This is a genomic window from Geomonas paludis (genome assembly GCF_014193585.1).
In the GTDB taxonomy this organism is placed as follows: Bacteria; Desulfobacterota; Desulfuromonadia; order Geobacterales; family Geobacteraceae; genus Geomonas; species Geomonas paludis.
The window spans coordinates 1-53,016 of sequence record NZ_BLXY01000017.1 but is presented as its reverse complement, the minus strand read 5'-3'; the positions used below and the strand labels follow the sequence as shown (position 1 = coordinate 53,016).

Annotated in this window: 44 protein-coding genes, 4 tRNA genes and 2 pseudogenes; 16 read left to right on the top strand and 34 right to left on the bottom strand. The window is 61.4% G+C overall.

Annotated elements, in window-relative coordinates:
- Positions 1 to 104: pseudogene (locus tag H7687_RS20365) on the top strand (IS110 family transposase); the annotation flags it as partial.
- Positions 105 to 144: 40 nt separating this feature from the next.
- On the opposite strand, the gene H7687_RS20360 reads toward H7687_RS20365, so the two are convergent.
- Positions 145 to 1,008, bottom strand: coding sequence for a Clp1/GlmU family protein (locus H7687_RS20360; RefSeq protein WP_183350855.1), 864 nt, complete (start codon positions 1,006 to 1,008; stop codon positions 145 to 147).
- Positions 1,009 to 1,171: 163 nt separating this feature from the next.
- Between H7687_RS20360 and H7687_RS20355 the strand changes: the two genes are divergently transcribed.
- From H7687_RS20355 to H7687_RS20345, 3 genes are all read left to right on the top strand, one after another.
- A complete protein-coding gene (locus H7687_RS20355; RefSeq protein ID WP_183350853.1) occupies positions 1,172 to 2,380 on the top strand; it encodes a hypothetical protein in 1,209 nt (402 codons plus the stop codon).
- Positions 2,381 to 2,759: 379 nt separating this feature from the next.
- Complete coding sequence (locus tag H7687_RS20350) at positions 2,760 to 3,197, top strand: MarR family winged helix-turn-helix transcriptional regulator (protein ID WP_183350851.1); 438 nt, start codon at positions 2,760 to 2,762, stop codon at positions 3,195 to 3,197.
- Positions 3,198 to 3,313: 116 nt separating this feature from the next.
- Complete coding sequence (locus H7687_RS20345; protein ID WP_183350849.1) at positions 3,314 to 3,907, top strand: YceI family protein; 594 nt, start codon at positions 3,314 to 3,316, stop codon at positions 3,905 to 3,907.
- 337 nt (positions 3,908 to 4,244) lie between these two features.
- On the opposite strand, the gene H7687_RS20340 is transcribed toward H7687_RS20345, so the two are convergent.
- The 16 genes from H7687_RS20340 to H7687_RS20265 all read right to left on the bottom strand — a co-directional run bounded on the left by H7687_RS20340 (position 4,245) and on the right by H7687_RS20265 (position 19,479).
- Entirely contained in the window at positions 4,245 to 6,884 is a 2,640-nt protein-coding gene (locus H7687_RS20340) for a PAS domain-containing hybrid sensor histidine kinase/response regulator (protein ID WP_183350847.1), read from the bottom strand.
- A gap of 132 nt (positions 6,885 to 7,016) precedes the next feature.
- Positions 7,017 to 8,648: a methyl-accepting chemotaxis protein gene (locus H7687_RS20335; RefSeq protein ID WP_183350844.1), complete on the bottom strand. Its 1,632-nt coding sequence runs from the start codon at positions 8,646 to 8,648 to the stop codon at positions 7,017 to 7,019.
- Between the two features lie 427 nt (positions 8,649 to 9,075).
- Positions 9,076 to 10,461 (bottom strand): sigma-54-dependent transcriptional regulator, encoded by a 1,386-nt coding sequence (locus H7687_RS20330; RefSeq protein ID WP_183350842.1) that lies wholly within the window; start codon positions 10,459 to 10,461, stop codon positions 9,076 to 9,078.
- 237 nt (positions 10,462 to 10,698) lie between these two features.
- A complete protein-coding gene (locus H7687_RS20325; protein WP_183350840.1) occupies positions 10,699 to 11,316 on the bottom strand; it encodes a FlgO family outer membrane protein in 618 nt (205 codons plus the stop codon).
- Positions 11,313 to 12,044 carry a FlgO family outer membrane protein gene (locus H7687_RS20320; protein WP_183350838.1) on the bottom strand — a complete coding sequence of 244 codons (732 nt, stop codon included), beginning with the start codon at positions 12,042 to 12,044 and terminating at the stop codon, positions 11,313 to 11,315. Before H7687_RS20320 ends, H7687_RS20325 begins: the two co-directional genes overlap by 4 nt.
- Positions 12,041 to 12,331 (bottom strand): hypothetical protein, encoded by a 291-nt coding sequence (locus tag H7687_RS20315; protein WP_183350836.1) that lies wholly within the window; start codon positions 12,329 to 12,331, stop codon positions 12,041 to 12,043. The genes H7687_RS20320 and H7687_RS20315 overlap by 4 nt, the downstream gene beginning before the upstream one ends.
- 185 nt (positions 12,332 to 12,516) lie before the next feature.
- Positions 12,517 to 13,056, bottom strand: a complete 540-nt coding sequence (locus H7687_RS20310; protein WP_183350834.1) for a methylated-DNA--[protein]-cysteine S-methyltransferase — start codon at positions 13,054 to 13,056, stop codon at positions 12,517 to 12,519.
- Positions 13,057 to 13,082: 26 nt separating this feature from the next.
- Positions 13,083 to 14,546: an AlkA N-terminal domain-containing protein gene (locus H7687_RS20305; protein WP_183350832.1), complete on the bottom strand. Its 1,464-nt coding sequence runs from the start codon at positions 14,544 to 14,546 to the stop codon at positions 13,083 to 13,085.
- A 410-nt stretch (positions 14,547 to 14,956) separates the two neighbouring features.
- A tRNA-Leu gene (locus H7687_RS20300) sits at positions 14,957 to 15,041 on the bottom strand.
- Positions 15,042 to 15,098: 57 nt separating this feature from the next.
- Positions 15,099 to 15,174 (bottom strand) — tRNA-His (locus tag H7687_RS20295).
- A gap of 12 nt (positions 15,175 to 15,186) precedes the next feature.
- Positions 15,187 to 15,263, bottom strand: a tRNA-Arg gene (locus H7687_RS20290).
- Positions 15,264 to 15,285: 22 nt separating this feature from the next.
- Positions 15,286 to 15,363 (bottom strand) — tRNA-Pro (locus H7687_RS20285).
- Between the two features lie 191 nt (positions 15,364 to 15,554).
- Positions 15,555 to 16,145 (bottom strand): XTP/dITP diphosphatase, encoded by a 591-nt coding sequence (locus tag H7687_RS20280; RefSeq protein ID WP_183350830.1) that lies wholly within the window; start codon positions 16,143 to 16,145, stop codon positions 15,555 to 15,557.
- Complete coding sequence (gene rph, locus H7687_RS20275; RefSeq protein WP_183350828.1) at positions 16,142 to 16,861, bottom strand: ribonuclease PH; 720 nt, start codon at positions 16,859 to 16,861, stop codon at positions 16,142 to 16,144. Before rph ends, H7687_RS20280 begins: the two co-directional genes overlap by 4 nt.
- 255 nt (positions 16,862 to 17,116) lie before the next feature.
- A complete protein-coding gene (locus H7687_RS20270; RefSeq protein WP_183350826.1) occupies positions 17,117 to 18,412 on the bottom strand; it encodes a right-handed parallel beta-helix repeat-containing protein in 1,296 nt (431 codons plus the stop codon).
- A complete protein-coding gene (locus H7687_RS20265; RefSeq protein WP_183350825.1) occupies positions 18,409 to 19,479 on the bottom strand; it encodes a sensor domain-containing diguanylate cyclase in 1,071 nt (356 codons plus the stop codon). The genes H7687_RS20270 and H7687_RS20265 overlap by 4 nt, the downstream gene beginning before the upstream one ends.
- Before the next feature lie 237 nt (positions 19,480 to 19,716).
- On the opposite strand from H7687_RS20265, the gene H7687_RS20260 reads away from it, so the two are divergent.
- The 3 genes from H7687_RS20260 (at position 19,717) to H7687_RS20250 (ending at position 22,968) form a co-directional block, all read left to right on the top strand.
- Positions 19,717 to 21,951: a vitamin B12-dependent ribonucleotide reductase gene (locus H7687_RS20260; protein WP_183350823.1), complete on the top strand. Its 2,235-nt coding sequence runs from the start codon at positions 19,717 to 19,719 to the stop codon at positions 21,949 to 21,951.
- 280 nt (positions 21,952 to 22,231) lie between these two features.
- Entirely contained in the window at positions 22,232 to 22,648 is a 417-nt protein-coding gene (locus H7687_RS20255; RefSeq protein WP_183350821.1) for a nucleotidyltransferase substrate binding protein, read from the top strand.
- A complete protein-coding gene (locus H7687_RS20250) occupies positions 22,648 to 22,968 on the top strand; it encodes a nucleotidyltransferase family protein (protein WP_183350819.1) in 321 nt (106 codons plus the stop codon). The genes H7687_RS20255 and H7687_RS20250 overlap by 1 nt, the downstream gene beginning before the upstream one ends.
- 14 nt (positions 22,969 to 22,982) lie before the next feature.
- Here the strand turns inward: H7687_RS20250 and H7687_RS20245 are convergent, their stop codons facing one another.
- Together H7687_RS20245 and H7687_RS20240 are read right to left on the bottom strand one after the other, a co-directional pair.
- Positions 22,983 to 23,756, bottom strand: a complete 774-nt coding sequence (locus H7687_RS20245) for a class I SAM-dependent methyltransferase (RefSeq protein WP_183350817.1) — start codon at positions 23,754 to 23,756, stop codon at positions 22,983 to 22,985.
- Between the two features lie 52 nt (positions 23,757 to 23,808).
- Positions 23,809 to 24,591, bottom strand: coding sequence for an enoyl-CoA hydratase-related protein (locus H7687_RS20240; RefSeq protein ID WP_183350815.1), 783 nt, complete (start codon positions 24,589 to 24,591; stop codon positions 23,809 to 23,811).
- 257 nt (positions 24,592 to 24,848) lie between these two features.
- On the opposite strand from H7687_RS20240, the gene H7687_RS20235 reads away from it, so the two are divergent.
- Positions 24,849 to 25,808, top strand: coding sequence for an SGNH/GDSL hydrolase family protein (locus H7687_RS20235; protein WP_183350813.1), 960 nt, complete (start codon positions 24,849 to 24,851; stop codon positions 25,806 to 25,808).
- A gap of 116 nt (positions 25,809 to 25,924) precedes the next feature.
- Here H7687_RS20235 and H7687_RS20230 read toward each other — a convergent pair whose 3' ends face one another.
- From H7687_RS20230 to H7687_RS20195, 8 genes are all read right to left on the bottom strand, one after another.
- Positions 25,925 to 26,815 (bottom strand): M23 family metallopeptidase, encoded by an 891-nt coding sequence (locus H7687_RS20230; protein ID WP_183350811.1) that lies wholly within the window; start codon positions 26,813 to 26,815, stop codon positions 25,925 to 25,927.
- Positions 26,816 to 27,424: 609 nt separating this feature from the next.
- Positions 27,425 to 28,222 carry a caspase family protein gene (locus H7687_RS20225; protein WP_183350809.1) on the bottom strand — a complete coding sequence of 266 codons (798 nt, stop codon included), beginning with the start codon at positions 28,220 to 28,222 and terminating at the stop codon, positions 27,425 to 27,427.
- Positions 28,223 to 28,302: 80 nt separating this feature from the next.
- A complete protein-coding gene (locus tag H7687_RS20220) occupies positions 28,303 to 29,178 on the bottom strand; it encodes a M48 family metallopeptidase (RefSeq protein WP_183350807.1) in 876 nt (291 codons plus the stop codon).
- A complete protein-coding gene (locus H7687_RS20215) occupies positions 29,148 to 29,603 on the bottom strand; it encodes a YbjQ family protein (protein WP_183350805.1) in 456 nt (151 codons plus the stop codon). Before H7687_RS20215 ends, H7687_RS20220 begins: the two co-directional genes overlap by 31 nt.
- Positions 29,604 to 29,613: 10 nt before the next feature.
- The gene (locus H7687_RS20210) at positions 29,614 to 29,928 is read right to left on the bottom strand and encodes a YbjQ family protein (protein ID WP_183350803.1); all 315 of its coding nucleotides are present in this window, start codon (positions 29,926 to 29,928) and stop codon (positions 29,614 to 29,616) included.
- 121 nt (positions 29,929 to 30,049) lie between these two features.
- The gene (locus H7687_RS20205) at positions 30,050 to 30,541 is read right to left on the bottom strand and encodes a hypothetical protein (protein ID WP_183350801.1); all 492 of its coding nucleotides are present in this window, start codon (positions 30,539 to 30,541) and stop codon (positions 30,050 to 30,052) included.
- Between the two features lie 794 nt (positions 30,542 to 31,335).
- The gene (locus H7687_RS20200) at positions 31,336 to 31,989 is read right to left on the bottom strand and encodes a fibronectin type III domain-containing protein (protein ID WP_183350799.1); all 654 of its coding nucleotides are present in this window, start codon (positions 31,987 to 31,989) and stop codon (positions 31,336 to 31,338) included.
- A gap of 161 nt (positions 31,990 to 32,150) precedes the next feature.
- On the bottom strand, positions 32,151 to 32,789 hold the full coding sequence (locus H7687_RS20195) for an NADPH-dependent F420 reductase (protein ID WP_183350797.1): 639 nt from the start codon (positions 32,787 to 32,789) through the stop codon (positions 32,151 to 32,153).
- A 182-nt stretch (positions 32,790 to 32,971) separates the two neighbouring features.
- On the opposite strand from H7687_RS20195, the gene H7687_RS20190 reads away from it, so the two are divergent.
- On the top strand, positions 32,972 to 33,229 hold the full coding sequence (locus H7687_RS20190) for a hypothetical protein (RefSeq protein ID WP_183350795.1): 258 nt from the start codon (positions 32,972 to 32,974) through the stop codon (positions 33,227 to 33,229).
- Positions 33,230 to 33,278: 49 nt separating this feature from the next.
- Positions 33,279 to 34,187 carry an AEC family transporter gene (locus tag H7687_RS20185; RefSeq protein WP_183350793.1) on the top strand — a complete coding sequence of 303 codons (909 nt, stop codon included), beginning with the start codon at positions 33,279 to 33,281 and terminating at the stop codon, positions 34,185 to 34,187.
- Between the two features lie 256 nt (positions 34,188 to 34,443).
- Here H7687_RS20185 and H7687_RS20180 read toward each other — a convergent pair whose 3' ends face one another.
- Positions 34,444 to 35,277, bottom strand: a complete 834-nt coding sequence (locus tag H7687_RS20180) for a hypothetical protein (RefSeq protein ID WP_183350791.1) — start codon at positions 35,275 to 35,277, stop codon at positions 34,444 to 34,446.
- A gap of 420 nt (positions 35,278 to 35,697) precedes the next feature.
- On the opposite strand from H7687_RS20180, the gene H7687_RS20175 reads away from it, so the two are divergent.
- The 3 genes from H7687_RS20175 (at position 35,698) to H7687_RS20165 (ending at position 39,819) form a co-directional block, all read left to right on the top strand.
- Positions 35,698 to 35,928, top strand: a complete 231-nt coding sequence (locus H7687_RS20175) for a hypothetical protein (RefSeq protein WP_183350789.1) — start codon at positions 35,698 to 35,700, stop codon at positions 35,926 to 35,928.
- 99 nt (positions 35,929 to 36,027) lie between these two features.
- Entirely contained in the window at positions 36,028 to 37,149 is a 1,122-nt protein-coding gene (locus H7687_RS20170) for a glycosyltransferase family 61 protein (RefSeq protein ID WP_183350787.1), read from the top strand.
- Positions 37,150 to 37,680: 531 nt separating this feature from the next.
- Positions 37,681 to 39,819, top strand: a complete 2,139-nt coding sequence (locus H7687_RS20165; protein ID WP_183350785.1) for a methyl-accepting chemotaxis protein — start codon at positions 37,681 to 37,683, stop codon at positions 39,817 to 39,819.
- A gap of 305 nt (positions 39,820 to 40,124) precedes the next feature.
- On the opposite strand, the gene H7687_RS20160 is transcribed toward H7687_RS20165, so the two are convergent.
- Positions 40,125 to 42,188, bottom strand: coding sequence for a methyl-accepting chemotaxis protein (locus tag H7687_RS20160; RefSeq protein ID WP_183350783.1), 2,064 nt, complete (start codon positions 42,186 to 42,188; stop codon positions 40,125 to 40,127).
- Between the two features lie 372 nt (positions 42,189 to 42,560).
- Here H7687_RS20160 and H7687_RS20155 point away from each other — a divergent pair, with 372 nt between their 5' ends.
- Positions 42,561 to 44,561, top strand: a complete 2,001-nt coding sequence (locus H7687_RS20155) for a methyl-accepting chemotaxis protein (protein ID WP_183350781.1) — start codon at positions 42,561 to 42,563, stop codon at positions 44,559 to 44,561.
- Between the two features lie 129 nt (positions 44,562 to 44,690).
- Here the strand turns inward: H7687_RS20155 and H7687_RS20150 are convergent, their stop codons facing one another.
- The gene (locus tag H7687_RS20150) at positions 44,691 to 45,626 is read right to left on the bottom strand and encodes an aldo/keto reductase (protein ID WP_183350779.1); all 936 of its coding nucleotides are present in this window, start codon (positions 45,624 to 45,626) and stop codon (positions 44,691 to 44,693) included.
- Positions 45,627 to 45,893: 267 nt separating this feature from the next.
- Entirely contained in the window at positions 45,894 to 48,566 is a 2,673-nt protein-coding gene (locus H7687_RS20145; RefSeq protein ID WP_183350777.1) for an SdrD B-like domain-containing protein, read from the bottom strand.
- Positions 48,567 to 48,944: 378 nt separating this feature from the next.
- On the opposite strand from H7687_RS20145, the gene H7687_RS20140 reads away from it, so the two are divergent.
- On the top strand, positions 48,945 to 49,151 hold the full coding sequence (locus tag H7687_RS20140) for a hypothetical protein (RefSeq protein WP_183350775.1): 207 nt from the start codon (positions 48,945 to 48,947) through the stop codon (positions 49,149 to 49,151).
- 84 nt (positions 49,152 to 49,235) lie between these two features.
- The gene (locus tag H7687_RS20135; RefSeq protein ID WP_183350772.1) at positions 49,236 to 50,924 is read left to right on the top strand and encodes an amidohydrolase family protein; all 1,689 of its coding nucleotides are present in this window, start codon (positions 49,236 to 49,238) and stop codon (positions 50,922 to 50,924) included.
- A 245-nt stretch (positions 50,925 to 51,169) separates the two neighbouring features.
- On the opposite strand, the gene H7687_RS20130 is transcribed toward H7687_RS20135, so the two are convergent.
- The 3 genes and pseudogenes from H7687_RS20130 to H7687_RS20120 form a co-directional block, all read right to left on the bottom strand.
- On the bottom strand, positions 51,170 to 51,697 hold the full coding sequence (locus H7687_RS20130; protein ID WP_183350770.1) for a DUF4337 domain-containing protein: 528 nt from the start codon (positions 51,695 to 51,697) through the stop codon (positions 51,170 to 51,172).
- Between the two features lie 46 nt (positions 51,698 to 51,743).
- Positions 51,744 to 52,790, bottom strand: a complete 1,047-nt coding sequence (locus tag H7687_RS20125) for a DMT family transporter (RefSeq protein ID WP_281376740.1) — start codon at positions 52,788 to 52,790, stop codon at positions 51,744 to 51,746.
- A 121-nt stretch (positions 52,791 to 52,911) separates the two neighbouring features.
- Positions 52,912 to 53,016: pseudogene (locus H7687_RS20120) on the bottom strand (IS110 family transposase); the annotation flags it as partial.

The window sequence follows — 53,016 nt, the reverse complement described above, 5'->3', positions numbered from 1 at the left end:
TGCACAAGGTGGCTATAACCGCTACGATGCGAAAGCTCCTGGTCATACTGAATGCAATGCTCAGAGATAACCAGCCTTGGAGCGATAGCCACGCTTTTGCTTGACAGAGAACACGGTTGCTTTGCGTTAATACAGGTTTTGGTTTTAAAGCAACGGCTTGTAGCTTATGTCCCCCACGATGACCCTGTCGATCCCCCTTAGCGAGCGAAGCGGCGTCGAGACCGTCAGCGCATCGGCGTGCGCCTCGGTGACCACGCCCAAGCCGCGCGTCTCGCCCTGGTGATTCAGCCCGACCACCGTCCCCGCCTCGGGCATGTCGAAAAGCGGATGCACCGGCGCGCCGCGATGCAAAAAGACCAGGCGGCGCGTGGCGAGCAGCGTTTCCCGCGCCCCGCGCAGGTAGGCCTCCAGCTTGTTGTAGCGGTGCCGGGTGCGGACCGTCGTCGCGCGGCGCCACACATTCGGCGAGGGGCTCAGCCGCAACAGTTCCGTCTCGGGCATGGCGGTGATGATAGGATCGAGCTCGGAGCCGGCACTGATGGCGACCACCAGTTCCGGCCGGCAGGCCCGGATCTTGGCCAGTTTCAAGGCGACCCCCAAGGGGCCGCAGACGAGCCCGGTGGTATCGATGAGGGTGACCGGCGCCTCCTGCCGGCTGGCGAGCACCATCTTCCCGGTCTCCCCCGCCAGGAGCATGAGGACCGGGGCCGGTGACACCGAACCGAGGAAAGAGAGGTGCTGCCAGGGAAGCCTCACTTCCTCGGGGACCGGGGCGGCAAAGGTGCTGCGGCTCACGCAACCGGGGAGCCCCAGGAAGGCCTGCCCCACGTCGGCATCCACCAAGGCCACCGTCCGCCTCTCCGCCGCCAGCCCCCTGGTCAGGTAACGCACCAGCGTGCTTTTCCCGGAGTCGCTGCGCCCGAGGAAGAGGGCGGCCCCCTTGAGGGCGCGCAACCGATCCAGAAGTTCATTCCAGGAAGGATCCGGGATCACCATGACCTGCTCCATGACTGCTCTTTTCGTTAGAACACCACCGGGTATTCTTCCATTAAAAAAGGAAGATGGCAAGCAGCGCCTGTCCCCGTGCCTCCGCCTCCTGCCCCGGCAGGCGGGGTTGACGTCCGAGACCCCCTCTGTACAATTGGTGGACTCTAACCAAAGGAGGTACAACGTGAGCGTCAACCCCTTCAAGGAACGCGGCATCCCCGTGGAGAAACAGTTGCGCAACTGGCAGGAATTGAACGTGAAACCGTACGACAAGAACGAGGTGCATCCCTACACCAAGGCCCGCATCATCCTCATGAACGGCGTTGAGGTGGAGGGGGCCATTTTCTCGCACCAGTTCCACCGCAACTGTCCCGACATGGAACTGAAAAAGCAACTGGCGTTGACCCGCCGGGTGGAACAGCAACAGCAAAAGGTGATCAACTGGCTCTCCCCGGGCGACGAGACCCCCCTGGAGACCACCATCGGCTACGAGCAGGTCGCCGTCGACCTCACCGCATTTCTGGCCGCCAACGTCCCGGACCAGTACGTGAAGCAGGTCTTTGACTTCGGGCTCCTCGAGGACTTCGACCACCTGTACCGCTACGCGAACCTGCTGGAGATGACCCAGGGGATCAAGGCGGAGAAGCTGGTCGGCAAGCTGACCGAAATCACCCCGGGCCGCCCCACCATCAAGGAGCACCGCCACCCGTATGACGACCTGAGAAAGCCGATGAACCGGATGCAGGCCGATCCGCTCACCAAGCTCTACGTGCTGACCCTGCTGGCCGGCGAGCAGCAGACCATGAACTTCTACATGAACCTGGGCAACACCCTGCAGGACCAGATCGGTCGCGGCCTCTACCAGGAGATCGGCATGATCGAGGAGCAGCACGTGACGCAGTACGGCGCCCTGCTCGACCCCGAGTGCTCGTGGATGGAAAACGCGCTGCTGCACGAGTACAACGAGTGCTGGCTGTACTGGTCCTTCCTGCAGGAGGAGCAGGACCGCCAGGTGAAGCCGATCTGGGAGCTGCACCTCGGCATGGAGCTCACCCACCTGCAAAACCTCTCCAAGGTGGCCGAGAAGATGGGCATCGACGTGAACGCGGTGCTGCCGCAGACCTTCCCGGCACCGCTGCAGTTCAAGTCCCAGGTCGACTACGTGCGCGAGATTATCGCCACCCAGGTCGACTTCAACGCCTGTGAGACCGAGATCGGCCCGCCGGACCAGCTCCCGGAAAACCCGCGCTACGCGCAGGTCCAGGAGATACTGAACCAGAAGGGATCCCCCACCGAGGAGATCATCAAGATGAACCAGAAGAAGAACGGCCACGACTACCGGCTGGAGCTCGCCGGTCAGCATCCGGTCAAGGAGCTGCGGCAGAAGAAATAGCCGCATCTCGTCTCGCCGTCACCAGGGCCGCTTCCGCACAAGGAAGCGGCCTTTTCATTCACAACCAAAGGCAAATCCCCTCTGTCTCCCCTTCGCAAAAAGCAGAAGGGACTGGCTCCGGCAGGTGCCAGTCCCTCTCGCGGAACGCTTATTTCAGCTCAGTCGGCTCGCCAAGCACTAAGGGGACAGGCACCTGGCGGAGCCAGTCCCCTGCTCCGGGGAAGTGTGAAACATGCTGCCGTAAAACGTTGAACGTGAACCAGTGCTCCCCCCCTTGCAAGGGGGGCGGATTGCCTTGGTGAGATGCACCCAAAAAATAGTTTGACATTTAATCGTTTCAGTTGTAGCTTTACATCATCGACTAACGGAGAGGCAGATCATGAAACAGGACGCCAAATCGAAACTCGCGCTGAACACCTACACCAAGCTGATGCGCGGCACCGAATCGGTGACGGCACGGGTGGGGCGCAAAATGTCCGACGCCGGCCTCACCATCAGCCAATTCGGCGTGCTCGAGGCCCTGCTGCACAAGGGCCCCATGTGCCAGCGCGACGTGGCATCCAAGATACTGAAAAGTACCGGCAACATCACCCTGGTCATCGACAACCTGGAGAAGCAGGGGTTGGTCCAGCGCGAGCGCTCCCTGGAGGACCGCCGCTACTGCACCGTGCTCCTCACCGGGAAGGGACGCGAACTGATCGTAGCCACCTTCGCCGAGGTGGAAGCGGCCATTATCGCGGAGATGGGGGTGCTGACCGATGAAGAACAGCAGACCTTGGGCAAACTGTGCAAGAAACTCGGCTTACGGGAGGGATAGCGGACGGAGAGATAACAGCAGCTTTTTTTTGACCTAATAGTTTAACATCAAAAGACCACAGTTAAAAAGATAACAACTAAAACCAAATCTACACGGATCAGAAAAGGAGAAGCACCATGAAAAAAACCATCGCAACCATAGCCGCAGTAGCAGCCCTCGCCCTTCCCGCACTCGCCTCCGCCTCCACCTGGAACATCGACCCCGACCATTCCAGCGTCGGGTTCAAGGTCCGGCACCTCATGGTTTCCAACGTGAAAGGGAACTTCGAGAAGCACAAGGGGACCGTGGAGATCAACGACAAGGACATCACCAAGTCCAAGGTTTCCGTCACCATCGACACCGCATCGGTCAACACCAACGTGGCCAAGCGTGACGAGCACCTAAGAAGCGCCGACTTCTTCGACGCCGCCAAGTACCCGACCATGACCTTCACGTCCAAAAAGGTGGCGAAAGCCGGCAAAGGCAAGCTCAAGGTGACCGGTGACCTGACCCTGCACGGCGTCACCAAGGAAGTGGTGCTGAACGTGGAAGGCCCCGCCAAGGAGAGCAAGGACCCGTGGGGTAACTACAGAAGCGGCGTTACCGCCAGCACCAAGATCAACCGCAAGGACTTCGGCCTGGTCTATAACGCCGCACTGGAAACCGGCGGCGTCGCGGTGGGCGAGGATGTCGACATCAACCTCGAGATCGAGATGATCAAGGCCAAGTAACACCGCGGCGGCAGTACCAGTCCCCTCTCCTTCCGGGAGAGGGCTAGGGTAAGGGCGATGCCCCCGGGCAAATTGACGTAGCCGGCAGAGCCCTCACCCGCCCGCTGGGCTCCCTCTCCCGGAGGGAGAGGGTGATCGGAAGATCATCGATTGTTGGGATAAAACAGAAAGCGCCTGTTCCTTGATTGGAACAGGCGCTTTTGTCATCTCCCCCTCCCTTGACGGGAGGGGGTCGGGGGGTGGGTGAAGCCGCAAGGTGCAGCAATGATGGCACCTTCCCCCACCCCCTAGCCCCCTCCCGCAAGGGGAGGGGGAAGGAAGAGCAGTTGAGGCACCTTTACCCCTGGGCCCGGGAGGGGGCATTCCCGGCCGCTTCTGCCTGCTGGCGCGGGGTGCTGCTGGTAAGGTTCTGCCACCCTTCGGCCTGCAGGCATGCTATGGTCGTTTGCAGTTCGTCCCGGAAATCGGAGAGCACGCGGGTCACGTCCCCCTCCCCTTTCAAGGCCGTCTCCAGCCGCTGCGCGGCGCCGTGCAACGGCTGCGCCGCCAACACTCCGGCGATCCCCTTCACCGAATGGGCGAGCCGCGACGCCTCCTCCTTGTTGCCGGCCCGTATCTCGCGCTCGATGGCCGCCCCCTGGTCCTGGTACTCGCGCTCGAACTGCTTCAACAGGTCGCGGTAGAGCTTGCGGTCGCCGCCGGTCTGGCGCACGCCGGTCTCGAAGTCGATCCTGGCCACCGGGGACCGCTCCTCGACCTGTTCCTGCCCGCCCGCTGGCGCGCGCCCCTGGTCGCCCAGCCACACCGCGATGGCGCCGTAGAGGGACTCCGGGGTGAACGGCTTGGCGATGTGCCCGTTCATCCCCGCCGCGAGGCTCGCGGCCACGTCCTGGTCCATGGCGTTGGCCGAAACCGCCAGGATCGGGAGGGACTCGCCCCCCGCTTTGCCCAGCGCCCGGATCTCCCGGGCCGCGGTCAGCCCGTCCTTGCCCGGCATCCGGACGTCCATCAGGACCAGGTCGAACTCCCTGGCCCGCACCAGGTCAACCGCCTCGTCGCCGTTGCAGGCGACCGTCACCTGCAGCCCACCCCGCTCCAGGAGGGCCAGCGCCACCTTCTGGTTGAAGGGGTTGTCCTCGACCAGCAGTACCCGCTGTTGCCTAAACCGGGTGAAGCCGGCTTCCTTCTTCCGCTCCACCCTGCTGTCGGCGGCGGCGACGCCGAAGGGAAGCCAGAACGAGAAGGTGCTCCCGAGCCCCGGGATGCTCTCGCACCAGATTTCGCCCTTCATCATGGTGGTGAGACGCTTGCAGATGGCGAGCCCCAGGCCGGTCCCGCCGTGACTGCGGGTGAGCGAGCCGTCCAGCTGGGTGAAGGCCTGGAACAGCTGGGCCTGGTCCTCGGCCAGGATGCCGATGCCGGAGTCCCGCACCGCGAAGATCAACTCCGCCGAGCCGGTATCCTTGCGCGCCAGTTTCACCGCGAGTTGCACGCTGCCGTGGCGGGTGAACTTGAGGGCGTTGCTCAAGAGGTTGTTGAGGATCTGGGCCAGGCGCATCGGGTCGCCGGTGAGCAGGTCCGGGATCTGCGAGTCCAGTTCGACGCGCAGATCGACCCCCTGCTGGCGCGCCCTGGGCGCGTAGACCGCCAGCAGTTCGGCCACCACGTCCTGCAGCGAAAAGGTGATGCGGTCGATCATGAGCTTGCCCGCCTCGATCTTGGAGAAGTCCAGCACGTCGTTGATGATCCCCAACAGGAGGTCCGCCGAGACCATCAGCGTCTGCAGGTACTCGCCCTGGCGCGGGGAAAGCTCGGTTTCCTGCAGCAGATGTCCCGCCCCGACGATGGCGTTCATGGGGGTGCGTATCTCGTGGCTCATGTTGGCCAGAAACTCGCTCTTGGCGGCGGAGGCGCGGGCCGACTTCACCGCCAGCTCGTTGGCGCGCTGCACGGTCCTCACCAATTGCCGGTTGGCCTCCTCCTGCATGCGGGTGCTTTCCTGGAGCGCCGCCTCGGTGCGCTTGCGCTGCGAGATGTCGAGCATGATCCAGATGTAGTCGGCCACCCCGCCGGCATCGTCCAAAACCGGCGTAACCGTCACCTCCTGGTCCAGCACCGTCCCGTCGCCGCGGCGTCCCGTCAGTTCCCCCTGCCACGGGCGCTTCGCCTCCAGGCTCTCGGCGAGCTCGGCCAGCAGTTCCCGGTCGGCGTCGGCGAACAGGGACTGCGGGTCCTTGCCGAGCAACTGCTCCGGGGCGCACCCCAGGATCCGGCACAGTGCCTGGTTCACCCAGATGATTCTCTCCTGCCTGTTGGCGATGATGATGCTGTTCATCGCCGCCTCCAGGGCCGCACCCTGCAGGCGCAGCCGTTCTTCGACCTCGCGACGCGCGCTGACGTCGCGGAAGGTGAGCACGGAGCCGGGGCGGCTGTCTCCGGCCAGGGAGCTGCAACTGAAGTCGGCGCTGAAGGAACTGCCGTCTTTGCGCCAGAGCAGTTCGTTGCGGGTGCGCTGACGGGTGCCGCCGACGAATCCAGGGTTCAGCAGGCAGCTTTCCTTGCCGCAGCGGGTGCAAACGGGAGTTTTGCCGTGGTGCATCACCTCGCGCAGGTCCCGCCCCACCAGGTCCCCCTCCCGGTACCCGAGCAGTTCGTGCGCCGCCTCGTTGGCGAAGGTGACGCACCCGGCGCCGTCCACCGAGACCACCCCCTCCTCGACTGATTGCAGGAGCAGCGCAGCGTGCGGCGCGCCCTCCCCGGCCTCCGGCTCGTTGCGCCGGGCCATGTACAGCCAGGCCAGGAACCACCCGAAGACGGTGCAGGCGACGGCGATGAGCAGCAGGGCGGACTGCCTCAGGTCGAGGGCGCCGATCCCTCCCCTCAGGTTGTCCAGGAAAAGGCAGGTGAGTGCTCCCTGGAGGATCACCAGTGCCAGCGTGCTTACTATGGTTATTTTCAGGCTGCGTTCCGCGTTCATGACGCCACCTCTGTATGTTTGAACCGGTCTCGGTCGCCGTCGCGCCGATGCGGGGGACGTATTACCTTCTTCGGGGGGGACCGCCTCATCCTTGAGTGCAATGTGCCGGTTCCGGATTCCTGCAGCCACAGCTTAGGCGACCCTGAAGCGCGCCACCAGCGTCTGCAGCTCGTCCGCCTGCTGGGCCAGCTGCGCCGCGGCCATGGCGGTTTCCTCGGCGCCGCGGGCGGTGTGCTGCACCACGTCGGTGATCTGCTGGATGTTGGAGGTGACCTCGGTGGTGGTTGCGGTCTGTTCTTCAGCGGCGGTGGCGATCTGGCTCACCTGCAGCGACACTTCGCTGATGCACTTGAGGATATCTGCCAGCGCCTGGCCGGAGCGCTGCGACGAAGCGGCACCCTTCTCGGCCTCCTGCACCCCCTCGTCCATGGCGCGCACCGCCTCGCGGGTCTCGCCCTGGATCGCCTTGATCATGGCGCCGATCTCCTTGGTCGCCTTGCTGGTCCGCTCGGCCAGTGCCCGCACCTCGTCGGCCACCACCGCGAAGCCGCGCCCCTGTTCGCCGGCCCGGGCCGCTTCGATGGCGGCGTTCAAGGCCAGGAGGTTGGTCTGGTCGGCGATGTCCTCGATGGTGCCGACGATGTCGCCGATCTCCTCGGAACGATGCCCGAGCGCCTCCACGGTCTTCGAGGTACTGCGCACGCGGCCGGCGATCTCTTCCATGCCGACGATGGTTTCCTGCACCACCTTGGCTCCCTGGTTGGCGGAGTCGGTAGACTGACGCGACGCCTCGGCGGCCAGGACGCAATTGCGGGCGATGTCAGCGCTGGTGGCCGCCATTTCCTCGCTGCCGGTGGCCACGGTCCCGGTCTGGGAAGCGACTTCCTCGGCACCGGTGGCGATCTGGGCGGAGGTCCCCTGCAACTGGGTCGAAGCGGAAGCGATGCTGCTGGATATCTGCACGGTCTGGGACACCAGGACCCGCAGGCTCTGCACCATGTGCCCCATGGCCGCCTGCAACTGGCCGGTCTCGTCCTTGGAATCCACCACCACCTCGACGGTCAGGTCACCCTCGGCCAGGCGGTTGGCCGCCTGCACCGCCTTGTCCAGCGGGCGGGTGATCAGTCTCGCGATTACCACGCCCAGCACCAGCGCGAGCAGCAACCCCAGCGCCAGGAAAGCAGCGATGAACCGGGCCGCCGACGCGGCAGCGAGTTCATTGTTACGGGCGGTCTCCTTCGCCTGGCGCTCCTTCAGCGCCATCAGCTTGTCCAGCAACTCCTGCTGCTTCAGGGCCGCCTCTTTGCCGGGTCCGTGCAAGAGCTCCCTGGCCTGGGCCTCCTGTCCCGCCTGGTCCATCGCCAGTATCCTTTCCACGTACCCCAGGTATGCCGACCTCGCCTGCACGAAGTCGCGGAACAGGCCGCGTTCCTCGTCGTTGGTGATCGTTTTGTCATAGCGTGCGGCACGATCGGAGATGTTCTGACGCAGCGACGTGACCGTGTCCACGTAGCGCTGGCGCAGCGTCGGGTCGGTCGCCTCCACCGCGTCGCGCACGTTGATGCGGACCCTCTGGAAGGAGACCGACATGCCCGCCATCTCACCCAGGGGAACCGTCACTGTTTCATAGGTCCTTTTCCCTTCCCGGTTGAGGTTGTTGGTAGCCCTGATGCCGATGTACCCGATGACCGAGGCTATGATGGCCACGCAGGCAAAGCCTGCTGCGAGTTTGATCCCGACTTTAAGATCTCTGATCGTTTTCATGTCGTGTCTCCCGTACCTGAAGTAGTGGCGGCAGCCTCCCGCGGGGAGGTTGTGGTGGCCGGTGCCGTCGCCCTGTCCTGTGCGGGACAGTTGGGGCCACCTTGTATCTTGTATGAGCATAGCCGGTGCCAAAACTGCAAACACTGCAATTCCGGCACCTTGCGTCGAAGCGGCGATTGACCGGTTGTCCCCCGGCGGGACAGTGTGTGCGCCAGCGGGACAAGGGGGGGGGACACCGCCAAGGGTTTGTCCTCGTCGTCTTGGTTGTTGGTGGCCAAGCTGAAAGGAGCGTACCGGGGGAGGGGACTGGCTCCGCCAGGTGCCTGTCCCCTTGGTCTTGTTTTGGGGGACCAAGCTGAAAGAAGCGTACCGCCAAAGGGACAGGCACCTGACGGAGCCTGTCCCTTCTGCCGCGGGTCGAGGCGGGTCAGGAACGGTAAAAGGCCTTGCGGTTCACCTTGAGCAGTTGCGACGCCTTGGACTTGTTGCCGCTGCAGCGCTCCAGCGTGATGCCCAGGATCTGCTCGTTCAGGGCGTCGAGGGAAAGCTCCTCGACGGGAAGCGCGAGGTGATAGCTGACGCGGCTGGCGTCGCCGGCACCGGCGCCGTCGCCTGCCTCCGGCACCGCCTCCGGCGCGGCGCCGGCAAGCCCCAGGTGGCCGGGACGGATCAGTTCGTTGTCGGTGAGGATGGCGGCCCGCTCCAGGCAGTTGCGCAGCTCGCGCACGTTGCCGGGCCAGCGGTACTCCAGCATCAGGTCCAGGGCCTGCTGCGAGATCCCCGGCAGCGGCTTGCCCAGGTGCTGGCGCAGCTGCTCCAGGATGTGGCCGCACAGGATCGGGATGTCGTCCTTTCTCTGCGAAAGCGGCGGGATGGTCAGGGGGAAGACGTTGACCCGGTGGTAGAGGTCCTCGCGGAAACGCCCCGCCGCGACCAGGTCGGCCAGGCTGCGGTTGGTGGCGACGATGACCCGGCAGGTGACCGGGATGGGGGTGTTGCTGCCGATCTTCTCGAAGACCCGCTCCTGGAGCACGCGCAGCAGCTTGGCCTGCAGGGGAAGCGGCATGTCCCCGATCTCGTCCAGAAGGATGGTCCCCTTCCGCGCCAGGCTGAACTTACCTTCCCGGTCGCGGTCGGCGCCGGTGAAGGCGCCGCGCACGTGCCCGAAGAGCTCGCTCTCCATCAGGTGCTCGGGAATGGCGGCGCAGTTCACCGCGACGAACTCGGCGGGGAGCCCGTTGCCGGCGAAGTGGATCGCGCGCGCCAGCACCTCCTTGCCCGAACCGCTCTCGCCGTAGATCGCCACCGTGGTCTGGCGCGCAGCGGCGACCCGCGAGGCCAGTTCCAGCACCTGCTTCATGGCGGGGTTGACCGTCACGACGCTCTGGAAGGTGTAGCGCTCGCTCAAAAGCCCCTTGATCTGCTCGTTCTCCTGGACCACGTGCTGGTAGTCGAGGGCGCGCCGGATGGTGATGCGCAGGTCCTCCGGGTCGTAGGGCTTCTCCAGGTAGTCGTAGGCGCCGCGCCGCATCGCCTCCACCGCGCTCTCCACGCTGCCGTGCGCCGTGATCACGATGATGGGAATGGAGGGGTAGAGCTTCTGCACCGAGCCGATCAGCTGCAGCCCGTCCATGCGAGGCATGACCAGGTCGGAGAGCACCAGGTCCACCGTCTGCCCTTCGAGGATCTCCAGTGCCTGCAGCCCGTCGGCCGCGGTGAGTACGTTGTAGCCGATCTCGCGCAGCTGGCGCTCCAGCAGGAAGCGGAATACCGGCTCGTCGTCGACGGCGAGGATGGTGGTGGTGTGAGGCATGTGATGGGCTCCGCGTGGTTGAGGTTCACCCTCTTATCGGCAGCAGCGGGAAGAGCTTGAACCGATCGGGGTAAGGGGCCCGCGGGCAAGGCGGACGGTCGAGGTTTCCCACCGCCGACAACCACGAATAAGGCTTACCCCGTTAGAGGTAAGCCTTATTGAATCCGCAGAGAGCGGTTCCGTCACCGTCCTATGCCGCTGTTGCCGTGCCGGTCTGGTTCAATCTGGGTGCCCCGGTTACTTGACGGTGTAGTTGATAACGGAACTGCCGCCGCAGGAGTAGGTGAGCTCCCGGGTCACCATCTTCGAGATGGTGCCGGTCTCGGTGTCCATCTTGCGGGCAAAGATGAGCACCTTGTTGTTGCTCAGGTAGGTGTAGGTCCCCACCACCGCCTCGGGCTGCTGGTACTCGTTTTTCTTCACCTCGGTGGCCCTGCGCGTCAGCACCACCAGGCCGTTCTCGGACAGCTTGAAGTACTTGGCGAACTCCGCCTGCACGATCTTGTAGCAGCACACCGAGTTCAGCCCGCCCCGCATCAGTTCCCCCATGAGCATGCCGGACTGGCTGGGGACCAGGCTCTGCAGGTCGGCAAAGTCGGTCACCATGACCGTCGCCCTCCCCCCGGTCTCCTCCTTGCAGGAGGCGGGCGCGCAGCTTTGGCGGTCGGCGCACTTGTCGGTGCACAGTTCCAGGGCCATGTCGTGGAACAGCGTCTTCATGTCGGTGGCGTCGAGCAGCATGGGCAGGGTCTTGTTGTGACAGTCCCCCCCCACCGTGATGGGCAGGGTCCCCGCGCACCCCGACAGGAGGGAAGCGGCGATGAGGGCCAGGAGCATAAGGCGCACAGGACTCATTTACGGATCCCCTCCCCTGCCGTACTCTGGCCGCCCCAGCAGGTCGGGATGTCCCGGCAGCTGTAGGGGGTATCACCGACGATCTTCATGGTGCTCAGCCTGTCCTCGCGGAAAAGCAGGCTGTCGATGTAGTTGTTCCTGGGGAGATGGACCTGCCCCGAGGAGATCACCAGCCCGGTGCCGATGTCCATCACCCTCGCGTTGACGATGAGATGGTTGTCGGCAACGGAATAGGTCCCGGTGACCACGCCGCCGATCTTGTACAGGGCACGGATCTTCTGTATGTCGCGGCTTAAGGAAAACTCGCCGTGCTCGTTGACGGTGGTGTCCTTGGCAAGCCTTACCTCGTAGACCTTCCACTTGCGCACCTGCAACTCGTGGATCACGTCCTCGGCAACCAGCCTGCCGAAGGAGGTGGTCTCGTTGAGGTTGTCGAGATTGACGAAGCTGGTGACGATAAAGGTGTTTTCCAGGCTCTTCCTGTCGGCGTTTCGCTCCAGCTGGTCGGTCATGAAGATCATCCGGGCGTTGAATTTGCCCACCTGGGTGAGGCTGTCCTGGACCTGCAGCGGCTCGTCGACGATGTAGCGCTGGTTGGACTCGATGGTCTTTTTCTGGTAGCTGTCGGCATCCCTGTGCTGGGAAGCGGGGCCCATGGCGGCCGAGTTGGCGCATGCCGAACAGAGCCCGATGGCGAGCAGTGCCAAAGCCTTTACGTGGTGTCTCACAGGTCACCTCCCTCGCGTCCGATCTCGGTGCGCGGCAGCAGGATGTACTCCACGCGGTTGGACATGTACTCGAACTGCTTCAGCCGGTAGGAGACCGGGTAGTCCCGGTTGATGTTGGGGCACCAGTTGTCCCAGGTCACGTTGTACCCGTCGCGAAAGCACAGCGAGTCGGTAGTGCAGGGAATAAAGGCGCGACTCCTGACACCGTCATTGATTACTACGGGAGTGGTTGTGACACAGCCCGTCACCGTGCTGGACAGCAACAATAAAAAGACCAATCGTTTCATTGTCCCTCCTGATCATGTTATTTAACCAACGCTTTCAACAACATGTTCACTCATCGGGACGGCTACTTCATACTTAAGTCAGGAAAACGGAAATCTTCTCCCACTATTGACCACGAAGTCAGATTGTTTACTTCGGTAAAATCTTCGTCCAATGTGGGAGGCGCCACCCCGCATCGCCCCACCGCTCAAAGAGCCGTCCCCTGCCCGGGCCTCCGCAACCGCGACAGGTCGACCCCCTCGTGCTCCAGGAGTTTTATCTTTTTGTCGACGCCTGCCGCATAACCGGTCAGGCTGCCATTGGTCCCCACCACGCGGTGACAGGGAATCACGATGGAGATCGGGTTGTGGCCCACGGCCCCGCCGACGGCCTGCGCGGACATGCTCGCCTTGCCGGTCTGGGCCGCCATCTTTTTCGCGATGTCACCATAGGTGATGACTTCGCCGTACGGGATCCCGCACAGGATGTCCCAGACCCCCCTGCGGAATGCCCCGCCTTTGGGTGCCAAAGGCAAGTCGGCGATGGCCGGCCGTTCCCCCCTGAAATACCGGTCCAGCCACTGTCGCGCCGCAACAAGCGCCGGCAGATCCGGTCTCTCCTCCGTCTCTTCCTGCACGGTCGCCGCAAAATATTTCTGCCCCTCCAGCCACAAACCGACGAGATTGCCGCCGTCGCTCGCGAGCATGATCCTTCCCAAGGGGGACGCATAATCTGTCGAGTACATCATAGTTACCTCGTGCACCGGGCCGGTGCTTACAGTGAGTTCCATAAATTGACCGTCGCGTAACTACGCCAGGGGCGCCACGTCTCGGCCAACGCCGATATTTCCTTCAAGGTGCGCGGAGCCAACGCCTTTTTCACCCCGAAATCCGTATCGGGGAAGGCATCGGGCCATCCCATGGCTCGCATCGCGACGTACTGCGCCGTCCACGGCCCGATGCCGGGAACGGCCAGCAGCTTCTTCAGCTCCGTTTCCGGTTCGGCTCCGAACTTGAAATCTATCTCTTCCCGCACCACGGCCCGGGCCAGCTCCAAAATGGTGCGCGCCCGGGCGCCGGTGATGCCCAGCGGGCCGAGATGCCCGTCGATGGGCCCGTCCAGGGCGACGATCTGCTCAGGTGATGGGAAAACGTGGCTGAGCCCCTCGATGCCGGTCGCAACGGGAGTGCCATGGGCTGCTACGAGCCGTGCGGCCAGAGTGCGGGCCGCCTTCACGGTAATTTGCTGCCCCAGCACGGCCCGCACCGCCATCTCGAAAGGATCGAAACAACCGGGTAGGCGCGTTCCCAGGGTACAGAGGCCGGGGCGGATGGCGTTCATGGCACCAAGAACCTCATACACCGCATGCGGATCGCAGAACAGATCGAAGAGGTGCCGGATCCGGGCCAGCACCTGGGTCAGTACCGGCAAAAGGGCCGGGTCCACCGTCACCGTCAGCACGTCGTTTTCCGGCCGGTGCCCTACCCGTACCCAGCCATATGCAGGTTGCTTCTCTGCGCTGACGAGATGCACGGTGCGCAGGTATTGGCCGTCGATTATCGTCTCCACGCCGGGAATGGCGCGCTGGGCGAGAAAGTCCAGCATCTGGCGCCACTGGTAAGGCGGGCGATACCCCAGCGCCAGGACGATGGCGTTGTCCCGGCTTTGCGTGCGGGGCGACTGCCGGCGCAAGGCGGTAGGCGCCAGCCGGTACTTGTTCTTGAAGAGGTCATTGAAGCGCCGCAGGCTGCCGAAACCGGCCGCCATCGCCACGTCGAGCACCGAAAGGTCGGTGTCGGCAAGGAGGCTCTTGGCGAGCAGCAAGCGGCAGGTCTGCAGATATTGAACCGGGGTGACGTGGTAGGCAGCCGAAAAGACGCGGCGCATGTGGCGGTCCGTGCAGCCGAGATGGCCGGCGATCTCTTCGATACTCAATCCGCTGCCGCAGTTCTCCTCCAGCAAGACCTTGGCCCGATGGACCAGGACGGCGGAGGCATCGACCGGCGCTGTCCCCGGGGCGCGTTCCGGCCGGCACAAAAGGCAGGGCCGGAAGCCCGCCTGTTCCGCCGCAGCAGCCGTAGTGTAGAAGGTGCAGTTTTCCGGTTTGGGGAGTTTCGCCCGGCATATCGGGCGGCAGTAGATTCCCGTGGAGGAGACCCCCACGAAAAAGTGCCCGTCGAAGCGGGCGTCCTTCGCCTTCAGTGCCGCGTACCATATCCGTTCTTCATCCCTCGACATATGCCTCACCTCTTTTGAGCAAGATACAACATCCTCTCCCAAAAAACCGGCTATTTTCGGACATGCATGCAAATAGGGGGAAGAAATGATACAGACAACGCAAAAAGCCGTCCGATACCGGAGCGGCCTTTTGAACGGAACGTTTTCCTGGTTCCCAAGCTCCGGCTTGGGAACCCCACATGGCGCAAAGCTCCAGCTTTGCATCCGAGGGAAGTTGGAGCTTCGGAGAAGTTTGCGTTCCCAAGGCGGACCTTGGGAACGAGATCAATGGGAATACCAACACGGATCCCTAACACAGCCTTGTAAAAGGGGGACAGGGGGATTTGATTTTTGCCAGCAGCAGATAGATGCCTGATCCAAATAGAAAAAGCCTCTATCTGTGATCCAGATAGAGGCTTTATTCGAAGTACTGGTGCGAGAGAGGGGACTTGAACCCCTATACCTTGCGGTGCCAGATCCTAAGTCTGGTGCGTCTGCCAATTCCGCCACTCTCGCAAAATCGAACAGCTGAAACAACAAACCCCGCTTTTAAACGGGGTTGTCTTTATAGGTTGGGGTGGGTAGTGGGATTCGAACCCACGTATGAACGAGTCACAGTCGTTTGTGTTAACCGCTTCACCATACCCACCATATTCAATTGTGGCACGCCTGAGAGGGTTCGAACCTCTGACCTACGGCTTAGAAGGCCGTTGCTCTATCCAGCTGAGCTACAGGCGCAGAAGTAAAGCCCTGCAATGAGTGGTCGGGGTGAGAGGATTCGAACCTCCGGCCCCCTGCTCCCAAGGCAGGTGCGCTAGCCAGGCTGCGCTACACCCCGATCCAAGAAGCACGTTTATAGCACAGGGTTTCCGGCCGTGCAAGATATTTTTTCCGTAAACAGAACCGCAATTAACAGGGATGAAGGGGATGAAAGGGATAACATCTCAGAAAGGTTTACCCATCCCCTTTATCCCCTTTATCCCTGTTAGACGGTTGCGGTTTTCTGTTCTTTCTTTGCGTCTCGGCGTCTTAGCGTGAGGACAATGCCTCTTTGAGCATCTGCATGGCCCGCCCGCGGTGGCTGATGGCGTTCTTCACCTCCATGGGGAGCTCGGAGAAGGTCTGCCCGTACTCCGGCACCATGAACAACGGATCGTACCCGAAGCCACCGTCGCCGCGCGGCGTCTCCAGGATCTCGCCGGCCAGCATGCCGTCGAAGGTCTGGCAGGTCCCGTCCGGGAGGCAGAGCGCGATGACGCAGTGAAAGGCCCCGATGCGCTGCTCGCGCGGCACGCCGGAGAGCTCCTTTAAAAGCAGCGCGTTGTTGTCGGCGTCGCTGGCATGCTCGCCGGCAAAGCGCGCCGAGAAGACGCCTGGACGCCCGCCGAGATAGTCGACGCAGAGCCCGGAATCGTCGGCCAGCACGGGCTTGCCGGTGAACCTGGCCGCCGAGAGCGCCTTCTTAATGGCGTTGGCCTCGAAGGTGTCGCCGTCCTCGACCACGTCCGGGAGTTCCGGGAAATCGGCGGGAGACAGGATGGTCTCCACCACCCCGCGCAACAGTTCGGCAAACTCCTTCAGCTTCCCCTTGTTGCCCGATGCCACCAGGAGTTCTTTCATGCCTGAAGCGCCTCCCGCTGCAGTTCGAAGAGCCGGGAGAGCCCGAGCATGGCGTGGCTGCGCATGGCGTCCATCTGCTCGATGGTGAACGGCTCCGCCTCGGCGGTCCCCTGCACCTCGACGAAGCGCATCGACGAGGTCATCACGAAGTTCATGTCCACCTCGGCGTTGGAGTCCTCCGGGTAGTCGAGGTCGAGGAACGGGGTGCCGTCGATGATGCCCACGCTGACCGCGGCCACCGCCTCGCGCAGCGGGCTCTCCGCCAGCTCCCCGTTGTCCACCAGGGTCTGCAGCGCGTCGGCCAGCGCCACGTAGGCGCCGGTGATGGAAGCGGTGCGGGTGCCGCCGTCGGCCTGGATCACGTCGCAGTCGATGAGGATGGAGCGCTCACCCAGCTTCTCCATGTCCACCACCGCGCGCAGCGATCTGCCGATCAGGCGCTGGATCTCGTGGGTGCGTCCCGAGAGTTTCCCCTTCGAGGACTCGCGCTGGTTGCGGGTGTGGGTTGCGCGCGGCAGCATGCAGTACTCGGCGGTCACCCAGCCGGTCCCCTTCCCTTTCAGGAACGAGGGCACCTTCGCCTCGACGGTCGCGTTGCAGATGACCTTGGTGTCGCCGAACTCGATCAGGACCGAGCCTTCGGCGTGTTTGAGGTAGTTGCGGGTGATCTTCACATCTCTCAGTGCGTCGGCCGCGCGGCCGTTTGTGCGTGTCATGCTCTCTCCAAAACCGGTTCAACGTTCAAGGTTCAACGTTCGTTATGCTGCTTCCCCTCAAGCCGCCCTTTCCCGGCGGCTAAATTTCCTTTGTTCACCATCAACTGCTGTAAAAGGTTTTCTCAGATGTCCTCAGATTTTCTCCGTGTGAGAGGTTCTAAGGTTTTCTCCGAAGTTCTCAGACGTTCTCCGTGGCCAATGGTTTTGTCGGCTTGTCCGATGTCCGGTTCAAACGTCGAACGTTGAACGGCCCGTTTAGTTGCCGTTGGGTGCCGTCTTGAGTTGCGGCACGACGCCCACCTTGCCGCGGCCGCCGTTGTCGAAGATCCTGGGACCGCTCTCCCCCCAGAAGTTGTTGGGGGCACGAAACTCCTCGGTGCCGGCGTTGTAGACGTCGTACCCGCTGTTGCCGCTGATGATGTTGCCCCAGGCCACGCCGGCGCCGTCGAAAACCAGCATCCCCTGGGTGCCGTTGCCGGTGATCAGGTTCCCCTCCACCCGCACCCGCGAGGTGGTCAGGGAGATACCGTAATCGCTGTTGCGCGCGAGCTTCATGCCGGAGATACTCCCCTCGCTCTCCAGCAGGGTCACCCCGCGCCCGTTGTCCAGCACGGCCCCGCCGGCGAGCTTCACCCGGCAGCCGTCACACGACAGTGCCGAACGGTTCATGGCGAGACTGCCGTCCTGCAGGTAGAGGGAGCTTTTCTGGGCCGAGATGCCGACGCGGTTGCCGATCAGGTTGAGGCTGCGCAGCGTCGCTTCGCTGTTGGCAAAGACCAGGCCCGCATCGCAGTCCGAGGCGCCGCCGGCTTCCATCTGCACCAGGGCATCCTGAAAGCGCATCCCCACGGCGCAGCGCTCTGCCCGCACCCCTTTCAGCGTCAGGTTGGAGAAGAGCGCTTCGAGACCGGTCTGGGCTCCGTCGATGCGGCAGTTCTCCAGGACATTCTTCTTCTCGCTTCCCAGGAGCGTGATCCCCAGCCAGTCCCCCGCCGCCGAAGTGGCGAAGCTGGAGGTAAAACGGACCGGGTCCTCCTTGGTACCGGCAGCGACGATACGTCCCTGCACCAGCAGGGTCGCATTGCGCCCCTCGCTCTTTTTGAAGCGCACCACCGTTCCCGGCTCCACGGTCAGCGTCGCCTGGGCCGCGACCGTGACCGCCCCCTGCACCAGCACCTCGCCGCGCCAGACCGTATCCTCGGCCAGCACCTGGTCGCCGTACGAGATCTGCGGCTTGAAGGGCGCCTCGACCCGCTGTGCCGCAGCCGCAGCCGGAGCAGCCGCAGCTGGCGCAATCACCGCCGGAGCCGGAGCCACCACAGCGGGAGCCGGCTCGCCGGCCGGCTTGTCTACCGCCTTGGCGAACGCGGGCTCGCCCACCGTAGCCTTGGCGAACGCGGGCTCGCCCACCGTAGCCTTGGCGAACGCGGGCTCGCCCACCGTAGCCTTGGCGAACGCGGGCTCGCCCACCGTAGCCTTGGCGAAGGTGGGAAGCAAAAGGGCCGCCAGAAGCGGCCCCGCGCAGGTAAGGGCAAGGATCAGTTTTTTCATGTAACCGGGATCTCTATGCTTTCCTGGTGGTACACCTTGTTCTTGCCGCAGCGCTTGGCCAGGTAGAGCAGGGAGTCCACGATGTTGAACAGCTCGTCCATCTTGTCGGCATTCTCGGGATAGCTCGCCACGCCGATACTCACCGTGACGCCGCGGTTGGTTCCTTCCACGAGCCTCTCTGCGGTACCCTTCTGCACGCTGTCGCGCAGGCGCTCCGCCGCCAGGACGGCCTTTTCCAGCCGCGTCTCCGGCAGGAGCACGATGAACTCCTCGCCGCCGTAGCGGAAGGCGACGTCGACGCCGCGGATGGTCTGCAGGATCAGCTCTCCCATCATTTCCAGGAGACGGTCGCCGGCGGCGTGCCCGTAGCTGTCGTTGTAGGACTTGAAGTCGTCCACGTCCATCATGATGATGGAAAACGGCTTGTGGTAGCGCTTCGCGCGCGCCATCTCCTGCCGGAAGTACTGCTTGAAATAACGGTGGTTGTGCAGCCCGGTGAGCGCGTCCGTTATAGCCAGAAGTTTGGTCTGCTTGTGCAGCGTGGCGTTGTGAATCGCCATGGCGGCAAACGAGGCCAGGATGGAGAGCATGTTCAGCTTCTCCCGGTCGAACTGCCTCGGAGCGAAATCATCCAGGTAGAGAATCCCCACGATGCGCTCCTGGAAGATGAGCGGCACGCAGACCAGCGAGCGGATACCCTCGTTAAGCGCGATGGGGTTGTTGAAGAAGGGGGTCTGTTCCGTGTCCTCTATATAGAAGATTTCCCCCGCCCGCAGCACCTGCTCGGTCAGCCCGCCGGCGGTCACCTCCCAGCGCTCCTTCTTGACAAAATCCGCCGTCAGCCCCGAGTGCGCGTGCAGGCTCAGTTCGCGTTTGGCGTCGTAGTAGAGCGCGACGCTGCCGGCCGGCGTTTCGGCGAATCTCATCGCGGAGGTGAGGATGGCCTGCAGCACCGTGTCCAGGTCCAGCGTGGACACGACGGCTTTGGCGACCTCGATCAGGTCCTTGAGCGCCTTGACTTGGGACTCGAGCGACTCTTTCTGGCTGTTGCAATCACACTGGGTCATGGAGGCTCCCGGCAGGAAAATTAACCACACATGAATAACACAGTGCTGCCCCGCTTGTAAATGGTGGAGCGTTGTAAACAGCGGCAATTTCTATTTTTATGAGCAGCCGAAATTTTAATCTATTAACGCTTGACTTCGTCATACATCTTGTGGTTTATTTCTGCCGCTCCACAAAATGTAGGGCCCCAAGCAAATGACATGGCTACATGTTGAATATCCCAAGGAGGACGAAAGGTTATGAAGAAAACAGTCGAGAAGGGTCACATCCCGGGTCTCACCAAGAACGCATTGACGGTGCTCGAGAAGCGCTATTTGAAGAGGGACCAGGCCGGGAAGCCCCTTGAGACTGCCTCCGACATGTTCCGCCGCGTGGCGACCGCCATCGCGCAGGCCGACGCCGTGTTCGACAAGAAGGCGGACATCTCCGCGCTGTCGGACAAGTTCTACAACATGATGACCAACTTCGAGTTCCTCCCCAACTCCCCTACCCTGATGAACGCCGGCCGCGAACTGGGGCAGCTCTCCGCCTGCTTCGTGCTTCCGGTGGGCGACAGCATGGAGGAAATCTTCGAATCGGTCAAGAACACCGCGCTGATCCACAAGTCCGGCGGCGGCACCGGCTTCTCCTTCTCGCGCCTTCGTCCGGCCAACGACGTGGTCATGTCCACCACCGGCATCTCCAGCGGCCCCCTTTCCTTCATGAGGGTGTTCGATATCGCCACCGAGACCATCAAGCAGGGAGGCACCCGCCGCGGCGCCAACATGGCGATCCTGCGTGTCGACCATCCGGACATCATGGACTTCATCATGTGCAAGAACGACCAGCGCCAGCTGAACAACTTCAACATCTCGGTCGGCATCACCGAGGAGTTCATGAAGGCCGTCGACGCGGACCGCGACTATACCATATTCAACCCGCGCGACAAGAAGCCGGCCGGGACGCTGAACGCGCGCAAAGTGTTCAATCGCATCGTGAAGCAGGCCTGGGAGAACGGCGAGCCGGGCATCATCTTCCTGGACCGCCTGAACAAGGACAACCCGACCCCGCACATCGGCGAGATCGAGTCGACCAACCCCTGCGGGGAGCAGCCGCTTCTCCCTTACGAGTCCTGCAACCTGGGCTCCATCAACCTGGGCAAGTTCGTCGCCCACGGCAAGGTCAACTGGGACAAGCTGAAAGAGACCGTGCGCACCTCCGTGCATTTCCTGGACAACGTCATCGAGGTGAACAACTACCCGCTGCCGCAGATCGACGAGATGACCCGCGCCAACCGCAAGATCGGCCTGGGGGTCATGGGGTGGGCGGACATGCTGATCCTGCTCGGCATCCCCTACGGCTCCGAGGAGTCCGTGGAACTGGGTGAGAAGGTGATGCAGTTCATCAACGAAGAAGGCAAGATCGCCTCCCGCGAACTCGCCAAGAGCCGCGGCCCCTTCCCCAACTTCAAGGGAAGCGTCTACGACCAGCCGGGCGCCGCGCCGATCAGGAACGCGACCGTCACCACCATCGCGCCGACCGGCACCATCTCCATCATCGCCAACGCCTCCTCCGGCGTCGAGCCGCTCTTCGCGGTCAGCTTCGTGCGCCAGGTGATGGACAAGAACATCCTGGTCGAAGTGAACCCGCTCTTCGAGAAGATCGCCAAGGAGCAGGACTTCTACAGCGACGAGTTGATGCAGCGGATCGCCGAGCACGGCACCGTGCAGGACATCAGCGCCATCCCCGAGGACGTGCGCGACGTGTTCGTCACCGCCCACGACATCACCCCGGAAGAGCACATCACCATGCAGGCCGCCTTCCAGCGTCACACCGACAACGCCGTCTCCAAGACCGTGAACTTCCCGCGCGAGGCCACCGTCGAGGACGTCGAGAAGGTGTACCGTCTGGCCTACGAGACCAACTGCAAAGGCGTCACCATCTACCGTGACGGCTCCCGCGACGAGCAGGTGCTCTCCGTAGGCAAGAAGGAAGAGCCCAAGGCCGCCGTGGCGCTCACACTGGAAGAGAAGCGCAGCATCAAGCGCGACCGTCCCAAGGCGCTCAAAGGGTGGACCTACCAGATGCAGACCGGCTGCGGCCCGCTGTACATCACCATCAACGAAGATGCCACCGGTCTCTTCGAAGTCTTCACCACCATGGGCAAGGCCGGCGGCTGCGCCGCCAGCCAGAGCGAGGCCATCGGCCGCATGGTGTCCCTGGCCTGGAGAAGCGGCGTGCAGGCACGCCAGGTCGTGAAGCAGCTGCTCGGCATCTCCTGCCACAGCCCGAGCGGTTTCGGCGACAACAAGGTCCTCTCCTGCGCCGATGCCGTCGCCAAGGCGATTCAGTCGCACCTGGCGCTGACCGGCCACGCCGAAATCATCGAGGCCCCGAGCTTCGAGAGAGGCGCCTGCCCCGAGTGCGGTGGCGTCGTCGAGCACGAAGGCGGCTGCGCAGTATGCCGCGTCTGCGGCTACTCCGAGTGCGCGTAGCGAGAAACTTGAAAGCTACTGTAAGAGTGAATAAGAAATAGAGGTAAAACGAAGGGGGACCCGACTTGCGGGTCCCCCTTTTTATGTACCATCGCACCGGCCGTAGACGGATACCCTCTCGGGAGAGGGTGCCCGAAGGGCGGGTGAGGGGCTTCAATCCTGGTGACAGTCCACAGCGGCTTCGGGCTCCGGCCAAAGAACTGGAAAAACCCGAAGAAACCTGCTATCACTTCAGAATCGGCACCAGCTGAAGCAAAGATTTACGAAATGGAGGTTGCGGGTGATCGATTACGACAAATTCAGCAAATCGCTCAAGCATCTTGAGCTGCAGTTTGCGAACTACAGCAGCTCTCGTGAACGCGACCTCCCCGAACTGGACAGGGAAGCGTTGGCCGAATCGGTCGTGCATCGCTTTGAGACCTGCTACGACTGCCTCTGGAAGATCCTCAAGCGCTACCTGATGGAAGAGTTGGGTATCCCCGACGTCCCAAACAGCCCCAAGCCGATCTTCCGCCTTGGCTTTGAAAACAAGCTCTTCCCTTCAGTAGAAGGCTGGCTGGAATACGCCCAAGCCCGTGTCGACACCTCCCACGACTACAGTGGTGAAAAGGCAGAGGAATGTCTGAAGCTGATGGGGTATTTTATTGATGACGCCATTGGTCTTTACCAGACCATGACTGGTGAAGCGTGGGAGTAATGGACACTATTGACATCACGCCAGAGCAGCAAAAGTCGATTCTATCTTTGCTGAGCAGCTTTATCCCCGGTACAGCGGTCTGGGCCTATGGCTCGCGCGTTAAAGGGACTTCCCGTCCCGCTTCCGATCTGGACTTGGTGGTCTTTGCTCGGCGTGAGCAGCGCGAACACGTTAGCGCGCTGAAAGAGGCGTTCGAGGAAAGCGACTTGCCGTTCCGTGTTGACGTGATGATATGGGATGAGGTACCGGAGAACTTCCGTAACAACATTTTGGAGCACTATACGATTCTGATAGAGAGCCGCGTGTCCCCCACAAAGTAGCTCCGCCCCCCTTTTTATCTTTTCCTCCCCGCATAAACGGCTATCGGCACGGTGTAGACGATCTTGCCGGCTTCCTCGCGGGCGTTGATGCCCAGGCTGTCGATGCCGACGTCGGCAGTCACCACTTCCCGGATCACCTGGTCGTCTCCCGGTTTGGGAAAGGACGCGCGTATCTGCGTCTCCAGCTCGATGTTGACGCCGTAGGCGCTCCGGCGGCAGTCGACCAGGCCGGAACGCTGGAACAGCGCCTCGAACTCTTCCTCAGTCAAGGCGTGTGTATGCGAGGGGTCGCGGATCAGTTCCAGGTGGTCATAGGCGGCAGACTTTGCCGCGGGCATGGCGACATCGGCCACCATTACCGTCCCCCCGGGGCGGCAGACGCGGATCATTTCGGAGAGCGCCTGCCGCGGCTCCAGCAGATGGTGGAAGCTGTAGCGGGTGATGACCAGCGAGAACGAATTGTCCGGGTACGCCAGCGGTACGGCGTTGCCGACGTCCCAGGACAGGTTGGCCAGCCCCTGCTCACCTTGGCGCTGCCTGGCCTGCTCGATCATGGCCGGCGTGATGTCGACTCCCGTTACCTGCTTGGCGTGCCTGGCAAACGCGCAGGCAACCATCCCCGGACCGCACGCGACATCGAGCACTTCGTCGCTCTTGCCGACTCCGGACACCTCCAACAGCACCTGCAATGCATCGTGATGCCCCGGCACCTGCGTGAACGGTACCGCCTGTTGCGAGAACTGCTCTATGATCTTCTCCCGGTGCGCCTGCTCAGTATCGTTTGCCACTATTGTTCCCCCCTGAAATATTCGCCATAGTAAAAAATCGGGGCAGTCGCCCCTAGCGGTCCTGGAAAACCGGTGCCCGCTTCTCCAGGAAAGCGCTCATCCCCTCCTTCTGATCTGCGGTGGCGAAGCTGTAGCCGAAGAGTTCTGCTTCGTAGGCACAGGCCCGGGCCAAGTCCATCTCCAGCCCGTTCACCACCGCCTCCTTGCAGAGCCGCGTGGCTACACGGCCTTTCGAAGCTATCTTCGCCGCCACCTTGTGGGCCTCGCTCAGCAACTCGTCCTGCGGCACCACCCGGTTCACGAGACCTATGCGCAGCGCCTCCGCTGCGTCGACCATGTCACCGGTGAGTATCATCTCGAGCGCCCGCCCCTTCCCGACCAGCCTGGGGAGTCGTTGCGATCCCCCGAACCCGGGGAGGATGCCGATGTTGATCTCGGGCTGCCCGAACTTCGCGTTATCGGAGGCGATGCGGATATCACAGGCCATGGAAAGTTCGCAGCCGCCGCCCAGGGCATAGCCGTTCACCGCTGCGATAAAGGGCTTGGATGAGCGCTCGATGGCGGCGAAGATGCCGTGAGCCTTGAGCGCCAGTTCACGCGCCTGGGTCGAGGTCATGTCCCGCATGAGCGAGATGTCGGCGCCCGCGATGAATGCCTTCGCGCCCGCCCCGGTGATGACCGCGGCGCGGATCTCGTCGTTACCGTCTATCTCGGCAACCGTGCGTTGCAGTTCCTCCAGGGTCTCCGGTGTCATGGCGTTCATGGCCGCCGGGCGGTTCACCGTCACCGTCGCAATTCGATTCTTCACTTCCAGCAGCAGGTTCTTCAGTTCCATTTCTCCCTCCTTACCTGACAGCACCGTCTCTGTGACAGTCCGCTCCTGACGGATGAGGATACCGGGAAATGGCAAAGTCACAACTGCCCCGCCTTCCTTACTAACTAGATAGTGCCTTTCACCCCCCTCATGGCTTGAAGAAATGACCGGTAGTCTTACACTTGTTGTCATCACACCTGCGGAAAGGAGGGATGACAAGAGGCGCAGGAATACGATCCTTGGTTTTTCACGTGCAGTGACTAGCAAAGGAGGATGCTATGGCCATTATTCTTGCCAAGAGGCGGACGATCTTCGGGCTTTTGCTGGCCTTCATGCTGCTGGTGCCAGCATGGGCCTCGGCGCAGACGTCTTTTGACCGCATCGTGGTGTTCGGCGACAGCCTTTCAGACCCCGGCAACGCCTTCGTCTTTCTGGGGCAGTCGAACACACCGCCTTACCAGTTCCTGGACCAACTCCTCGTCCCCGAGATGCCCTACGCGCGGGGCGGCCACCACTTCAGCAACGGAGCGACCTGGGTGGAACAGTTGGCGCGGCACTACTCGCTGTCAGGGAACACCCGGCCCGCTTTTAGGGAGTTGGGGCTCGACGCCACCAATTACGCGATCGGCGGCGCACGGGCCCATGACAAGGCGGGCGAAGCGACCATCACCTTCGAGGTGACAACCTTCTTGAACGTGTTCGGCGGCCACGCGCCGCAGAACGCACTCTACGTGGTCGAATTCGGCAGTAACGACATCAGGGACGCCCTGGAGGCACAGGATCCCGCCGTTGTCGAGCAGGCGGTGGCTTCCCTGCAGGCGAACATCACCGCACTCTACAGTGCCGGCGCCAGAAAGTTCCTGGTATGCAACGCCCCGGACCTTTCGCTGACACCCGCGATCATCACCACCGACAAGGAGATGCCGGGAGTAGCGGCCGGCGCACACCAGTTGTCCCAGTACTACAACTTCCTCCTCGACTACCTGCTGACATCGATGTCGGCCCAGCTCCCCGGCCTGCAGGTGGTGCGCGTCGCCTTTTATGACAAGCTTGAGGAGTTGGTGGCCAATCCCTCCGCATTCGGGTTGCAGGTCGTCGACGCCCCCTGCCTGACACCCGGCTCGCCGCCTTTTGTCTGTAGCAAGCCCGACACCTTCATCTTCTGGGACGGCATCCATCCCACCGAGTACGTACACGGCGTCATGGCACAGCAGGCGCTGTCAGAACTGGCGAAGTAAGTGAAAAACCGGAGCCTCCGCAAAAGGAGCTCCGGTTTACTTTTCCTCAGTTGCCAGAACTAAAAAAGTAGCCGGTCCCCTTTTCCTCCGGAGAACGCCCCCCCTCTTTTTGCCGATCAGCGAATCACGATGCTGTTGACTGACAAGCTTGGACCGAAAGCAAGTGCTTTCTCTACCCCACCTACTGTCGCCCCGATATGCAAATGCGGTTCTAGCGTGTTGCCGGAATTACCAACGTCGGCAAGCCATAGCCCGCTAGAAACTGCTTCTCCAACCTTTACCCTTATGCTGCCATGCTTTAGATGCGCTAACAATACTTCCGCGTCGCTGCACTTCAGAACAATGTGGTTTCCAGCCGGATGCTCTCCGTCCGGATGTCCCGGCGCAGTATCTGCAGCCCTGTCATAAAGGGATTGGACGGTCCCCGTGCAAGGGCTGAGAAGTCTCTCGCCAAATATTTCGTAATCATCCAGGGATTTAGGTGAAACTCCAGCCGACCGATTGCCGATTCGATTTAACTTAACAATATCGAAGGCGAGTTTATTGCCTGCCAGTGCATGAAACGGGTTGGAAACTATGCTGTTCCCGCCTTGGAGCACATAATATTTCCCTGAAGTTAACGGAAATGCCAGGTTAAGGGGGGGACCGGGCTGACGGAAGGCTGCTACAGCCAAGACGTTGAGGTTAATCAACAGGATGAGGGCCAGCAATAAAAAAGCCAAACGCAACCGGCTCCAAGATGTGGCGATACCCGTTTTGGACCTACTCCGCGAGATAATGTGCACAACGGCAATGACAAACAAAACCGGCAGAGCATAGCGGAAGTAATAACTCGTTAAGGCCCAAGGCCCCGCGAGAAAGGCAAAGCTAACAATACAACCACTGATCACTATCAGCAGTGCGGTCTGGGATCGCGGCCGAGGTTTGGCTCCGAGCAACAAGGCGAACGCAACTAAAGTGAGCCCCAGCGGGTAAAATGCAAAAAGAGGCAGAAAAAGTCGCGTCATATGTCCCCCTTGCGGGCTCTAGGAACACAGCGGCGGCTTCGCCGTCCGCTACTGTGCTGGAGGAAAAACACAACAGGTATATCTAACAGGGATGAAGGGGATGAAAGGGATAAAACCAGACTCCTGGGGTTTGCCCCTTCATCCCCTTCATCCCCTTCATCCCCTTCATCCCCTTCATCCCTGTTAGAATGCCCCTAATGCTGCCGCAACAGACGCTGCCGGTGTCAGCGGTCTTGACATACAACATAACAGGCGCGTTCAGGGAAACGATTACTGGGACAACAACTTCTGGAGGAACTACAGCGTGACGTCCACGAAGAATGCCCAATGGGGCGTCCCCCTTCCGTGAGCCTGAATCGCCGAATACACCATATGTGGGCCGCCTTATCATGCCGCTGATGGGAAGGGGACTTGGTAAACTAGCCTGTCCCCTTTTCTCCGCAGGAACATCAGTTGGAGAGAAAGCCGTGGAGATGTCAAAGGCAAGGAACAGGTAATCTATGAATTTGATCGGCCATTCATGCAGACCGGCGGCATGTTTTCTCTCCGGAGGCAGCGTCTACTTCAAGGCCTCGCACCGTCCGGCGGGGAATTCCCGCCAGACTTTCTCTATCGCATAATGGTTCGACATCCACCGTAGAACACAAAATTTGCGTCCTTCGCATGCACAAAGCTCTTAAGGCTCGGAATATGAATAGCAAACTCGGACAACGCCTTGGGATCTTGGCTAAAGGGATAGTCGATTGGTACTAGATAGACCTGGCCGTTGTACTCGAAGCCATGGCCTGTAGCATAAATAATAGAGACCTCTGCATCTGCTGAATTCGTTGAAAAAGATTGCAGGGCAACCTGAAGATCGGTTCTTGATGGGTTAACGGCCGTTTGTACTTCAAAACCTGAATTCTTCAGTGCCAGAGCCACTCGGTGTAAGTCTTTTTCAGCACCTGGAAGAGGTTGTAGCCTTTCGCTCCGATAATCCGAGAATACGAAAACAAAAGCCACTCGTTTGCCAGAGCTTGTACCCGACTTGATCTGCAAGGGCACTGACAGACGGATATCTGGCACATCCGGTTCCTGAAATCCCCCACTTTTCTTTTTAGTCATTGAAACAAGATCGGATTGAAGCGCTGAATACGTTAGCGATGGCCTTTCCAGTAACTCTATTAGTGCAGATGCGAAGGGATTACCTCCACCCTCACCCTGGTCAAGCGTTGGCTTTCCCGACTGCGAAGCATAAAATATTAAGGGCTCTTTGAGTTTGGAAACTGGAGTAGGTAGGGGTTTTGCTACTCTGCTGGAATCTTTAACAGGTTGCGAGTTAAATTTTATTGGGCTACCAGCAGATGTTGATGGAACAGTCCCCACGAGAAAAATGATTGCTATTGCTACAAAGCCGATCTGAAACAACCTCTGCCTCCTGTTTTCACTGATTGCCCCACGTCTTGATACCCGTATTCACCTTTTGCTATTGATTGTCGTACGCCCTGTTATTGTGCTTTCACCGTCTGGTCATTAGGAAAAGGAAGCACACCAGGCTTCGGCAGAGGCAAGATGGAACCGTTTGGATATTTTTTCAGTTTCAGATAATCGGTAAGGGATTGTATGCGCCAGAGGGTGTCGGGGTGGGTCGAAAGTAATTCCGGCCTTCGCCCACCTTGTTCCTGAGCGGCCAGAACCTTAAACACCTCAACGGTACCTCCGGAATGGCCGTACGTGCGGACAAAAAGATCCATGGCATAGCGATCCGCAGCCGACTCACGATCACGTGAGTGTTTCAAATCGAAGGTCTGCACTGAAGGCGATATGAACCCGGGCAGATCACCGGACACCCCCAGTACCGTCATGATGGACACAAGAACGAGGCCCCGCCCCAATCCTCTTAAATGATCGCGGTGGGCATAATGCCCTAGCTCGTGGGCTAATATGATCGCGACCTCGTTCTCGTTCTTCAATTTAGACACCAGCCCCTTAAAAACAACAATATTCCCTGCTGGCAAAGCCACTGCATTCACTATGTTCTCATCGACGATTATGACTCTGTAAGCGAATGGCGGTAGCCCCTCAGCCGAAGACACTAAAGAGTCGAGTACCTTTTGCAGATATTTCTGGGTGCGGGGAAAGTCACTATGGCCAAATTTTGAGGTAATGCCGCCAGCAATAGCTGCTTCAAATTTGGGAGGCAGACGTTCTGCGATTTTCTCGGCCGTGTACCCCAAAAGAAGGTATATTACGAAAACGATCCCCAACAACCACAAAGTAAGGCGAATAAATTCTCCGAAATGGCTGTTCGATTGAACATTTACATTCTTTTCGCAGTATCGTGGCTCAAAATTCATTTTGAGTAGTACACGGCCGTGCCGCAAGCCATGGCCTCGATTCCTGTTATTTTCTTCCGCTCACCTATTTTCAACCCCTCTATACGGACGTTGAGAATCGCATCCGCACCCACAGCTTTCTCTTTCATGCGCAAGACCGCTTCGCGGCGAGCCCTGTCCATCATGGCCTCCGCAACAGAGATCCGCATGCCAAAAACGCTGGCCAAACTTGCAACGACCTGCTTGAAAAAATCCCCGCCAATCACGACGCTTCCCATTACCAGTTCTGTTTTGGCAACTGGTCGGTCTTCAGCAAATTTCAGGGTCAATGCCGGGAGTGAAAGAAGTCTTTTCTCCCGTTCAACAATGCTCTTTAAATGGGCTTTTTCTCTATAGGTACCGACAAAATAAGATGCTACAAACAGGAAAATCCAGAATCCCCAGTTCAGTAAATCTGCCGCAAAATCTGCCATGGTTGCTCTCCTATTCCACCCTGACAGCGGTGCCATAGATGTAAATCTCTGCCGCACCGGCAGCGACATCAGATGTCGCGAATCGGACATTTACGATTGCGTTTGCGCCGATCGCTCTCGCCTGCTCAATCATCCGGTTGATAGCCTCCTGTCGAGTCTCTTCCAGCAGACGGGTGTAGTTCTTTAACTCGCCACCGAACATATTCTTAAACGAAGCCCCAATATCCTTGAAGGCATTTTTGGATCGAACCGTACTGCCGCACACCAGTCCGAAATGCGTTGTGATGGTCTTCCCAGGAATAGTTTCGATGTTGGTGATTTCCATTTTTTCTCCTTTGTAGTAATTCCGAATTCAGTCCCGCCACCATCCGAAGAGCCTGTAATTGCCATCCTTTTTCCCGCTGGCAACGGGGCTCGGCGTGACCTGCGCGGCTGGTTTTGCCGCGTCAGTGTCTACGCCGGTGTTGGGCTTTCGGGGCCAATTCTCTTCTTGCCGTGGGCGTTAAAAGTAACAGCCAGCTCATTGTCACAATAATTAACAAGCCCAAAGCCATATGATAACTACTATTTGTCCTGAAATAAGTTAGACTCTTTTGGCCTTCGGAAAATTGATTAAGTAACAATATCGGTGATAAAAATAACCATAACGTCCTGCCCCAAGTTTTGAACCGAAAGACTCCTATCCCAGCGATTATTGCTACACACCCTAACCCCATCCCCCAAATTCCTCCACGGAAGAAGGTTCGTTTCCATTCATCCCAAGTAGCGCCGGTCGATGAAATATAACGAGCCATTTTGGGGGGTAAGTCTGCGACGTTAAACGAAGCGGCACCAATGGCGATGGCTCCATAGGAGATATAGGCAGTGCCGATTAAAATAATTATTACTGCTGCAAGTTTCAGGGTTTTCATCACTTCCTTTTCAAGCCCAACTTTCATTTATACAAGCACATTATCGGCAATATATAGAGATTCTTCATCTCTGTCAAAGCTGAAGTGGCGCCCCACCATCGCGAGGTTCTTTCTGAAACCGTGCCGGTCCAAGTCGTCCCCCTCCTCTTTTCCAACTGATCAGTTCGTCTAGCACCGGATGCCATTTGTGCTCCGCCCAAACCCTTTCGCAGACGGCGGATCATTCATTCCTCCGAAAAAACCATTTCTCAAGCGGCGAATGCATTCTGTCCTCCGCAAAATGTATTTCTCAAGCGGCGAATGCATTCCGTCCTCCGCAAAATGTATTTTTCGAGCGGCGGATGCATTCGGTCCTTCGCAAAATATATTTCTCGAGCGGCGGATGCATTCCGTCCTCAGCAAAATATATTTCTCGCGCGGCGGATGCATTCCGTCCTCCGCAAAATACATTTCTCGTGCGGCGGATGCATTTCGTCCTACGGAAAATACATTTCTCAAGCGGCGGATGCATTTCGTCCTACGGAAAATACATTTCTCAAGCGGCGGATGCATTTCGTCCTCCGCAAAATGCATTTCTCAAGCGGTGGATGCATCTCGTCCTTTACAAAATGCATTTCTCGAGCAGGATATGCATTCCGCTCTCTATAAAATGAATTTTAGGGCTACGAATGCGGCAAAGTGGATTTATCAGGCGGTGAGTTCGGTTCTGATGAGTGCGGGGTGGTGATTGATGGGGGGAGGGGGTAGAGATGGCGGTGGAGCCGTAACCGGTCCCCCCTTCAACGGGGGGGGCCGGTCTTGTGAGGAGTCAATCGCTAAAGTTACGTCACGATAATACCAACGGCTTCACTCCAGGGGCCGAACTCGTTGTGTCCGATACTCCTGACCCTGAAATAGTACCAGGACGCCCTTTCCAGATTACCAATTACAACACGAACCTTCGTCAAAAATCCGTAATCCTCAAACGATCCTTCACCTTGTGGATGTCCCTTGCAAATCTGCAATTGGTAGGAGCCAGCTGCAAGGTCCTTATCCCAACTCAATGAAACCTCGGCGATGTTGGGGCCGTTTTTCGCCCTGAGACCCAGAATGCTGGCGGAAACGGACCTGTCATGGCCCCTCTTTGCCTTTTCCTTCGGCTGATACCCGTTGTTGTGGAGCCAGGAGTCATCTTTCTCGTGTTTCGCCCTCAGCATCAGGTAACTCGCGTTCGTGTGCACGTCCTCCAAGGCAGCGGCCACCGCGGCATCAAGTTCCTTGGTCGTAGACACGCTGAGGGCGTTGGCTCTCTCCAACTCCCTTGCGATCGCCTCTTTATGCTCCCTGAATTTTGTCGTCCCCGGAACCCAAGCGTCCATCAGGGTATTGATCTTTGTGTGCGCAGCCTGCAAAGTTGCTGCGTCATCAAGCCAAAGGATCAATTCCGGGGGGGCCATTTCTGCATGGTTCATAAGGATTCTGCCCAAGAGACTCATGCTTTTTCCTCCCATATTTGTTGGAATTTACTAATCATACATGAGAGTTTGTCGGGGTCAACTGATGGATTTCGGCGGGGTCTTGAACCGGGCTTTGGACGGTGCAAGACCGGGGGGGGCTGACAAATACGCAGGCCTCCCCGGCCCTGCCTGGGCGGGATCTACTCTATTCTCAACTTCGCCTTTATTTCCGATGCGGAGGCGCTGGTCGCATAGACAGGGGTGCCGACGTCGAAAAACTTCGACGCGGTCAGCCCGCCTACCACGACCGGGTCCAGCCCGATGCTGCGGGCCAACTCGACGGCGACCTGCACCGCTTCCTGATCGTCACCGGCGATGGGAATGCCGATGGTGTCGCCGTTCTTGTTGACGGTCTTTTTCAAGTCTTCGAAATAGACGGAGTTGAAGGCCCGCACGATCCTCGCCCCGGGGAGCAGGCGCGCCACCACGCTCCCCATCCCTCCCGGGTCCTGCCTCGCCTCGACCGCCATCGCCCCATCCCGCTCGGGGTACGGGTTGGAGGTGTCGATGACGATCTTGCCTTGCAAGGCCTGCTTGGTTTCGCTGTCCAGCTCCCGGTAGGCCTTGAGCGGCACTGAGAGCAGTACCACGTCACCGAACTCGATCGCTTCCGCTACGCTCCCGGCTCGGGCCGAGGGCCCGGCTGCCGTCACCAACTCCTGCAGCTCTTCCGGGTGCCGCGAACTGAACAACACCTCGTAGCCCGCCTTGCCCAACATCACCCCCAGGTTGCCACCGATGTGACCCGATCCGATTATGCCTATCTTTTGTACTCTCATGTCAGGGTCCTCCTTGTCTGCTGACGGGGTCCCTCCTTTCAGTCAACATCCCCTCTTCACCAGAGTATACTCCCTCGCGGCATCCGGCTGCCATGGGGTAACATGTTCTTTTCCTTGTGGCGGCAGCGCGCCTGTGCTACAGCAAAGGCTTCCGGATTATCTTAGGGATAGGAGGGGACGCCGTGGCAAAGGCCAAACGCAGCGTGTTGGGAAGCATAGCGGACAGGGTGATTCACATCGAAAGCTCCCCGAAAGGGTTCGAGGCGTTCGGCCACGACAAGCTGGGGAGAAAAGTGGTCCTCGCGCGGCGTACCGCGCTCGATGCCATGGTCCTTGACGGCGCAGAGGTGGCGCAGTGCCTGGCCGACTTCACCAGGAAGCCGGTAACGTTGCGGTTACAGTCAGAAAACAGGGAGGAATTCTTCCCGACAACGGCGTAAGGCGGCACAGCCGCCGCCCACACGTCACAGGCAGGAGAAAGTGGCAGGAATGGAAAATTTCGTCTTGATCGGGGTGTTCGTCCTCTTGGGGATGCTCTTTCGCCGCCTCGAGGCCTTCCCCAAGGACTCGGCGCAGACCCTCAACATGTTCGCCCTCTACGTATCGCTGCCGGCGCTGATTCTCCTCAAGGTGCCGCAGATCGTATTCTCCCGGGAGATCGTCACCGCGGCCATGGTCCCCTGGGGCATGCTGCTCCTCTCCATCGCGTCGGTGCTCGCGGCGGGCCGCTTCTGGCGCTGGGACCGCGCGACGCTCGGGGTGCTGCTCCTGGTGGTGCCCCTTGGCAACACCTCGTTTTTGGGCGTGCCCATGGTCCAAGCCTTCTTCGGCGCGGCCGGCCTCCCCTACCTGATCATCTACGACCAACTGGGGACGCTGTTGATCATGGTGAGCTACGGCTCCTTCATCCTGGCCGTGTACGGCAAGGACGGGTCGGTTAACCTCGCGGCGATGGTGCGCAAGATGCTCTTCTTCCCGCCCACCATCGCCCTCCTGGTCGCCCTCTGCGCCCGCTCCTGGCCCTACCCGCAAAAACTCGCGCAGGTACTGCAAAACATCGCGCTCACCCTGGTGCCGGTGGTGATGACCGCGATCGGCATGCAGATGCGGCTGAGGCTGCCGCGCAGGGTGCTGGGGCCGCTGGCATTCGGGCTGGCGGTAAAACTCCTGGCGGCGCCCTTGACGGCACTGCTGATCTGCCGCGTGGCGGGGCTCACCGGCATGGTGGTCGATGTCGCCATCCTGGAGGCGGCCATGCCCCCCATGGTGACCGCCGGGGCCCTGGCCGTCGCAGCGGGCATGGAGGCGGACCTCGCCGTGGCCATGATCGGCATCGGCATCATCCTCTCCTTCGGCACCCTCCCCGCCACCTACTGGCTGACGCGCATCTTTGCCTGACCAAGGCGGGGACTGGCTCCGCCAGGTGCCTGTCCCCTTGGGGCTTATTGAAGCTGGAAAGCCGGCCAAGCTGAAAGGAGCGTTCCGCTACAGGGACAGGCACCTTACGGAGCCAGTCCCTTCTGCTACGCCCCCTCTCTCTGCAAAAAAAACCGGAGCATCCTGAAAAGGAGCTCCGGTTTTTCGTTGGGCGCAACGGCAAGGCCGCCAGCCCGGCCCTGCGGCGGGTCCGGCACCGGCGGGACTGTGCCAGGGGTTAGAACAGGTAGTACAGGGAGAAGCCGGCGCGGTAACCGTCGGCGGAACCGGCGCGGGCCACGCCATCCTTGCTCCTGTAGTCGGTGGCGACGGTGTAAGCGACGCTGGGGAGCACGTAGAAGTTGTGCGCGACCTGGAGGTAGCTGGACAGTTCGAAGATGAAGTCCTCGTTGGCAGTGACGTCGCGGGTAGCGGTGTTGAAGTTGGCATCGACCTTGGCGTCGATGGTCACGGTGTGGTTCAGCTCCTTCTCGAAGCCCACCGAGAGGGTGTGGGTGTCGTACTCATCGTGGTTCCTGATGGTGGCACGGTAGATGGCGTAGGGGGTGTTGTGGTGGCCGAGGTTGGCGCTGGCCGCGATGAAGGGGCTCACGTCGGTGGTGCCGGTGCCAGCCTGGCTGTCGCCCGCGGTATCGAATTTCACACCAAGGCCCGCGACGACGGTGTACGGAGCCTCTTCGCCGCCAACGAGACGGTATTTCGCCTGGAGCGCCAGGTCGCCGAAGCCGTCACGCCTCTCCTGTTCCGGATCGAGCCCGTCCATCTGGAGCTTGTCGCGCTCGCTGAAAACGTAAGGAATGGACGCGGACACTTCCAGGCCGTGGCCGAGGCCGACACCCACGGAATAGAGCGACTCGGCGGCATTCAGGGTGCGCTTGCCGGATTCGCCGAGGATAGTGACGTCACCTTTGGTGTGGGAATACTCGAACAGTGCCTGCGCCTCGACCTGCTTCTTGTCGAGGACGTCGGTGACCAGCAGTTTGTGCTCCGCATGCGCGGTTGCCGTTGTCATAAGTATTCCGCCCAGTACTGCCAAAACCATCTTCTTCATGTACCCAGTCTCCTCCTGCATTGAAGTTATCCCGGCGCCTTGTCCACAAGTGCAGCCACTTCCAGGCTATGTTGATAAACAGTTGCCCAATGGACCGCATTGAAGGTAAGGAGGGGAAAAACTTTTAATACAACAGAAGGTCTTGTTATTACAAGCCTAAACCGCCCAACACCTTCGTACTTTCCCCGCCGGGAATGCGTGTCCCCTCGACACCTGACATCATAAACGCGGTTTAGGTCTTTAAATTCCAGCGCCCGTGTTGCCCGCGGATTACCCTTGTCCTTCTTGGCAGCTCCCTTGTTTTGCGGGGATTGACAAAAATGAAGGAAAATAATACATTGTTCTAGCTATCCGGGCACCGCTGCGCCAGCAGGTGTCTCGGGGAGCGGTTCCCGAACAATTCCGTCAAGGAGCAGGACCATGGGCATGGCAAAACAGTGCAAATTTTTCGGCCACATCATCACCATAGACAAGGCGCTCTCCGTGAGGGACGGAGCGACGCCGGAACACCGGCACTCGCTTCTGTTCGAGTGCGACAAATGCGGCAAGCCGGTGCGCCCGCGCGCAGCCGGAGACAAGCACGTCGCGCACTTCGTGCACATCAAGGAAAACCCGGAGTGCCTCTACACGGAACCGCCCAGGGAGTACTAGGCCGCAACCACAGCGGCTGTGCAGATCCGACGTCCGAAACCGGCACCGACGTCCCCATGCCGCTGGAAAGAAAGCGGCTGGTGTGCTAGGATCGCCCGCATGACGGGCCTGACCGAAACAGCCGCCAAGCGGCGCAAACAACTGCTGCGTTTCATCTCGACCGACCTGCTCGGCCCCATTGCGGGCAAGATGCCCAAGTCCTGCATCGAGTCCCTGGAAAAAGCGTCCAGCTACTCCGACGTCAGCAGCCACATCCTGGACATCGTCCCGGTTATCGAGCCCTGCATCGTCAAGCACGACGTCGCCGCCAAGCTCCCTCCCTTCATAAGAACCGAGGCCGTCTTCGGCAAAAGAAAGCTGTACCTCTTGCGCAACGCCACCGTCTCGCCCGCCTCCGGCATGGCCTGGATCGGCAACCGTATCCTCGAAGAGAGCGTAGGCTCCCTGCGCCGCATCATGGACTGGGGCGACGTGCTGCACGAACCGCTGCTGCCGGCAAGGGAGCTCCGCATCCCGGAACCGGTGGTGATCTGCCATCCCGCCACCTACTACCATTGGCTCCTCGAAGTCCTGCCCAACGTCCTGTTCGCCGTCGCCACCTTCCCCGACCTCAAGATCGTGCTTCCGGAAAACCCGCCGCGCTACGTCATGGACGGGTTGGCTGCGGCACTGGGCCGCGATGCCCAAGACGACTTTCTGTTCGCCTCCGGCCCGATCCGGGTGCAGCGGCTGGTGGTGCCGCAGTACCACACCCAGCCTGAGTTCACGCCCCCCCAGGTGCTGGAGCTGTTGCGGTCGGCGGTGAAGGCCAAGGTGGTGCCGCAGGTTCCGAGCAGCGCAGGCCGCCCCCCCTCAGGCGCCAGGATCTACGTCTCCCGGCAGAAAAGCAGGCGCCGTCTGGCCGGCGAGGCCGAGCTGGAAGCGAGGCTGCGGGAGATGGGCTTTGCCGTGCTGCACTGCGAAGAGCTTTCCTTCGCGGAGCAGGTCCGCGCCTTCCACCGGGCGGAGGTCGTGGTGGGATGCCACGGCGCCGGCCTCAGCAACCTGGCCTGGTGCGAGCCCCCCTGCCGGGTGGTGGAGATCTTCCCGAGAAACTACATCCTGGATTGCTTCGCCTGGCTCAGTTTCAGCCACGGCTTCGACTACCGCTACGTCATCTGCAGCACCGGACACAGGATCGATGAACAGGCCATGGAGGCGGTTATCGCGGCAGTACCGTGAGAAAGCAGTAAAGGCAAATCCCCTCTGTCTCCCCTTCGCAAAGGGGAGGACCCGGATGCACATGCAGCACGCTGTCTCCCCTTTGCAAAGGGGAGGACCCGAATGCAGGTGCATCACGTAGGTAGGTTCCTTTCCCGGCACTTCCACCGGAAGCCCCCGTTCCCCAATGCACTCCTTTATATGTCTTTCCGTGGCGTCCCCGCGATGAATCCATCGTTGCAGCATGAACTTCATGATGCAGCCCCCCCTACTAATTGCCAGCCACCGTCCGTTCCTTCCGAAACGTATACACTTTGCCGTTTACGAAACACTTGATGCTGATACTTTTTTCCGATATAAACGCCACGCCCGTAATGTAATACAAAATATCTGCTGTCAAGTTCTACACTTAAGACAATTAAACGTTTCTACCATTACATGAAAGCCACATCGACCACCGGGATTTACCAGTCTGTAAGCAGTCAGACACGCTTTAACTAGTACTTCGTGTTGTTAAGAACAACAGGATGGTGAAAAACAAGGAAGTTTTCTGTGAAAGTAAGCATCGTAAAGAAGATCACGGCAATGATCATCGTCATCGTCATCACGGCGGTTACCGTCACGACCTACATTTCACTGACGCAGATGCGCCAGGAAATGGTGCGCGTGGCGACGGCATCACAGGAGAGCAGGATCAACACCTTCTGGGAGCTCTTGAGACAGAAAGGGGAGCTGAAGATCGTCGACAACCGGCTCATGGCCGGCGACTACGTCATCAACGACCACAACGAGTTGCCCGACAAGGTGGCCAAGATCTGCGGCGGGACCGCGACCATATTCATGAATGACGAGCGGGTGGCTACCAACGTCATCAAGGAGGACGGCACCAGGGCGGTGGGGACCAAGCTGCAGGGGCCGGCCTTCGACGCGGTGTTCCGCAAGGGTCAGTCCTACCGCGGCGTCGCCCCCATCCTCAACATCCCCTATTTCACCGCCTATGATCCCATCCTCGATGCCGGCGGCCACGTCATCGGCGCGCTCTACGTCGGAGTGAAGACCGCGGAGTTCCTGCAGTCCTTCGAGCATACCAGGAACGTGGTGATCTCCCTCGCCATCGGCTTTACCCTCCTGGCCAGTTGCATCGCGGCGTGGTTCACGAAGATGCTGCTCGCCCCGCTGGGGAAGGCCGTTTCCATCACCGAGGCCGTGGCCGAAGGGGACCTCACCGTGGCCATCCCGGCCGGAGGGGGCGACGAGGCGGGCAAGCTGCTGGGGTCGCTGAAGACGATGGTGGCAGGGTTGTGCGGCATGATCAGCCGCCTGGCCGGTTCGGCCGCGGCGCTGCAGGGGATATCGGGGCGGCTGGCGACGGAAGCGGTGCACGCCGTGGCGGCAGCCAGACACCAGCAGGACAAGGTGACCGAGGCATCGGCCTACGTGCGCACCATAGCGGACAAGGCGGAAGAGATCCGGAACGGAACCCAGCGACTGGCCCAGGCTGCCGCCGATTCCTCGTCGGCGATACTGGAGATGACCGCCAGCACCGACGAGGTCGCACTCAACGCGGAGCGGCTGACCACCCTGGTGGCAGAGGTGACCGCGGCCATGATGCAGAGCGCTTCCGCCACCACCGAGATCGGGGAGCACACCAAGTCGCTGGTCTCCTCGTCGCTTTCCACCGCTTCCTCGATCCTGGAAATGGAAGCGGCCACCAACAGCGTCAAGGGGAACGCGCTTTTGACCGCGGAAGTGGCCCAGGGGGTCGAGGATGACGCCCTGAAAGGGGTGGAGGCGATGCGCGCCATGCGCCAGGGGATGAGCGACATCCGCGCCTCCTCCGGGGTCACCAACCAGGTCATCGCGACGCTCACCTCCAGGACCCACGAGATCGGCGTAATCTCCTCGGTGATCGACGACATCGCCAAGAGAACCTCGCTGCTGGCCCTCAACGCCAGCATCATCGCCGCCCAGGCCGGGGCGCACGGCAAGCCCTTCGGCGTGGTGGCCGAGGAGATCAAGATGCTTGCCTCCAGCACCGCCAATTCCACCAACGAGATTGCCGCCCTGATCGCGGCGGTGCAACTGGAGACCCAGCATGCGGTGAAGGCGATCAAGGAGGCCGACCAGCGCATCGCGGCGGGAGAGGAGCTGAGCCTGCGTTCCAGCGCGGCGCTGGAAAAGATCGTCAGCGGCGTCTCCAGCGCCCGCAGCCACGTCGGCGGCATCGCGCTGGCCACCGCCGAGCAGGCCAAGGGGACCAGCCTGATCCGTGAGGCGATGGACCGGGTCACCCAGATGACCGAGAAGATCGAAAGGGCGATCAGGGAGCAGGCCGGGGCCAAGGAGGCGATCATGTTCGCCGCCGAGGAGATGAGGGAGCTGGCCGCCCAGTTCCACTGCGCCACCCGCGAGCAGAGCAAGGTGGGGCGGTCCATATCCGACTCCATCCTCGATGTGAGCGAGATGTCCAGAAAGATCGAGGCGGCCTGCGCGGTGCAGGCCAAGGAAAACCAGCAGATAGCGGCGGCGGTGGCCGAGATCCACTCCGATGCCGACCGCTGCCTGCAGGCCGCGGCACAGCTGGAGAACGGCGCCAGCGACCTCGCCAGCCAGGTCGATGTGCTGCAGCAGGGGGCCGGAGCCTTCCGGCTCCTGGGGGAGACTGCGTCGGCAGGCAAGGTGTTAATTTAGTGGTACTTTTTAGCGGAATGTCGTAACATAATTATCAAAGGCAGGTGAAACCGAACAGGGTGCCTCTGCTCCCACGGACTTCAAACGGTACGCGAGTAGAAGTGGTAAGCAGATTCACCAGAGACACCTTCTAAAAATCTAAACCTCAAGGGGTGAAGGACAAAGAGCTGGCGAGCAGTAGAAAGCGCCGGCTCTTTTTGTGTCCGCCGGTGGATGCCAGGAGCGCCCTCACCCCTGCCCCTCTCCCGAAGGGCGAGGGGGTGGACCCCCCTGGTGGACACCGTGCTGCGGGCCGGCGCGGCGCCTTAACTTGCCAGCCGGAACTGCCCTACCAGCCGCTGCAGCTCCTGGGCGGTGCCATGAAGTTGGGCGGCGGCTACGGCGGATTCCCGCGCGGCTGCGGCGGTGCTCTGCACCACATCGGTCACCTGCAGGATGCTGCCGGAAATCTCGGAGGTGGTGGCGGTCTGCTCCTCGGCCGCGGCGGCTATCTGGCTGATCTGCTCCCCGAAGGCATCAACCCGCTCCTTGATCCCCACTAACGCCGCGCCGGAACGCGACGCCTCTTCCGTCCCGGCTTTCACCCCCGATACTCCCTGCTCCATGACGCTCACGGCCTGTTGCGTCTCACTCTGGATGGTCTTGATCATGATGCCGATCTGGTGGGTCGCCTTGGTGGTTCGCTCGGCCAGCGCCCTGACCTCGTCCGCCACCACGGCGAAACCGCGCCCGAGTTCTCCGGCCCGCGCCGCTTCTATGGCGGCATTGAGCGCCAACAGGTTGGTCTGGTCGGCAATGTCCTCGATGGTCCCGATGATCTCCCCGATCTGCTCCCCGCTGGCCCCCAGACTCTCCACGGTCGCAGTCGACTCCTGCACCTTCTCGGCAATCCGGGCCATCACCGCCACGGTCTTCCCCACCACCTCCGTGCCGTTTTGCGCCGACTGGGTCGCGCGCTGCGCCTCCTCGACCGCGAGCTGACAGTTGCGGGCGATGTCGTTGGAGGTCGCGGCCATCTCCTCCCCGGCGGTGGCGACTGCGGCAGTCTTCCCCACCACCTCGTCGGCGCCGGCAGCGATACGCTCGGCGGCGACGCTCACCTGCGCGGCGGCGACACTCACCTCTTGGGCGGAATCGGTCACCTTGACCAGGATGCGCCGCAGGGAAAGCGCCATGGCGTCCACCCCTTGGGCGATCAGCTCCACTTCGTCCGCCGGTTGGCCGGCGCGCTCCTGATGTTCGGCAACCTGCGAGAAGTCACCGGAGGCGTAGCGCCCGGTCTGCTCCAGGAGCTCACGCACCGGCGCGGTGACCCACTTCCTGACCAGCAGGTACGACACCGAGAACAGCAGCAGGCAGACCACCGCCATGGCAAGGAAAACTGTGTTGCGCACCATGTGCGCCACCTGTGCGAATTCGTCCTGGTACGAGCCGACGCCGATGACCCAGTTCCATTCCCTGAAATGCCGGTAGGCCACCACCTTGGCGCGCGGCGCCGTCTCGCCCGCCTCCTTGTTCAGCCAGCCGTAACGGATCACGCCGGACTGGGTGGCGATCATTTCGCGGACAAACTTCCTGCCGTCGGCGTCGGTGCTGTCGATGATGTTCTCCCCTTCCCGGGTGGGATGAATCACCAGCCGCCCCTGCTCTTTGCCGGGGCGAGCGTCGACGGCGAAGATGTACCCGGTTTTGCCCACCTTGGCCGCCCGGACCTTCTCCTTGAGGGCCTTCAGCCCCTGGGTGAAGTCAAGGCCGATGAAGAGGATGCCGATCACTCTCCCCTGCCCGTCCTTGATGGGAAGGTAGCGGGTCATGTAGTCCCGGTCGAAGAGGGTGGCCTTGCCCACGAACTCCTGCCCCTCCAGGAGCCTGCGGTAGGCGGGGTGGTCCCGGTCCAGGGCAGTGCCGACGGCGCGGCTGCCGTCCTCCTTGGAGAGCGAGGTGGCGATGCGGACGAAATCGTCGCCGCTGCGCACGAACACCGTGGCCGCGGCATTGGTGAGGGCGGTGAAGCGGTCGACGATGGCGGTGTTGAGGTTCAAGACGGTTGCGCCCGAGGTGAGTTGCGGGGTCGACCTGCCGGCGACGGTCACGCTGCGTGTGGCATCCACGGCGAAGGGGCCGGGGAAGGTAGAGCGGAACAGGGCCGCCAGCTTGACCGCCCCGTCGCTCAGGGCACCGTGGTAGGAAGACATGGAATTGACCAGCGACTCCGCCTGCAGCGCCAGGTGCCCTTCCGCCTCGGCGGCCAGGCGGCTGGTGACGGTCGAGGTGATCAGCAGGCCGAAAAGGGTCAGCACCGCCACGATCAGCGCCCCCTGCCCGACTCCCAGCTTGGTACCGATGGAAAATTTCGACGACAGTGCCATGTCCCCTCCAGTTGCGCGGCCGGCGCGACAGCCCCGGCCGCCCCCTCTCTTGCGGTCTCCATGGAGTGATATCGGAACACACTTAAGCCTTCTTTAATTTTATTTTCCTAAAAAACTTCGGCGCCTCGCCAGAGACGACCACAGAGGACAGGGAGGAAAAGCCCAAGCGGTCACAGAGGAAGGCAATGCTGCCTTCTCTTCGTGGTCTTCTGGGAACCTCCGTGTCCTCCGTGGTGAGACTTTATTTTTTCCAATGCCGGCACGATGGCGACAAATCCGCTAAAGAAATACGTGCAAAGCGCCGATACTACGTAAAGAATCAACATTCCAAACAGAAGCACGCCACACGGCTTTGCAGAGGAGATGGATGGCATGAAACGGTTTCGCGACTGGGGCATATTTCAAAAGATCATCAGCGCCACGCTGCTGTCCTGGCTGCTGCTGGTGGCCATATCGGTGTTCCTGCTGACACCGTACCTGCGCACGCTGATCATGCACGAGCGCCAGGAAACGGTGCGCGCCATGGTGCAGCAGGCCACCAGCAGGATGAAGTGGTACCAGGACCAGGTTGAACGGGGCACCCTGACCAGGGAGGACGCGCAGCGCAGGACGATCCAGGAGGTCTCGGCGGCACGCTACCAGAAGACCAACTACCTCTGGATCAACGACCTGGGCCCGAGGATGGTGATCCATCCCCTCAAGCCGGAGCTGAACGGCAAGGATCTGGGGCAGTTCAAGGATCCGGCGGGAAAGCTGCTGTTCGTGGAGATGGTGCGGGCCTGCAACGATCAAGGCAGCGGCTTCGTCAGCTACCAGTGGCCCAAAAGCGCCGCCGGCGAGCCGCAACCGAAGCTTTCCTACGTGGAGCTGTTCCGCCCCTGGGGGTGGGTGGTGGGGACCGGCATCTACCTGGATGACGTGCAGGCCACGCTGCTGCGCACGCAGCTGTACATCGGGGCGGGGCTCCTCGTGGTGCTAGCCTTGACCCTTTTGCTCACCTGGCTGATAGCCCGATCGATCACCACTCCGCTGCACGAGATGGTGAAGGCCGTGGAGGCGATAGCGTCGGGAGACGGGGACCTGTCCCGGAGCATCGCGGGTGGGCGCAGCGACGAACTGGGGGCGCTGGCCGGGAACATGAACACCTTCATCGAGACCCTGCACACGCTGGTGGCGAACGTACTCAAGGTGAGCATCAACGTAGTGATCGGCTCCAGCAAGGTGCACGGCATGGCCAAGCAGATCAACAGCAACGCCGACGATCTCGCGGCCCAGTCGGTCGCGGTGGCCACCGCAAGCGAAGAGATGTCGGCGACATCGCAGGACATCGCCCGCAGTTGCGCCCAGGCGGCGCAGGGCGGGACCACCACGACCCGGGTCGCCTCCGACGGGGCCCAGGTGGTCAACGAGACCGTGGCGGGGATGCACCAGATCGCTGAACTGGTGCGGGAATCGGCAACGACCGTGGCCGGCCTGGGGCGGCGCTCCGACCAGATCGGGGAAATCATCGGCACCATCGAGGAGATCGCCGACCAGACCAACCTGCTGGCGTTGAACGCGGCGATCGAGGCCGCCCGGGCGGGGGAACAGGGACGGGGCTTCGCCGTCGTCGCCGACGAGGTGCGCGCCCTGGCGGAACGGACCACCAAGGCGACCAAGGAGATCGGGGCGATGATCGGCGCCATCCAGGTGGAAACCAGGGCGGCGGTGCGATCGATGGAGCACGGGGTCTCGGTGGTTGAGCAAGGATCCCACGGGGCGCAGCGGTCGGGACAGGCCCTGCAGGACATCATCACCAGCGTCGAGGGGGTGACCGGCGACCTGGCCCAGATCGCCACGGCGGCGGAGGAGCAGAGCGCGACGACGCACGAGATAGCGGCCAGCGTACAGCGGGTGACCGACATCGCGCGCGACACCTCCGCACAGACGCAGCGGACCACGCACGAGGCGAACCACCTGCTCACCATGGCCGAGGAGCTGATGGCCCTGCTGGGCAAGTTCAAGATCAACGAGGATGCCGCGCTGGTGATCAGCAGGGCGAGGAGCGCGCATATGATCTTCGTGGGCAAGATCAAGGGGCACCTGGACGGCTCCATCAGGGTCGACCCGCAGGCGCTCCCCACCCACCTCACCTGCGCCTTCGGGAAATGGTACCAGGGCAAAGGAAAGGAGGACTGCGGCCACAGCGAGCTCTACCGGCAGATCGACCCGCCGCACGCCAAGGTCCATGAACTGGGCAAGCAGGCGGTGATCGCCTGCAACAACGGCGACAGGGTGAGGGCGGCGCAACTGTGCGCGGAGATGGTGGATGCCTCGCAGGTGCTGCTGGGGATACTGGAGCAGCTCGAGGAGCGGTGCGGGGGGAAAGGCTAAAAGGCTGTCTGCCGGCCGGTGGACCTGGTGGAGCTGGTGGACCTGGTGGACCCGGTGGACCCGGTGGACCCGGCGGACGGTTGGGGCAAGCGGGTGGGTGCCAACGCAACACGTCAAACTGCTTGCCCATCAGCGGGTGAATAGCTGGCGCATGCGCTCGGGCTCTTCGCCCAGCCACTGGGGATTGGCGGCGGTGCCGTCGAAGAGCGAGGTGGTCTTGAAGGGCTCGTAGTAACCGGTGCGGGCGGCCTCCGCGGTACGGGACAACAGCGACTCCAACTCGGCCGGCTCGAACGGGCGGAAGGTGTCCGCCGCGTGACAGGCCTGATCGAGAACCTCCATGCTGTCGATGCCGGTGATCACGACGGAGGTCGGCAGGTGCAGGGCGTAGCGCAGGCACTCGACGGCGCTTGCCGTGCCGGACTTGAGCAGGATGCCGTTGGCCATGGACTTCATCCCCAATACCCCTATCTCTTGCCGCACCAGCTCGGGAAGCACCAACTGCTCAAAACTCCTGAAGTGGGCGTCCATCACGTTCAGCGGCATCTGCACTGCGTCGAAACGGAAGCCGTGCTCGGCGGCGACCCCGAGCATGTGCAGGTGGATCTGCGGGTCCTTGTGTCCGGTGAAGCCCAGATAGCGGATCTTTCCCGCCTGGCGCGCCTCCAAAAGCGCCTGGTGCGCGCCGTCCTGATCGAAGATGCGGTGCGGGTCCTCGAAGCGGAGCACCTCGTGGTGCTGGACCAGGTCGATCGTTTCCACCTGCAGCCTTTGCAGCGATTGTTCCAGCTGCCGGGCTGCCTCCCGCCGGGTGCGCCCGTCGATCTTGGTCATCAGGAATACCCTGTCCCGATACCCGTCCCTGAGCGCCCTGCCCATGCGGAGCTCACTTGCCCCCTCGTTGTAATCCCAGCAGTTGTCCATGAAGTTGATGCCGCGGTCGATGGCGGAACGAACGATACGGATGCTGTCCTCCTCGCTGACCCGCGGCAGGCCCAGATGCCATCCCCCTACCCCGATCGCAGATACCCTTGCCCCGGTACTCCCCAAGGTGCGGTAAATCATAATTGCCTCCCAGGCCCCAGAACTCCCGCCGCGAACGGTGCCGCATCCGACCGGGTAACTATACGCTTTTTCGCCTCGCCTTCAAGGGTGGTTCCCGCGAAGATGACCAGCGCGGCGCTGACACATCACGGAGAGATCGAAAGGCGATCAGGGAGCAGGCGAAAAGGCCACAGCCTGAATGGAAAAAGGAGAGCCGGCGCGAACAACGCGCCGACTCTTTTTGCGTCCGAAGCCTAAAGAGCAGATTCGTAACTAGCTACAGCCCCACTACCGGGTCACCGGGAAGGTGGCCTGACACCCCTCCTTGAAGGTCATGCCGCCGAAGCTGGTGATGCCGAGCCAGTCGGAGCGCACCCCTTTCTTGGAGAAGATGACCTCCAGCACGCGGGTCTCGCCCGGGTTCAGTTGCCGCTTGGTGATGTCGGGGTTGGTCCAGACGGACGCACCGATCTTGACGCCCGGGCCGACCACTGCGCCTCCCGCAGCGTACTTGTAGATGGTCCCATCGAGCCTGATCTCCTTGATGGAGCCGTAGCTGCCCGGGAAGTTGAGCATCATGGTGTCGAGGGTAGCCATGGTCGCGCTCGCGTTGGTGAGTTTATATTTCACGGAGTAGTCACCAAGACCGTAGAAGGAGGCCCCGACCGCGCAGGTCGGCGAGGTCATCGTTACCGTCACCAGGTCGCGCACCTGGTTGCAGATGGTGCCGCTGCCGGCGACGCGCGCCGTAGCCGTGACCTGGTTGGTGGTGGTCTGGGTGACGAGCGCAGTTTTCTCAAGCGCCAGGGTCCCTCCTGCCTCGAGCCTGGTAGTCTGGCCCAGCAGCTCGCCCAGCTTGTCGTCGGAGACACTGGTGATGTCGACCGCGGCGCTGCCGTTGTTCTTGACCTGGTAGGAGTAGGTCACCTGTGCGCCGGCCCCCCTCCCGTTGAACTGCAGGAGTTCGAGGCTGCCGAATATGTCGCCGACGGCCAGCGGTTGCGAGCATGAAGTGTGGACCTTGATGGCCTGCCCCCCCACTTGGAGCTGGATCTCGGTCCCCATGTCGGTCCCGATCGTGGAGACGGTCAGCAGGTCACCGACGCTGAGGCCGCTGGTCGGGCTGACCGTGATCCTGGTGGGGTCCTTGACGATGGAGATGAGCGGAGAGCTGCCTGGAATGCCGCTGCAGGACCACTTGTCCGCGGCCTGGCTGTTCGAGCTGGCGCCGCAATCCTTGCCGGTGTACCTGAACGTCAGGGTCTGGGGTTTCGCCCGCAGGGAAAGACAGCTAGGTGCGGCCTCGGCAACGAAGGAGCAGGCGTCCTGTCCGCTTTGGGTCGACGGCGTGCACGACAGAGCCTCTCCGTTGCCGGCCATGCCGTCGAAGATCCAGAGGTTCAGCAGGGCGGTGTTCGTTGTCTTGGCGTTGCCCGCCAGCTTGCCGCAGTCCTCAGGTCCGTTCATGTCGATGTCGGAGCAGGAGATGTGGAACTGCGACTGCCCTATCTTGTTGCTACCCTGTGGATCAGGGAGGCCTGAGAAGATCTCCCAGATCTGGTCGAGTGGCGACCCCCCCATACCGGTGACGGTCACCTTCTCACCCTTGGCGATCGGCCCGGTGGTGGCGAGGAGGGTCGTGCCGGGAGTCCCTTTCCACGCCTTGATGTAGATGCCGTCCTGGCCGGTCCAGATCATGGTCAAGGAATCTATCGGCTTTGCGTTGCTGCATACGAAGCTCCCCGTCGCGGGAGGCTGGACCTGGCACTTCTTGTCGATCGCCACCTGGCATGCCTTGCAGATCACACCGGCATCGACGGTCCGGTCGGTTTGCCCGCTAACCAGCGTGACGGCAGGGGCTACGCCGGTAATGGGGCTGGCGTCGCTGTCGAAGGAGTCGTTCCCCCCCACGTTTTGCGTGGTGAACTGGGGAACGCCGGTGGCACAGGTGACGGGCGGGACGGTCTCCGCGTCGAACCTGACGCAGTACCGCCCCGGGTTGAGGTTCTGGAAGAGGTAGAAGCCGTTCGGGTCCGTCTGCATCGACGACACCACGCTGGTTGGGTTCTGGCAATCAACCAGGTTCACCGTCACACCGGGGATACCCGCACCGCACTCGGTCCCCGTGTCGCCGGCGTCTCCGATGATCCCGTTGTTGTTGCTATCCAGACAGTCCTGCACACCGTTTCCATTCAGGTCTCGCCACACGCGGTCGCCCACCGAGGCATAGGCATGCTGGAAGTCTTTGCATTGGACCAGGTTCAGGTCCTCGAAAACGATGGTCTTCTCGCCGACGCCATCGCCGTCGAGGTCGGCATCGGCCTTGATGACCAGGTCGTTGCGGACGATCCCGTTGGTCCGTGACCGGCCGAAAGTCCCGCAGATATCCACCGAGGATATAGGGTTAAGCGGGAAGCTCGCACTGGTAAGGGTGACGGACTGCGTCGGGCTGAGCGACTGTGCGATACTGGTCGTGGAGGGGACCAGGAGGGGATCCCAGACGCATTTATTGTCACTGGCTCCCAGCAGAAATCCGTCCGAACCCACCGATCTCGTGTCGATGCAGTCACCAAGGCGAACGTTGTAGAGCATCACCTCGCCGCAGTTTTTCACCAGGAACTTGTACACCACCTTGGTGTCGCCGTAGAAGGCGGTCGGCACTTTGACCGTCGGCGCCGGCACGTTGTTGGCGCCCGGCACCGAGGTTGTCAGGGTGCCGTCGGGGTTGGTCGTGGTCACGCTGTTTCTGATGAACGGGCCACCCAGCCCCGTCGTGCTGACGGATTTCTCGGCCTTGATGCAGGCGTGGGGGATGACCCAGGCGAAGCTTTGGTCGCTACTGGAACATGCCAGCACCAGCGCGAGCGCGAAGATGCCCGGCGCCCACTGTAGCCACGCCCCCCGGCGCGGAGCCCCGAAAGCGCCACGATTTTCCGGTCCGTTTCTTAGCATCCTACTCATGATGTACCTCCTTTACTTCTCAGGATGATGTTCAGCAGCCTGTCGCGGATCACCCGCACTCCGCCTGTGCCGACGGCGGCGGCCCTCGCGCTGTACCCTGCCGGTGCAGCTCCAGCCAAAGTTCCTTGTTCATCTGTCTCTCCTTTGATGACGAGAACCAAGTTAAGGCATCATTCTCGTCATGTTTCGGATAGGTTCAAAACAGATGCCAGAGTTAGCAATTTTTAACCATTGGAAAACCTTAAGCAATTTGTCCAGGCGAAAAATCTCCCCTCGCCGGGCGCTGAGCAAATTTTGAACTCAGGGTTGCAGAAGTTGAACAACTAAGGGCGGGCGAGCGGTGAAGCCCCGCCTCTTTTTGTGCCCGCGGTGGACATGGTGGACATGGTGGACATGGTGGACATGGTGGACATGGTGGACATGGTGGACATGGTGGACATGGTGGACATGGTGGACATGGTGGACATGGTGGACATGGTGGACATGGTGGACATGGTGGACATGGTGGACAGGGTGGACATGGGCCGACGCAGACGGCGTCGGGGACGGTACCCTCACCTGACTGAGCCTCACCAAAGGCTTTAAGCCGTTGACAACCCGACTGAACGGGCATAAATTCGCCTTCTCGGAAAGCACCTCGCGCAACCACTTCCACCTAGAGAGAGTTCCATGAAGCTTTTCACTAAGGGCGCTCGACCGCTGGCGGCGCTCCTCGCGGCAACGCTGCTCACCGCCGCGCCCTCGTTCGCGGGCGACACCCACGCCACTGCCTCCGCGACCGTCAGCGCCGCCAAGATCTGCGCCCAGCCCAACTACGCGGTGCGGGAGTATGCCGCCGTGATCGAGAAGACCAAAAAGGAACAGCCGGAGCTCGCCGAGGCGCTGCGCCTGTTCCCCAAGGGCGCCGATCTCCATAACCATCTCTCCGGCACGGTACAGCCGGAAAAGTACCTGGCGCTGGGCGCTGCCGACGGCGCCTGTTACGGGCCCCAAGGGACGACGACGCCCTACACCATTGAGGCGGCGACATCGTCCGGCCGCTGCGGCGACGGTTTCAGGGCGCTCTCGGAAGCTTCCGCGGGGGACCGGGAGCGGATCCTGCAGTCCCTCTCCATGTACCGCTTCGGCTATCCCGACACCCAGTCCGGGCATGACCACTTCTTCAACACCTTCGCCAGGTTCCGGGCCGTCTCCGACAACGCCTGCAACACGCCCGCCATGCTGGCCGAGGTACTGAGGCAGTCCCAGCGGGACGGCGTCTCCTATCTTGAGACCATGCTCTCCTTCCAGTCTTCGGCGGTGAGCGCGCTGGCCAGGCAACTGAAGCAGCAATTCCCGGTGCAGGCCTCGTACCGGGACAGCCGCCAGTTCCCCGCGCTGCAGCGTTTCCTGCTGCAGGCGGGGCTGGGCGATACGGTCGCCGCCGCGCGCACCGAGATCGCACAGTACGTCAACAAGACGCGCACCCTGCTCAACTGCGGCAGTCCCGACACCGACGCGGCCTGCGGCGTCGACTACGCCTTCATCGTGACCGTGAACCGCACCTCCTCGCTAGCCGACGGCACGCCGGACCTGGCCAAGGTATTCACCCAGGCCGCCTTCTCGATGTTGCTCGCCTCATCGGAGGAGCGCGTGGTCGGGGTGAACCTCTTGAGCAAGGAGGACGCCCCGGTCTCGTTGGCGGGATTCCAGGACCAGATGCGCATCTTCGGCTACTTCCACGAGGCCTTTCCCAAGGTCAACATGGCCCTGCACGCCGGAGAACTCACCCCCTGCTTCGTCGGGGCGGACAACCCGGCCCTGAAAGAGCACCTGACCGGCACGCTCAAGGCGGGGGCCAGGCGGATCGGGCACGGGGTCTCCTTCGCCTTCCTGAAGGACAAGGAGAAGTCGGAAGTGGCGGACCTCTTCAGGCACAACAACGCCCTGGTCGAGGTCATGTTCACCAGTAACGCCCAGATCCTCGGCATCGCCGGATCGGCGCATCCCTTCGCCCAGTACCGGGCCTACGGGGTGCCGGTGGCCTTCGCCAGCGACGACGAGGGGGTATCCCACGCGAACTTTACCGACGAATGGATCTACGGCGTTCAGAAGTACGGTCTCACCCGCGATGACCTGCAGTACCTCGGGCGCAACAGCCTGCAGTACAGCTTCATGACGGGCGCGCCGCTGTGGGCCGACGTGGCGCAGGGCAAGGCGGTGGAGGCTTGTTCTGCAGACGTTCCCGGTTCGGCCACGCCGTCTGTGCGCTGCGCAAGTTTTCTGAAGCAGAGCGCCAAGGCGGCGGCGCAGTGGGACTACGAGGCACGGCTGAAGGAGTACTGGCAGAAATACGGGAGGTTCTTCGGGAAGAGGTAGGGTAATCCAGCTTCCCCCTTTTGCAAAGGGGGATTGAGGGGGATTTGACTCCGCTGCAGGCTGGGAATCTGTGGCTGCCTTGGCTAAATCCCCCCTATCCCCCCTTCGCAAAAGGGGGGAACGTGAGGGCCCGAGCGGTTGTGAGAAATGTACTTTCTGCTTACCTAAATCACCAGGAAAACCATGAAAGAAGGGGACGCGGCGTGGGCTGCGTCCCCTTTTTGCGTTTGCGAGCGGTGCCTGGACTACATGAAGAGCATGAAGCCGTTGGCGAACTGAACCAAGCCGCAGATACCGACCGCGACGCCGGCCACCCAGACCATCTTCTTCTTCAACAGCGCAGCGATGGACGAGAGCAGGATGGCGATCTGCAGGAAGATGACGGCGAGCCCGAAGGGACGGCCGTGGTGCTGCGCATCGTCCCGCTCTTTCTCGAGTTTCTTGGCGTCGTCCTGGATCTTCGCCTTCTCCTGGTCGTACTTGGCAATCTTTCCTTTGAGCGCCTGCACCCTGCCCTCCATGGCGGCGGCTACCTTCCGGTCGGCGGTCCGCAAAAGCTCGCGCTCCAACTGCCCCTGCTCCATCTCGGCCAGGGACTGCTTGATGCTCTTGGCCTGGTAGAAGGCCCACTGGTCCGAGGCCTGGTTCTGCACCAGGACGGACCTGGTCGAGAAGCCGCCCCCCTTGAAGGTGGCCAGCGTGGCGCACACGGCGAGGACCACGGTGGTGAGTGCGAGATAGTTGAGCCAGGGCTCCTTTTTTTCTTCTGCCATTAGTCATACCTCCTGCTGGTGGTGATGGGGGTCGTTACGGCGGCAGCTAGTGCTCGTGCCGGTGATGCTGATCGGGCCAGTGCACGTGGGAATGGGTGACCGGCCGGTGCACGTGAAAGTGGTCGTGGGGTTCTCCCTCTTCCCCCTCCGGGTGTTCGTGTTCGTGGTGCTCGTCGTGGCGGTGTGGGTGGGCATGGGCCAGTTCCTCGTGGGTATGGCGATGGCCGTGCACCTCCACGTAGAGGAGCAGGATGCCCGCCAGCATGAGGACCGTGGCAACCCAGTAGGCGGCGGGGGGGCGCTCACCCAGCAGTGCCACCGAAAGGAGCGTTCCGAAAAAGGGGCCCACCGCGAAGAAGGTGGCGGTGCGGGCGGCGCCGATCTGGCGCAGGGCCTCCACGAACAGGACGAGGCTGACACCGTAGCTCATGGCGCCCACCCCGAGCGCGCCTGCAATCTGCGCCGGCGTGGCGGCGCCGGTGCTGAAGACGAGCGCCAGGACGATGGAGAAGAGCCCCGCGGCAAGTCCCTTCACCGACGCCAGCACCGTGGAGGAGATCTCGTCCACGTCGCGGGTCAGGTTGTTGTCGATGCCCCAGAAGACGCAGGCGATCACCACCAGCAGGCCTGAGAGCGAGAAGGAAAGCCCCCCTTCCGCCCTGAGCACCACGAGAGCGGCGCCGACCAGGATGAGGACTTTGCCGGTCCAGACGTAGGGGCCGATGTATTCCCTGAAGACGAGCCAAGCGATCAGGGTGGTGGCCACGGTCTCCAGGTTGAGAAGCAGCGATACCTCGGAGGCGGTGCCGTACTTGATGCCGAAGGCGAGGCAGAGCGGGGCGACGATGCCGCCGGCGATGACGGCGCCGACGAGTTTCAGCCGGTGTTCCTGGGAGAGCAGGCGCAGTTCGGCCCGGGTGCTCTTGCGCCGGGAAAGGAGCAGCGCCTGCAGCCCGAGCCCGGAGCCCAGGTAGAGCAATCCGGCGAGCAGGGCGGGCGACATGTCGCCGATGAGCAGCTTGCAAAAGACCGGCGACACGCCGAAGAGGGCCGCGGATAGCATGGCGAAAAGTTGTCCGGTGAAGACGGGCAGGCGACACCTCCGGGAACGGTCGTCCGTTTCTTGGGAGAAGAACAATAACCCATGTGAGGAGAATTTTCCATAGGGTAAACAAAGCGGAAAAGCCCCTAACGCAAAGCAACCGTGTTCTCTGTCAAGCAAAAGCGTGGCTATCGCTCCAAGGCTGGTTATCTCTGAGCATTGCATTCAGTATGACCAGGAGCTTTCGCATCGTAGCGGTTATAGCCACCTTGTGCAC

Excerpts from the sequence above, each read along its gene's own strand:
- H7687_RS20200 (WP_183350799.1), bottom strand. The coding sequence starts at position 31,989 with ATGAGTCTCTTGGGCAGAATCCTTATGAACCATGCAGAAATGGCCCCC.
- H7687_RS20360 (WP_183350855.1), bottom strand. The coding sequence starts at position 1,008 with ATGGAGCAGGTCATGGTGATCCCGGATCCTTCCTGGAATGAACTTCTG.
- H7687_RS20215 (WP_183350805.1), bottom strand. The coding sequence starts at position 29,603 with ATGGCAGATTTTGCGGCAGATTTACTGAACTGGGGATTCTGGATTTTC.
- H7687_RS20260 (WP_183350823.1), top strand. The coding sequence starts at position 19,717 with ATGAAGAAAACAGTCGAGAAGGGTCACATCCCGGGTCTCACCAAGAAC.
- rph (WP_183350828.1), bottom strand. The coding sequence starts at position 16,861 with ATGACACGCACAAACGGCCGCGCGGCCGACGCACTGAGAGATGTGAAG.
- H7687_RS20350 (WP_183350851.1), top strand. The coding sequence starts at position 2,760 with ATGAAACAGGACGCCAAATCGAAACTCGCGCTGAACACCTACACCAAG.
- H7687_RS20270 (WP_183350826.1), bottom strand. The coding sequence starts at position 18,412 with ATGAAAAAACTGATCCTTGCCCTTACCTGCGCGGGGCCGCTTCTGGCG.
- H7687_RS20280 (WP_183350830.1), bottom strand. The coding sequence starts at position 16,145 with ATGAAAGAACTCCTGGTGGCATCGGGCAACAAGGGGAAGCTGAAGGAG.
- H7687_RS20180 (WP_183350791.1), bottom strand. The coding sequence starts at position 35,277 with ATGAAGAAGATGGTTTTGGCAGTACTGGGCGGAATACTTATGACAACG.
- H7687_RS20340 (WP_183350847.1), bottom strand. The coding sequence starts at position 6,884 with ATGAACGCGGAACGCAGCCTGAAAATAACCATAGTAAGCACGCTGGCA.
- H7687_RS20210 (WP_183350803.1), bottom strand. The coding sequence starts at position 29,928 with ATGGAAATCACCAACATCGAAACTATTCCTGGGAAGACCATCACAACG.
- H7687_RS20265 (WP_183350825.1), bottom strand. The coding sequence starts at position 19,479 with ATGACCCAGTGTGATTGCAACAGCCAGAAAGAGTCGCTCGAGTCCCAA.
- H7687_RS20160 (WP_183350783.1), bottom strand. The coding sequence starts at position 42,188 with ATGGCACTGTCGTCGAAATTTTCCATCGGTACCAAGCTGGGAGTCGGG.
- H7687_RS20170 (WP_183350787.1), top strand. The coding sequence starts at position 36,028 with ATGACGGGCCTGACCGAAACAGCCGCCAAGCGGCGCAAACAACTGCTG.
- H7687_RS20330 (WP_183350842.1), bottom strand. The coding sequence starts at position 10,461 with ATGCCTCACACCACCACCATCCTCGCCGTCGACGACGAGCCGGTATTC.
- H7687_RS20135 (WP_183350772.1), top strand. The coding sequence starts at position 49,236 with ATGAAGCTTTTCACTAAGGGCGCTCGACCGCTGGCGGCGCTCCTCGCG.
- H7687_RS20145 (WP_183350777.1), bottom strand. The coding sequence starts at position 48,566 with ATGAGTAGGATGCTAAGAAACGGACCGGAAAATCGTGGCGCTTTCGGG.
- H7687_RS20345 (WP_183350849.1), top strand. The coding sequence starts at position 3,314 with ATGAAAAAAACCATCGCAACCATAGCCGCAGTAGCAGCCCTCGCCCTT.
- H7687_RS20235 (WP_183350813.1), top strand. The coding sequence starts at position 24,849 with ATGGCCATTATTCTTGCCAAGAGGCGGACGATCTTCGGGCTTTTGCTG.
- H7687_RS20335 (WP_183350844.1), bottom strand. The coding sequence starts at position 8,648 with ATGAAAACGATCAGAGATCTTAAAGTCGGGATCAAACTCGCAGCAGGC.
- H7687_RS20230 (WP_183350811.1), bottom strand. The coding sequence starts at position 26,815 with ATGACGCGACTTTTTCTGCCTCTTTTTGCATTTTACCCGCTGGGGCTC.
- H7687_RS20150 (WP_183350779.1), bottom strand. The coding sequence starts at position 45,626 with ATGATTTACCGCACCTTGGGGAGTACCGGGGCAAGGGTATCTGCGATC.
- H7687_RS20250 (WP_183350819.1), top strand. The coding sequence starts at position 22,648 with ATGGACACTATTGACATCACGCCAGAGCAGCAAAAGTCGATTCTATCT.
- H7687_RS20310 (WP_183350834.1), bottom strand. The coding sequence starts at position 13,056 with ATGATGTACTCGACAGATTATGCGTCCCCCTTGGGAAGGATCATGCTC.
- H7687_RS20315 (WP_183350836.1), bottom strand. The coding sequence starts at position 12,331 with ATGAAACGATTGGTCTTTTTATTGTTGCTGTCCAGCACGGTGACGGGC.
- H7687_RS20185 (WP_183350793.1), top strand. The coding sequence starts at position 33,279 with ATGGAAAATTTCGTCTTGATCGGGGTGTTCGTCCTCTTGGGGATGCTC.
- H7687_RS20325 (WP_183350840.1), bottom strand. The coding sequence starts at position 11,316 with ATGAGTCCTGTGCGCCTTATGCTCCTGGCCCTCATCGCCGCTTCCCTC.
- H7687_RS20130 (WP_183350770.1), bottom strand. The coding sequence starts at position 51,697 with ATGGCAGAAGAAAAAAAGGAGCCCTGGCTCAACTATCTCGCACTCACC.
- H7687_RS20240 (WP_183350815.1), bottom strand. The coding sequence starts at position 24,591 with ATGGAACTGAAGAACCTGCTGCTGGAAGTGAAGAATCGAATTGCGACG.
- H7687_RS20155 (WP_183350781.1), top strand. The coding sequence starts at position 42,561 with ATGAAACGGTTTCGCGACTGGGGCATATTTCAAAAGATCATCAGCGCC.
- H7687_RS20175 (WP_183350789.1), top strand. The coding sequence starts at position 35,698 with ATGGGCATGGCAAAACAGTGCAAATTTTTCGGCCACATCATCACCATA.
- H7687_RS20195 (WP_183350797.1), bottom strand. The coding sequence starts at position 32,789 with ATGAGAGTACAAAAGATAGGCATAATCGGATCGGGTCACATCGGTGGC.
- H7687_RS20205 (WP_183350801.1), bottom strand. The coding sequence starts at position 30,541 with ATGAAAGTTGGGCTTGAAAAGGAAGTGATGAAAACCCTGAAACTTGCA.
- H7687_RS20305 (WP_183350832.1), bottom strand. The coding sequence starts at position 14,546 with ATGTCGAGGGATGAAGAACGGATATGGTACGCGGCACTGAAGGCGAAG.